The following is a 57,671-nucleotide window of genomic DNA, read 5'->3' on the forward strand; positions in this document are numbered from 1 at the left end:
GATGATAGTAAGGAGATCGTTTGAGCAAACATTACATCAGGGAAGGCCATATAACCATCTGGGATAGAATCATCTCCATTAGCAAAATTAAAGTTGCTACCTGTAAAGTTGTGGGCTGATTGAACACCGATGCCCATAACGACTGGTGCAATCTCGTCTCCTGCCACTTCTTCGAGAATATCCACATCATACTGACGAGTGTAAGCATTGTTGCTAACGAAATCAAAAAGGAGTGTCTTACTATTAACAAATGACTTAGGACCGTGTCGGAAGCCCATCGAAGTATCAAAAACGGTCACTTTTTGTCCAGCTGTTAGTTCCAAAACCTTCAATTGTGCTTCACGAGTTAGTCCACCCAATGCACCAGATCCCAGATAAACGATCCGTTCAAAATCGGTATCAACCAATTTCTGAATATCATCAACCCGGTCAATCACTTCATGACCCATTTTACTGATGGCGTTAACATAAGTTTCTTTCTGTTCATCAGAATGTTGAGCATCGAAAACTAATAACGTTGTAAGTAACATGCAGCTAAAACTACCAGTCATTGCAAAACCTTTATCATTGGAACGTGCTGGTTGCATTAGAACTAAGTTTTTATCATCTTCTTGGGCATGGAGCGCAAGTTTACCTTCTGGAGCACATGTAATGGTTATTTGATATAGATGTTTAACGTACTTTTCAGCTATATCTACCGTTGCTACACTTTCGGGGCTGTTACCACTTCTTGCAAACGAAACTAAAATCGTTGGTGTATCTTTTTCAAGATATTGTTTAGGGGTAGAAACAATTTTAGTTGTATCGATTGCTTCAAAACGGAAATGGTTTCGATCACCATTTTCAGTTAAGTATGGCATCGCTGTATCTCCAACATAAGCTGAAGAACCAGCACCGGTAAAAACAACTCGTACCGGTTCATTGAATTCGCTTTCAATCTTCCCTAAGAAAGCATCAATTGCTTGCTTCTTTTCTTGGTAGATTTTAAAAGTTTCTAACCATAGTTCTGGTTCTTGTTGTATTTCACGAGTTGTTATAACAGCACCCATTTGGGTTAATTCATTATCAGTCATTTTGTACATAGTGGGAATTCTCCTCTCATCCATCAATGCTTATACTTAATGTTATAAACAAATTGGTCACCACGAGCGCTACTAATGGTATATTCAATGATTTCATTTTTATGATTGTATGTTGTTCGACGGAGCATGAATCCTGGTGAATTAGGTGCAATCTTTAATAAATCGGCATCTTTATCACTAATAATCCCTACTGAAAGCATCTCATCTGCTAGACGAACTTTTTCACCATAGTCTTCTAGAAAAACATTATAGAGCGAACGTTGTTTCGTTTCTAACTCATAAATTGACAGATTTTCAAATTTTTCAGCAGGAAGGTAAGTTCGATCAATCATCATTGGCATTCCATCCGCCAAACGGAGCCGTTTGAGTTTAACAATGGGATCTCCAACATTAATTCTTAGCTTGCCACTAAAATATTCATCGGCTTTACGCTCTGACATTTCTATGATCTTTGTTTCCGGTTTGCGACCAAGCGATTTCATTTGTTCCGTAAAACTATATTCATCACCAATTTTAGTCGTATCATCCATCCAACTTGCTACAAAAGTCCCCTTACCATGCTGGCGGTAAATATACCCAATGTTTTCTAGTTCACTTAAGGCTTCGCGAACCGTATTACGGCTCACTTCATACTTTCTCATAATTTCACGTTCGGATAATAATTTGTCATTTGGTTTATAGTTATTTTTAATTTGTTTTCTTAATTCATCAACAAGCTGTCCATATACAGGTTGCTTTTCATTATAGTTAAATCCCATGGTTTGATTACCACACTTTCTAAATCTGATTCATAATTTATATGATATACCAAATTTAGGTTTTGAGTGGCAATTAATGTTAAGCTTTACCGATTATGCCAAGTGCTGATAGCACAACTGCCACGATAATCACGATAAAGATAGCTTTTGTTGAAGTCATTCTCTTTCGACCAAGCATCCAATAGATTGCTCCAACAATTAAAGCAGGGACCAATTTTGGCATGATCATATCAATCTTATCTTGTAAGTTAACGGTCATCTTCCCTAAATGTGCTACGAAAATCACATGAGTATTAACCATAGTAGCTGCTAAAGCACCTACGACATAAACTCCAAGTAACGTTGCTGCATCCGTCAAAGCATTTAGCTGTCCTTGCATTTCATTAACTAAACTTACCCCTTGTTTGTAGGCAAATTTCAGTTGAATCCAGCGGAACCACATAATAACGAAGTTAACTAACATCCATAAAATAGCACCTACAACGTTACCTTGAACCGCCATATTAGCAGCAATTGCTCCCATAATAGCAGGCACCAAAGCGGCAAAAATCGAATCACCAATTGCGGCAAAAGGTCCCATTAAACCTGCCTTAATTCCCGCAACGGTTTCAAGTGAATTAACACCTTCTTTTTCTTCAATCGCCATATCAATTCCTGAAATAATAGTATTAAAGAAGTTACTTGTATTAAAGAATTGATTTTGCATTTTCATCATTTTTTTCAGCTCGGGAGTATGGTCACCATACATTTTACGGAGCTGGGGAAGAATCAAGTAAAGATAACCGGATCCTTGCATACGTTCGTAATTCCATCCAACTTGGTTGAATAAGAGGCTACGGATATTCATTTGCTTAAAGTCTTTATCAGTTAATTTATAATTAGTCTTATTAGAGTTCGTCGCCATGAATCTCACCATCCTGTTCATCTAAATCTGTTGCACCAGCATTTTGTTTAGGTTGTGCAGCTACTAAATTGCTTTCTTTAACGGAACGATTGTACTGCATTGCAGCTAGCGCAAAACCAATCAAAGCAATTCCTAACATTGGAAGGTTTGCGAAAACGGTCGTGAACTTTGCATTCATTCCGGCAATAGTTGTGCCAAGTAGGGTTACATTGCCATAAATTGTTGAAAGCATTGCTGTGATAACAAAACCTAAAATTAAGTATGGCCAATGCTTTTTAACTGGTAGATAACGAAGCAAGATAGCAAAACCAACGGCAGGAAGAAGTGCGCCCGCAGTTGCAAGACCGTTACTCAACCAAGCTAAGTTGGTATTCATATAATCTACGGCTGTACGTACAAATGGACCACCAAACGCAAGTGCTAGAAATACAGGAATACCACGTGATAATGTCCATGGAAGATATCCATAAAGGTAATTTCTTTCAATACCACTGTAATTTTCTTCGTCAATTAATTTATCAATTCTGTGTTGGAAGAAAGTATTAGCGAAACGTGCAACAATATCAGTCTGAATCATCAAACTAGCAACCGGAACCCCTAAAGCTGCAACCGCAACTTCGGGTTTCATACCTGTCCCAATCGCAAAAGCCGTAGCCATAACTGTACCTGAGTTTGCATCAATTTTAGAAGCTCCTCCAAAAGTTCCTACCCCAAGCACGGTTAATTGCAAACTACCACCAATGATCAAACCCGTTTTAAGATCACCCATTACTAAACCGGCAATAATCCCGGCCCAGATTGGTTGACTTAAACTAGTTTGGAGCGTTAACTCATCCATAATCTGGTACATTGAATAAATTGTTAAAATAATTACTTGCCATATTGCAATACCTGAACCCATAAGAACGCCTCCTTCTTATTTTTTAGTATCAAATTTTTTCAAAATTGCCATAAAGTCATTGGCTTGATCACCAGGAACCATTTGCTGAGTGATTTTAATTCCTTTTTCATGTAGTGCCTTAAATGCATCTACATCGTCTTGCACTACATTAATAGAATTAGTGATTTGAGTCGTCTCATCCGTCTGTGACATATTTCCGACATTAATCGTTTCTAACTTCACTCCGTCGTTAACCAAGTCCAATAATACTTGTGGTCGTTTAACCACAATAAATACTTTTTGCGAATCATAGCCGCCACGCTTAATATGATCAGCAGCTACCTTTTCAGAGAGCACACTCAAATCAATACCAGCTGGTCGAGCTAATTTCAAACCCGATTTTTCAATATCGCTTGCAGCCACTTTGTCATCAATCACCATAATTCTTGTTACACCGAGCTTCGTTGTCCACAAATTGGCTACTTGTCCATGGATTAGCCGTCCATCAATTCGTACCGCTGAAATTGTCATACTACTCACTCCTTTGTTTTCTCAAAACTATGCTAATAAAATTACTGTTTCTAAGCCTTTTAGTTGATATGGGATGGTTAATACATCATGCTCAATCCATTCCGGTTTAACCGCTAACTCTTGAAGTTTTGCTCCTTCATGGAAGTAAAGTTTCCAATCTTGTTGTTGCTTAGTTTTAGATAAATGAATTTGAATTTGTTTTTGATCATCAATCGTGAAATTTGAAAGTACAATTTGATTTGAAGACGCCGTAATCTTAGTTCCAGCCATATCAACTACGTAATCTATATCCGTAGTTTTATTTAAAATAAGTTTTAAAAGCTTAGCTTTAATTGAATAATATTGCGATTCCCAACCATATTTAGGGTCGGTATTCATTGGTAAAATTACCGTCCGCCCATTGATAATGGTCATCACTGGTCCTAATTTTTCAGCCTTCGCACTATATGCACTTGATAAAATTTCAACTTTATTTGCATTCTCATAAGCGATTTTGTAATAATCCCCCGTATGTTGAAGCATGGTGACCCGCGGATTCTCAATTTGATCAATGACCATTCCATCAATTTGTTCGTAAGATTGATAATTGGTTCGAGCCCGCTTAATTTCCAATTTTTCTGCGTCAATTAATGTTCTCAACATTGGTCTTTCAAACAGAATTTGAACACTTTCACCATCTAAAAACATGACATTCTTTTTAAGCAATGCTGTGATTTGTTCATCATTTAGATTGTTAAAAAATTGACCACTAACCGCTAACACTTCGTTTTCAAAATTGCTTGTATCCGTCCATTTTTCCGGTTTACATGCCACTCCTAAACTACCCAAAAGTGATAACCAACTGTACTCTTTAGGTAAGAGTTCCTCTGGGTTTTCGCCTCTAGTAGTCTGGAGGTTAAACGAGGCATCCTGAGATACTAAAACTTTTACTCCATCGAGTTGTTCCACATTCAATCGATGTTGAGTTCCCAAATTCATTAAGTCTTTGGATTCTGCCAATAATTCAGCATAGTCATACGTTTCATCGATTCCATTCCCCATCATATCGAATAAATTCAGCAAAATTCCCGTAGCGCCCAGCATTTGTGTACTTTCCAATTGTAATTTAGTAAACATTCTTGATTTAACAAATGGCGAATACATATAACTTTCCAGCTCAGGATATACGTCTGAATTTTTGCCAACTAATTCCGTAGTCACTCTGGAGTAACGTTCAAAATCTCGTGAATACTGTAAAGGAGAAACTTCGTTATATGCTGGTAAATGTGGTCGACTAACTCGTAAATGCGTACCAGATAAACTATCAAATAGACCGTCCCAATCGCGTCCTTCAACTGCATGCCATTCGGGAAAAGAACTCATCAAACCCAACCTTGTGGTGGGAGAAATTCTAGCGACCGTCTTTTGGATTAAACGGGCAACTTTTTTCATTTCTACTCGCGCAACACTGAGATATATTTTGCGTTCAAGCGTGGGTTTCCCTGGTTGTAAGAGCTTTTTGACAAATTCAGTACGGGTTACCTTACGTCCTAATTTTTCCGAATAAATCTTCATATGCCGCTCACAAAAACATGCAAGTTTGATTGGTGTGTGATTGTAATGTCTAAAATCATCTTCCAGCCATAATTCCTTAGGTTGGAGTTTGGCATATTCACCGTAGATATCAGCAATATATTCAACCCACCTAGGATCTGCAGGACAAGCAATGGATTCAGCGTGTTGACCTCGATAATCAACCATCGTTCCAAAACCCAGTTCTGGACTAACTTTTTGTCCACGATCGCTATGCATCAGCGTTGTCCATGGATTTAAACTTGTTGTTATGTCCATCTCTGCTAGCTGTTTAGAAACCTTTGCTACCGTAGGCAACCAATGCGTTCTAACTTGATCGATGGTAAGATGCCCTTGGTTTAACTCTTCTGGGTTAATAAAAAAGACTACATTGTCAATTCGAGCTTCCTGACAAAATTTAATTAACTTCTTCGCTCGTTCTTCATTCCAGTTAAAAGGATCAATTGCGAATCTTAATGAATATTGATAGGTTTCTGCCATATTTTTTACCCGTTTAGTTTTGCATTTACGTCAATAATTCCATTTTGTGCTTCATCAATTACAGATTGTTTACTTACTTCCATTCCCATCATTACTTGATTGGCAAAACCAATCACCATGGGAAGATTCAAACCACTAACTACTTCAAGTTCTGGATGTTCAGCCATCAAACGAACCACAACATTGGAGGGGGTTCCACCTAGTAAATCAACCGCCACCATTGTCTTTTCGTTATTGGGGTTGTCATTGATAAACTGCTCTGCTTCGGCCTGTAAATCTTCTGGACCTTGATTAGGTTGAAGCCCAATAGCCTTCATGTTATCAATATGCCCAAGAATCATTTCCGCACTAGCTAAAGTTTCAACCGCCATATTTCCGTGACTCATTAACAATAATCTCATGTAACATTCCTCCATCCCAGGGTTTGTAATTATGTTGTATACGCTTACAAACACCTGTAAATAAACAGCTGATATTACTACCAGCTCAATTCATATCATAACTGGTTGGTACCAGTTTGTCAACCAAGTTATAGGCGCTAAAAATGCCTTTTTCATGGGATTTTTATACTAAATTTTTCGCGTTTATATTTTGGTATAGATGGTATAAATTTACAATTTTCACCAGTATCATCACTATTTATTAAAAATTCTTCATAGACATTTTCAAATCGGTTTGTTCAATAAATTAGTAATAAAAAAACTTTGATTTTTTACAAACCAAAGTTTCGATTATATTAAATTATCTTCATCTAAATTAATTAAAAAAGGAGCAATCGGATCATTTTGTTCGTTGTATAACGTTAAGATTGGCGCATTACTATATCCATATCGAGCTTGCGTAGTCCCGTTAGGAAACTCAACAACGACTTGATCATCCTTAATCTTTGCTGGAATCGATTGCCAAACACCATTAACTAATCCTTCAATATGGCAATTTTGGGTAGCATGTATGTGTTGGACGCCTTTAAATTTAAGGTGGACTTGATTCTTATCTTTAATAATTCGATTAAAAACCGGCGTACTTGAATACGTTGTCCCTGCCAGAATTTTCCCTAGCCGTGTGCCAGCAATTCTTTTCGTAACCGGATGAGGATTATATAATTCCCCTGTATCCGTTATAGAAACTAGGTGAACTGCCGCTAAAGTTTGACTCACTTTCAGCATTTGTTGCCTAATTTCTGCCCAAGCATTCCGAAGTACGTTAGCATACTTTGGTAACTGAATAATATAGAATGGCAACGAATAGTCTTGGAAAACTCTGCGCCAATCATTGATAATCTCCCTCAATAACACATCATACAAATGACGCGTTTCAATATCTGTCTCACCTTGATACCAAACCACTTGATCGAATGAATAATTTTTAATCTTTAATACCATTGCTTTAAATAAGGTACCTGGTTTTAAATAACTATCTGGCGTTACCGGTGGTGGCCAAGGCGTTTGTCCAACAATATTAAGAGCCATTCCCAATGGGACACTAGGATTATCTTTCATAAATTTATACATTCGTCGATTATGACGCTGAACTTTTTGACGATATAATTTTACCTCTTCTTCAAACTCTCGGTTGGGCTTATTTTGCAGTTGTTTCTCAAATGGACGAACGATTTCATCCATCAACTGTGGTTGGCTAGTAAGCGTCAATTTCGACAACCAAGTTGCAGCTAATGCCCCGTCCCTAGTACAACAAACAACCCCGATCGGTAGCTGAGGATCTTCTTCGGTCATCCGTTTAACTGCGTAAAAAGCCATTGCCGAAATGTGTCCGAGATTAGTAGTCTTTAACTGATGCCAGTGGGTAGTTTTTGATTGATAGACTTCCACTTGTCCATTTTGGAAATAAAATGCAGGCTGCGGAACGTTATAATAGGCGATATTGTTCAATGTGAAATGATTTACCTCAGTCTCAAAATCCTGGTCTTGTACCATCCGAAAGCCTACATTGGATTGTCCAGCCATTAAAATCACTCGACCAAAACGCACCTTTTTTAGTAAGATTTGTTCCCGATCATCTGCAATTTGAACTTCAAATGAACTTCTAGTATCAATCACTGGATCAAAGCGACATGTCCACCGACCATCGCGTTTTACAATTGCACGCTTTATATCTGAAGCAATTTTTACTTTTACGGTTGAACCCGCTCTTCCCGCACCGCTAATCTGAAATGATTTTCCCGCCGGCAAAACCATATTATCCGAAAAAATTTGATCAACATGTAATTCGAAACTTTCCATGCTTAACCTCTCTGAATAAAAAGGCCAGACCCTCCTAACTAACAGATTGGATCTGACATTTTATATTACCTATCTTTTTAGTCTTACTTAAATTCAATCCCGTATTCAAACGTATGACTTTCACCAGCCTCAAGAAGGTTATTGCCTTTCTTATTATTCCAGTCCGTTGGCTGGTCGCTAGCTTGATCTGGAAGCCCTGCAAATGGTTCAATGCAAATGAACGGTTGAGTTTCATGTTCCATCGCCCATAGCGTTAGATATGGGAATTGTTTGATGTTCAATTTAACTTCATGAGCAGTTTGGTTGGAATGAAGGGTCACATTTTCAAGCTTCTTAGCATTCAAAATAATAAGTCCATCATCAAACATTTCGTGATTTAAAGCTAATTCACTAGCTTGGATTGATGGATATGGAGCTTCAGTTCCATCGCGGAAAGGAATGGGGCCCACTCCGAGTCTTTTAATTTGTTTTTGTTTTGGTCCAAATGTTAGGCGATAATCTTCAAAAACACCATCATCATCAATTGGAAGATTAAAAGCTGGGTGAGATCCTAAAGCATATGGCATCATCCGCTGGTCATTATTAATCACCCGGTATCCAATCAAAAGTTGGTTCTGATCTAATTTGTATTCAACTTGAAGGGTAAAATCAAATGGGAACATTTCCTTTGTTTTAGCATTTGACTTTAACTCTAACATCACTCGATTTTCTGCTTGATTAACTTTCTGCCAATCAAAATCTCGTGCAAATCCATGTTGGGGCATTCGATATGTCTTACCATCCACTACATATTCATCGTTATTTGACTTACCAATCGCTGGAAATAGAATGGGTGCATGTTTCTTCCAAGCATCACCATTCCAAATGTAGTCATAACCACTTTCGTTTCCAATAACATGGGTCAATTGGGCTCCCATATTATCAATTTCAACTTCGAGACGATCGTTTTTTAACTTTATCATATGAATTTAGTTCCCCTTCCTTATTTTTGTACAGTCTTAGCATGATTCATTTTCATTAAAATGTAAAGGCTTTCTTTGGCTTTGTTCGACAATTTTAACCTTCATCTGAACTTCAACACCTTTTGCAATTAGTTCGAAACTGTTATGATAGAATTCTGTTAGAAATTTTGTTCCACCTATGACACTTCTCCCATTCTTTGGGTTCCTTTGGTCATAGTAAAATTAGTGACGTTTACGTTATAAAGGAGAATTTAATATGTCTAGTTCTAAAATAAACACCCGTGAGATTGTTTTATCTGCCATGATTGCCGCTCTTTATGTGGCAATTACATTTGTCTTTTCTGCTATTAGCTTTGGACCAATTCAGTTTCGCTTAGCTGAAATGTTAAACTGTTTAGTGATTTATGACAAACGCTATATCTGGGGCATTTCGTTGGGAGTCTTAATTTCCAATATGCAATCATCTTTAGGAATTATCGATATTACATGGGGGACCCTCACAACTATCGTTACGCTTTCAATTGTTTACTTAGTCATTCGTAAATTTAGCGATACGAAGGTAAAGATGGGCCTCTGTGTTGCCATCACTACTGTTCTAATGGGCTTTTTAGTTGCTATTGAGCTCGCCTATGTTTTGAAAGTTCCATTTTTCTATACTTGGGGAACGGTTAGTCTTGGAGAACTAGGCGTGATGCTAATCGGCGCCGTCGTAATTTATCTACTTGGAGAAAATGTTAATCTATCCCTATCTGCTCGCAGATAGTAAAATCTACTACCAAACCAAATAACTACAAGCCTTTAAAATAGGTTCAAATTAAATACTTTAGTATAATTTATGTATAAAGTAAGCCTTTTAGTCGAAACGGAGGGACTCAGCATGCATCAATTATCTAAAGTATTTTTGATTACCTTAGCATCTTTTTCACTGGTTGGATTAGCTGGTTGTGCAGACAAAAAATCAGCCACAGCACCAGCTACTGAAAAAGCTTCTTCACCTGCCCGCGTCCATGAAGTTCAACGTACAAACGCCACTACTATCGCTCTGGCTACTTATCATTTGATGAAATCCAATGGCCAACTTGAAAAGCTTAACGATGACATCGAACCCAGCGCAAGAAATGTTGTAGAAGATACTGATAATAAAAAAATTGCTTTCGATGCGGGAACTGAGCAAAATGATTATTTTGAACAAAAAGCCCATATTACTATCGATAACAACAAGGTGCTTTATACAACCAAACAAGATAATACCAGTGTCGATAACCTCTATAAAAAGTATTCCAAAACAGTTAGTTTCCAGCGTTTTTTAGATGAATTTGAAATTCAAGACCATGACGAAGATTTTGACGACTAAAAAAGCTGAATCAAGAAAAGTTCTTGATTCAGCTTTTTATAGTACCTGATTTATTCAAACAAATTTTTAGAGTTAATCTTCTAAATTCTCAACTACCACTTTACCCATCATATGGTTTCCCTCAACCAGCTTATGCGCCTGTTTTAGGTTCTCCACGTTAATTGGGGATAATTGCTTAGTCAGGGTTGAAATCAGTTCTCCAGCGTCTAATAAACGAGCAATTTCGTCCAAATATACATGCTGAGTCTCCATGTCTGGTGTTTCATAGTAGGACTTCGTGTACATCCATTCCCAAGCAAAAGTAACCCGTTTATGTTTTAGTGCTTTCAAATCTACCGGTTCATGGTTTTGAGTGATTGAAGTCATCCTGCCATTCGGTTTAATCAGCTCGACCATTTCATCCCAATGAGCATCAATATTGTTTAACTCTAAAATATAATCTACGTATTGATGACCTAAGTTACGAACTTCATCAATCAAGTTATTACGATGATTAACGGTTTCGTCGGCGCCATGTTTTAGACACCATTCAATAGTTTCTGGACGAGAAGCCGAGGCGATCACATGTAAACCGGCTTTTTGGGCTAATTGGGTTGCAATGGAACCTACGCCACCAGCCCCATTAATAATTAGAATCGACTTATCGGCGTTTCCTTGCACATCCTCTCGATCAATTTCTAATTGTTCAAATAATGCTTCCCACGCCGTTAATGAAGTCAATGGCATCGCAGCTGCTTCAGCATTGCTAAGCTTTTCGGGGGCATGTCCCACCACCCGTTCATCTACTAGCTGATATTCACTATCGCTTCCGGCCCGTTTGAATGAACCAGCATAAAACACACGGTCACCAATTTCAAAATATCCAGCTGATGCGCCTTTAGCTATCACAGTTCCAACTGCATCCCAACCAATCACTTTAGGTTCGTCTAAAGTTTCAGTCCCATTTTTACGCACCGCCACATCGATTGGATTTACTGATACTGCATCGACTTTAACCAGTAGATCACGTCCTTCAGGCTGAGGAACCGCCGTTTCAAAACGAAACAAACTTGCTTCTTCATTGATGGGTAAATGTTTTTGAAATCCAATTGACCACATTGTTTTATTCATTTTGGTACCATTCCCTTCTTTAAAATAACGCTATTTCTTCTATAATTGTACCTCGAAAATTGTTAAAACTTATTACTAAGTAATTGAAAATAGCCATGTTAACTAAATTTTGGTGCCTAATCTTGTTGTTGTCGTTGCAAAATACCTTCAGTAATATCAGCAATCGTTATTTCATCCATTTTTTGAAAGGCACTTTGCTGTATTTCAGCGTATGCATCATCTAACACGTCTTGAATACTGCCACCGACAACACACTGTGGATTTGTCTTAGGGTCGATATGCAAGAGGTTATGATCCATATTCACCGCCTTATAAACATCTAAAATACTAATCTCACTCGGACGAGCATTTAACGCTGGGCTAGCACTCCCTACTTTTGTCGTAATTAGTCCCGCACTTCGTAAATCCGACATCAAATTTCTTACAGTACTAGCATTGGATTCAATACTATCTGCAATGGTCTTACTTGATAAGTCGCCGTCCTTATAAATAATTAAGTACGTCAAAATATGGATTGCATCGCTTAACTTATAGGAATACTTCATCGTTACCACCTAATTTAAAATTTCGTTAATAGCCTCTGGTAAACTAGTTAATTCCCGACCCAAAACTTTTGCTAAACTATCTGATTGATGACTGAGAGAGCCATCTTCAATTGGTGCCTGAAAAGAAGTAAATAGTGCCGCAGTATCTGCATCTAGGCCTCCCGTTTGAAGTTGAGCTTGATAGGCATCCCTCGAAACCTGCTTAAGTTCAAAATTATTTCCAGTTGCTGTTTGAAGGGCTGCGCCCAAATCAGCATACGAACGAATTTTACCAGCAAATTCATAGATAGCATCTGGATTTTCTAACGTAATTACCTTTGCAGCAGCCTCAGCATACTCACGTTCTAAAGCCCATCCAGCTTGTTGATCTGTCCAGTAGGTTGCTGTTTGATTATTAGCACCACTTTGTAAAAAGCCCATTTCATTTTGAAGGTACCAGTTGTTACGTAGAAATGAGTGTTTGATTCCTTGTTCTTCAATTAGTTTCTCAGTTAATCGATGGTCGTTTGCTAAAGCACTGGTTGATGCTTGAGCATTTGGAAAACTAGTATAAGCTACAAAATCAACACCCGCATTTTTAATTGCTGTTACAACATTTTGGTGCTGAGTTCCTCGAGCTACTTTACCACCTGGTTGCGAAGAAATAAAGAGCACTCGATCAATCCCTTTCAGAGCTTTTTCCATTGTAGTTATATCATCGTAATCACCTTGACGAATTTCTACACCTTTAGGAAGTAGCTTTTGACCCTTTTCTAGATTTCTAACAATGGCGATTACGTTGTCGGTTCCTACTAAATCAATTAATTTTTTTATCGCGATTTGTCCAAAGTTTCCTGTTGCAGCAGTAATTGCATATTTCATATTCATAATTCTCCTTGAGCTGTTTTTTTATTATTAACAGCTTAATCATACCACCTGTTATTTTAAAGTCAACAGGTTTGAACAAAAAAACTCAATTATCTTGAAGTTAATATTCAAAATAAGTGAGTTAATTTTTATTACAAATCATTTTTTTCTTAGTGAAAACCACCAAATCAAATGGATAATCAAAATGATGATAAATATAAAAGCCCAAATTCCGATGGAAACTAATTGATTAAGTAAACTATTCTGAACACCTGCCCCATCCGTCTTTCTGAACCATAAAAATACTGTACCAATCACAAAAATCAAGAAACAGCCCCAACTACTTACTCGCCAACTTTTCAAAAGTAACACTCCCTTTAGCATTATGCAGAATCAACGCACTAATTATACACCTTTAAGATAACAGAAAGACCGATTCCTTAGCTGGCATATCGGGAATCGGTCCGTTTATTTATCTTATGACTGTAATATATTTCAAATTCTTTTTAAACGTGAATTGGTAGTCCTGCAGCTAATTCCGCTGCATCCATAATTTCTTCACCCAACGTTGGATGTGGATGAATGGTTAATTCAATATCTTTAATTGTTAATCCATTTTCAATCGCTAAAGTTAGCTCAGAAATCAAATTAGAAGCTTCCGGACCCACAATTTGCGCTCCAATAATACCGCCAGTAGGATTATCCGTAATTAGACGGATAAAGCCTTCTGTTTGATCCATAGTCATGGCACGTCCACTAGCAGCAAATGGGAACTTGCTTGATTTAGCATCCAACTTCTTTTCAGCAATAGATTGCGGAGTTTCACCTACAGTTGCTAATTCAATGTTTGTGTAAGCAACGGCTGGCAAAACATAATGTGTATCATGAGCATCTTCGCCACCCATAGCAGCTGCTGCCACCTTAGCCTCAAAACTAGCCTTATGCGCTAAAGCTGGTCCAGCGACCACATCACCGATAGCATAAATATGTTTAACTGATGTTTGCATGGAATCATTAACTTCAATTAAACCACGCTTACTTAACTTGATATTGGTATTATTCAAACCAAGCTGATCTGTGTTAGGACGGCGGCCTACTGAAACTAAACAGTAGTCTCCGTTAACCGTCTTGGTTGTTCCATCAGCTTCATAGGTTACTGTAACATCTTTGTCAGTTTGGTTTGCCTCAACCGCTGTAGCTTCAGTAACAATTTCGACTCCATTTTTCTTAAAGTTATTCAAAACTGGCTGAATCAATTCACCATCAAATCCATTTAAAATGTGATCCAAACCTTCAATGATGGTAATCTTTGAACCAAGGTTCATGTAAGCTCCAGCAAGTTCCGCTCCAATCACCCCACCACCAATAATGATGAGATGTTCTGGAACATCTTTTAAGTTCAAGGCTCCAGTGGAATCAATTACTCGACCACTAAATTTAAAGTGTGGGATTTCAACTGGACGAGAACCAGTGGCAATCAAAGCTCTCTTAAAGCGATATACATGGGAATCATCTCCGTTGATTACGTTAACCGTTTCGTTATCATTGAAGTAAGCTTCTCCTCGCACAATTGCAACTTTGTGTTTCTTAAGTAAGAGTTCCACTCCACCAGTTAGTTTGTTAACAACCTGATTTTGTTTCCATTCTTGAGTTTTAGTGAAATCAATTTTAGATTCTGATACCGAAACTCCAAATGGATTACCATGTTGTAAAGTTGAGTAGAGGTGTCCAGCTTGAATCAAAGCTTTAGATGGAATACATCCAACATTCAAACAAACTCCTCCGATATAATCACGTTCAACAATCACAACTTTTTGTCCTAATTCAGCTGCTCGAATAGCAGCAACGTATCCACCAGGACCAGATCCAATAATTAAAGTGTCAACGTTAATTGCTTGTGTACCAACTACCATGACTACACCTCCATTAGCATGTAGGCAGGGTTACTCAAAAGTGCCTTCAGCTCATTCATAATTTTTTGTGCTAGAGCACCGTCAATTAAACGATGATCAAAGCTAAGTGATAGTTTTAATGTATTTCCAACTGCTAACTCACCATCTTCGTTAACCACTGGAGTCTTACGAATTCGTCCAATTCCAAGAATTGCACTTTCACCTGGATTAATAATTGGTGTAAAGAATCCACTTCCACTTTCTGAACCAATATTGGTGATAGTAACTGTGCCACCCTTAAGTTCATTAGGCTTCAAATCACCGGCACGACCACGGATGGCCATGTCATCAATTTCTTGCGCAACTTCCATAATTGATTTTGATTTAACATTCTTAACGTTTGGTACGAAAAGTCCATTATCAGTATCAACTGCGAAACTGACATTTGTATCTTCGTAATAAACGATTTCTTGTTTTTCAATATCAACCATTGCACTAAGTTCAGGGTACTTATGGGCTGCCCCAGCAAGGGCTTTCGCAATAAATGGCATATATGTTAGTTTGTAGCCTTTTTGTTTAGCTTGTTCCTTAAATTGGTTACGAAGATCCATTAACTTAGAAACTTCTACTTCATCCATGATTGTTACATGTGGAATCGTTTGAACTTGGTTAGTTAAAGTCTTAGCAATTACTTTACGAACTGGTGACAATGGTACCCGTCCAGCTTTAACTTCAGCTGGCGCAGCCGGAGTAACTGGGGCGCTTGGCGCCTTTTCTGATTCTGTTTCTGGAACTGAAGCAGCTGGGGCAGGACTTGCTTTAAAGTTCTCCACATCAGCCATGGTGATATGTCCATGCCGTCCAGTTGCTGGCACCTGAGTTAAATCAATATCATTTTTTCTAGCATATTCTCGTACAGATGGCATTGCTAACAATTGTCCATTTGAAGTATATTCTGCACCTACCTTGGTTACTTCAGGTGCAGTTTGGTCAACTGGTGCGCTTGATTCTGGTTCCGGTTCTGTAGATGCTGGTGTTTCTTTAGGTACTTCACTTTCAGCACCAGCGCCACTTCCGTCACCGTCGAATTCAATCAATGGTTCGCCAACCTTAACTACCGTTCCCGCTTCTACGAAAAGTTTTGTAATCTTTCCACCATAAGGAGAAAGGATTTCTTGTAATAGCTTATCATTTTGAACTTCAGCTACTGCATCTTCTTCTTTAATCGTATCGCCGACTTTTACTAACCAGTTTGCAATTTCGCCTTCAGCCATTCCTTCGCCAATATCTGGCATCTTAAAAATTTCAGTCAAAGTTCACGACCTCCTTAACTTTTTCGATGATATCGTCTGCTTTTGGTAACCATTCATTTTCAGCAAGGGCAAATGGATATACTGAATCTGGAGCAGCTACCCGTCCGATTGGTGCTTTCAAACTCATAATGAAGCGTTCACTAATTTCACTCATTACCATTGCACCAATACCAGCTTGCCGTTGTGCTTCTTGAGCTACAACAACTCGACCAGTCTTTTCAACGCTTTCTCCAATTGTGTCGAGATCAAGTGGACTAACCGTTCTCAAATCTACAACTTCAGCGTCAATGCCGTCTTTAGCAAGTTCTTCTGCGGCCGCTAAGCTTGTATGTACCATTCCACCATAGGTGATAATTGATACGTCCTTACCTTCACGAATCACATTGGCCTTATCCAATGGTGTGGTGTAGTAACCTTCTGGAACATCGCCACGAATTGAACGATATAAACGAAGATTTTCAAGGAAGATTACCGGATCATTACTTTCAACAGCTGATAGTAACAATCCTTTAGCATCTGCTGGAGTAGCTGGCATAACTACTCGTAGACCAGGTGTTTGAGCTACTAAACCTTCCAAGGAGTCCGCATGCATTTCAGGGGTCTTAGTTCCACCGCCATAAGGAGAGCGAACCACAATTGGAAATGTACGTGTTCCATGGAAACGGAAACGTCCACGTGCCATCTGTCCTGCAAGTGAATCCATAACTTCATATACAAAGCCGAAGAATTGGATTTCCATAATTGGACGGTAGTTTTGGGTTGTCATCCCAATTGCCATTCCACCAATTCCACTTTCAGCTAGTGGAGTGTTGAAAACCCGATCTTCACCATATTTCGCCTGAAGACCATCCGTAGCTCTAAATACACCACCATTTTTACCAACGTCTTCACCAAAGATAACTACATTTTCATCGTTAGCAAGAGCTAAATCTTGAGCTTCAGTAATCGCTTGGATATATGTTTTTTGTGCCATGATTACTTGCCCTCCCCTCTAAATTTGTTAATTTGTTCTTGTGCAGCTTGTCCTGGAACTTCTAGAGTTTGTTCAATAAAGTCTGAAATCTTTTGTTTATCGATTCCATCTGCTTGTTTTACGCCGTCATCAATTTGTTCATTAACCACTTCGGTCCAGTCATTTTCAATTTCTTCAGACCAGAAACCCAATCCTTCAAGATATTTTCTGAAACGGATAAGTGGTTCTTTCTTAGTCCATTCATCAATTTCTTCTTGAGTACGGTAACGAAGTGGATCATCACCAGACATCGAGTGTGCACCCAAACGATTAGTAATTGTTTCAATAAATACAGGTCCATTACCATCAACTGCCCATTGACGTGCCTTCTTAGATGCTAGGTACATTGCAATTGGATCCATTCCATCCACAACCAAACTTGGAAGACCAGCTGCCCAACCTTTAGCTGCTAGATGAGGAGCCTTAGTTTGTAATTTACGTGGTGTTGAGATAGCGTATTCATTATTTTGTGAGAAGAATACGGCGGGTGCGTTATATGCGCCAGCAAAGTTCATTCCTTCGTAAAAATCACCTTGCGAAGTACCACCATCACCAGTGTAGGCATAAGCCACATTAGGTTGTTTACGCATCTTCAAACCTAGGGCTGCACCAGCAGCTTCAACATATTGAGCACCGATAATAATTTGTGGCATCCAGCCATTAACATCGTCAAATTCATTTCCTTCATAATGGCCACGTGACCACAAGAAAGCCTTATAAATCGGCCAACCTTTCATTACTAATTGCGGAATATCACGATAACCTGGGAAAAGCCAATCTCCTTTTTCAAACGCATAATTCGAAGCAATTTGAGAGGCTTCTTCCCCAATGGTTGGAGCATAGAAACCTAGGCGTCCTTGTTTTGCTAGTTTAGTGGAACGTTCATGTAGCACACGACTAAATACCATCTGTTTCATAAGTTCAACGAGCTGATCGTCACTCAAACCAGCCTCTTTAAGAGCATCCTCGTCTACAATCTCACCATCATTATTTAGAACTTGTAGCATTGGAAAACTGTCTGTTTGTTTTTCCATTTGAAGATTGAAATCTAACACTTGTTTATTGTCATCTTTTACAGCCATAACTAAACCTCCTAAGCTTCAAATAATTTAATTAATTCATCATCCGTAATGTTTCCGAAGTACCGGCCTTCATGGTTACGTTCAAAGACGGGCTTAATCTCTACAGTTTCAAATGGTAACCCAATAAATTGGTCTTTGATTTCGCGCCAATCGCGTAAACCAAGGAAATCGCCTGTGAAATTGATATCACGTATGGTTCCACCCTCAGCTTGGACTTGAACATCGATAATTCCACCGTCATATTTAGCATGGTTCTTAAAGTTAAATTCTGGTGAACGACCATAATTCCAGTCCCAAGTTGAAAACTTATCAGCCGTTAGTTGGATAATCTCCTGTTTTTGTTGCGGAGTTAACACAATCTCTTGGTCTTTCCCGTGATCGGTTAATTCGTACTGAACCGCATCCCAGAAATCTTGAAGGGTTAACCCTTTTGGAGCTGCATCTTTGATCATTCCCACTCGACTTCGGACCGATTTAGCAGCTTTTGAAATGAATTTTTCATCCGCTACATTTAAGGAACGAACCATGGTATCTACATTACTATCAAATAGCAATGTTCCATGATGCATTAAGTATCCTTTGGCATAGCGCTGGGCTACACCAGAGATTTTTTTACCATTTACTAACAGATCATTTCGACCGGAAGCCTCGGCATCAATCCCTAAAGTATGTAAAGCTCTTAATACGGGCTCAGAAAACTTTTTAAAATCAACATTTGCTGCTGATTCAATTGGTACAAATAAGGTGAAGTTCAGATTACCTAAGTCATGGTAAACTGCGCCACCGCCCGTCACTCGCCGGACAACCTCAATTTGGTGTTCATCAACAAAATCTTGGTTAACTTCCCCAAAAGTATTCTGATTCTGACCAACAATAATAGCATTATTATTCTGCCAAAGTGCAAAAACTGGTTCCTTGGCATTTAAATTATTTAGTAGCCATGTGTCCGTTGCAATATTAGTGTACGCATCTGTTCCCATGTATGTGACGTATCGCACAATCTAAACCCCCTTATCACGCTAATGGAAGCGCTTTCTAAGTACATCTTTATGATAGCACATTTGAACCGTTTTAGGGCTATTTTTTGGGTTTAAAATGTTTTAAATTGAATTTTGGTTTTGTGCAATTTTGTTCAAACCTCAACATTAAATTTACATATTTGAGCAAAGTTGTTAATTTTTATAAGATAAAAAGACTAGCTTCGAAAGACTAAAAAACCTCAAACTAATTCTGATAATTAGTTTGAGGTTTTGATTTTTTGACCAATTATAGATTTTCTTCAGCTTGAATTTCAGAAACACGTTCACTAATCTTCAAGAATGGTAAGTATAAGAATACTCCGACCACAATAATTAAGATTTGTAAAATAACTGCGCGCCAGTCTCCGGCTGTTGAAAGATATGGTCCGATCAAAGGAGGAGTTGTCCATGGTACTAATACTACTGTTCGACTGACCCAGCCCCAAAGTGTAGCAAAGTAACCCATCAAACTCCCAACAACTGGGAATAAAACAAATGGAATAATCAAAGGTAAATTAAAGACAATTGGAAAACCAAAAATCATCGGTTCATTAATATTAAAGATTCCTGGTGCCAACGATAATCCAGCAATTTGACGAGAAGATTTAGCTTTACTAAAAATTAAAATAGCAATAATCAACGCAATCGTACTACCTGAACCACCGATTAAGGTGTAATTACTTACAAATGAAGTTGTAATAATATTTGGAATGGCTTGGTGATGTGCATAAGCAGTCATGTTTTCGTTCATATTAACTAATACAAGGGGATCAAGCAATGCACCTGATAATACGGTTTGATGAATACCTAAACCAAAAAGGAAATTAGCTAAAGTATAAATTACACAGTAACCCACAATACTTGTATTAAAGCCTCGTAAAGGTTCTTGGATCCAAGTTTTAATTAAGTTGATTAAATCGGTGTTGAAAAATCCTGCCAGCAACGCTGCAATAATAGCAAAAAACGACATTAATAAAATGGCTGGAATTAAAACACTAAATGAAGCAGAAACTGCTGGTGGTACATTTTCCCCTAAGTGAATTTGTAATTTTTTAATCGAGGCAAGTTTGATAAAGAGGCCGGTTGCAATCAGCCCAACAAAAATCCCACCAAACATTCCTTGCGTTCCCGTATTCAAATAACTAAGTCCACCTGTGACCGTCGCCATTTTTGCCCCTGCTGAAGCAACCGTTCCTAACTGAATGCTTCCTGGCATTAGGATGAAAATACTTGCTAAAGACATCGCAGCAGCCGCAATTGGATTATTAAAGCCTTTATTACGAGCAAGACTATAACCGATCATTGGCGCAACTAAAATTCCGGCTACATTTAACGTCCCATTAACAATGGCGTTTCCAATCACTTGGAATTTTGTCAGCATATCCCCACTCAAAAACCAGGTAAAGACAACGTTATTTAACAATACCCCAATTCCGGCTACAATAAACATTGGTAAAATGACGGCAAAAGCATCACGGAGTGAACGGAGATATACCCAGTTTCCGACTTTAACTGAGATTTCAGTGAACTTAGCAATGAATTTAGAATTTTGCATCTTATCATTGACTGATTCTTTGTTCGAACTACCCATTTTAAATCCTCCCATTAAAGATCATTTTCTAAATCGTTCCCATTAGTTTCAATAACTTTTTTAAACCATTTATAACTCTTCTTAGGGACCCGTTTCATATCACGTAACTCGTGGTTGCCACGATTTACGTACACCATCCCATAGCGTTTTTCCATATTTCCAGAAGAACTAGGAATGTCGATTAATCCCCAACCAAGATAACCTAAGACTGGGACACCATCTTCCACAACCGCATCAATCATCGCTTGGATATGGTCACGATGATATTCAATTCGGTAATCATCTTGAATCTCTGTCCCATCGAATTTTTCACGATAACCGATACCATTTTCAATTGGAAACATGGGAATACCGTATTCGTTGTAAGTCTTAGTGATAACATCACGGAATCCTAATGGATCAATGTTCCATCCCCAATCTGTAGCCTTTAAATATGGATTTTCGACCCCTCCATAATCTAGATAACGATTAGGCATCGTTCCCTGTGGAATTTTGGTTGAATCAACAACGTTACTTGCATAATAACTAAACGAAATAAAATCACTCTTCAATTTTTCAAATGCTATTTGATCTTGTTCTGTAAAATCGATATCAAAATGATGATTCTTGATATACTGGGTAACCTCAGTCGAGTAGTGGCCGTGTACCCAAGCCTCCAATAAATTACGATTCAAAAATTCATCAATTTGGCGGGCCACATAAACATCACGCGGACGACAATTTTTAGGATAAGATTCCACATATGCTAACATCCCTCCAATTTGAGCATCACTAGTTTCGTGCACATAATTAGCGACTTGGGCATGGGCGGTCATTACGTGATGAGCAATTAACTGGAGTTCTTCGTCAGTTTGGTCACCTTTCAAATAGCCTGCAATGTGGAAAGCTTCTGTCTGTGAATATAAGTTTTGTTCATTAAAAGTTACCCATAGTTTCACACGATCGCTAAAGCAATCCACCATTTTCTTACCAAAACGCACAAATGCGTCAACCACGTGGCGACTCATGAAGCCGTTGTATTTTTCCGCTAAATGTAATGGCATATCGAAATGATACAGGCAAATCATCGGCTTGATTCCACGTTTCAGTAAATCATTAATTAATCTGTCATAATATTGGATACCTTCTTCATTAAAATCCCCATCTCCGGTAGGGTTTACACGACTCCATGAAATTTGGAAACGATAACAATTCATTCCTTGATTAGCCATCAAATCTAGGTCTTCCTCATAATGATGGTAATTATCAATAGCAACATCCCAGTTTGAGGTAGTTTCGGTTGCTTCATATGTATCATAAACTGATGGTCCCTTACCGCCTTCATGAACACCTCCTTCTGTCTGCATGCTTGATGTTGAGTTTCCCCATAAAAAATTATCTGGTAGTTTTCCTTTCAAAATAACGCTCCTCTCTAATTGAATTCGCTTTCATTATAGCTTTATTTTTTATTTAAGTAAATACTTTTATTTTAAAAGACTATACTTTTATAAAAATTGTGATTGTATTTAAGATACGCTAAAATGAGGGTAACGTCTTAAAACGGAGTTTTAAACAATATGTATAAATACGAAAAAATCTCGCAAGCGATTCGCAAACAAATTATTGAACAAAAAATTAAACCTGGAGCTTTACTGCCGGATCAAAATCAATTAGCTAAAGAATTTAATACTACTCGTATAACGATTGGCAAAGCACTCCAATCCCTAATTATTGAAGGGCTTATCTATAGCAAACGTGGTGCTGGGACGTTTGTTAGAAAAGATGCTCATTTGAATGACGAATTTACTAACGATGTTGATAAACCTTTGGGGACTACCTCGACTCATCCGCATAGTAAAGTCACCAGTAAATATATTCATTTGACTGCTCGGATTGCTAACGAAGTCGAAAAGAAAAATCTTCTACTAGAAGATGGTGAGACGGTCTACGTCATCAAACGGACGCGTTTTATCGAGGGAAAAGCTTATAGTTATGAACAAACAATTATGCCAACTAAAATTGCAACAATAACCGAAGAAGTTTTAAAAAAATCTATTTACCAATATCTAGAACATGAGTACCATTTAGAATTAGCTGGTTCCCATCGACAAATCACTGCCCGTAAAGTTTCTGAAGAGGACGCTAAATTTCTGGGTGAAAAGTTGGGCGATCCAATCCTAGTGATTAGCCAAACTAGTTACTTAGTAGATGGAACCCCTTTTGAATTTTCTGAATCTCGTTTTCCATACCGATCTAGCGCAGTATCTGCGGATGTCAATTTACTTGAATAAAAAAAGCGTTCAGAAAAAATTTTCTGAACGCTTTTTTTATTTTTTAATTTTTAAAATAGATTCTGTATCCATTCGTTTAGAAGTTATGCGGTTTACTTGTGCCTGTTCATCTTCAAATCCTAAGCCAATCCCAACGATAATTTCCTCATCACTTGGAATATTTAACTCCTCTCTTAAAATCTGCGGATACTTCACAAAGTTATATGCGACGATCGAGTCAATACCTTGTTCAGTCGTGGCCAACAAAATATTTTGACTAAATGCACCTAAATCAAACAAAGACCATGGTGTATATCCTTTTGGTAAGGTCAAATAAACTACAGCTTGAGCATTATAAAGCTGACTGGCTTCTTTACCCAAAGTTTCTTGCCAATTATCTCCCAAAACTGCTGGTATGCCATGGCTCCATTCAGCCATGTTCTTTTGAGCTTGTTCGGACCAGCGCTTCCGCGACATTGGAGGAATATCCGAATTAGTTTTTGCTCCTGTAATTGCCAATTCCTGTTGTTGCTTTCTAATAGCTTCCAAAGTCTCACCTTGGGCTACATAAACTTTTTGCGGTTGCGAATTGACCCATGAAGGTGCTTTTTGAGCAATTCCAATCATTTCTTTTAATTGTTTTGAATCTATTTTTTGATCCGTAAAATGACGTACGGAATGACGCTTTTGAATTGCCTGTTTGACTTCCATCCTGTCTAAACCTCCGAATCGTTTATTGCAAATTTAGAACCATACTGCAGGTTTTAGTATACGACTTAAAGTTTACTTTAAGTCAAGAGTTGAAAAAGTTTATTGCTCAATAATCTACCAAATTAACTTTATCAGAAATTGACATGACTTTATTTTCACCTTTAAATTCCATTTTAGCCCATAAACCATAACGACCCCCAAAAGCTAGAGTCTTAGTCTAACTTTTGAGGGCCACTATAAAATTATGTTGTAGTTTTTTATTTATCAGTGTTTTCCGCAGCAACCTTTTGGAATTCGGCTACTAAATCGGCATTTTCCGTAACCTTGAAGTTCATTCCATTGCTAGCTGATTGAGAAGTTACTAATACTTCTGGTTGGCCATTATGGAACGTAAATAAGTACATGTATTGGTCACCAGTATATACAGCTACTACCTTGTATTCACTGTCTGCCTTTTCACTTCTTGTCCATTGCATGGAAACCTCTTGCTGGTTGACATATATTTGTCCCTTAGAGAGATAGTCAGGGAAACTTACTCCACCGAAACTAACGGATGCGTTAGCATTCGTACCTGTGTAAGTTTGGCCCATGGTTTGTTGCCAACTTGAAATGAAAGCTGCCAATTCTGAATCTTGTTTGTCAGTCCAAATTTTCTTTTCAGTCTTTTTAGTCTTCTTTGAAGAAGATTGTGCTTTAGATGAACTTGATTTACCTTCTTCAACTTTGATCACTTTTGTACTACTTGATCTATCAGAAGATGAAGTTGTGTTCGTGACGTGATTAGGATAAAAGAACTTATACCCTGCAATCACGACGATTAACGCGAGAATAACCCAAACCACCGAATTGATTGAGCCAAACGAGCGCTTTTCTGGTTTTTTCATATGTCGCATAATAATCACCTCGTTTAGTCTATTATACAGTAATTTGATAAATTGGAAATTAACTGTAATTACTCTTTTATAGAGGACTACTTAATTTATAAAAAATCACATTACATCAAACCTGACGTAATGTGATTTTTAATTACCTTCTATCTTTCAACTTCTTGTAACTTTTGATTGTCATCTAGTTGAGATTTACCTTCTAAATGTTTCTTTTGAAGTTGAACCATGCTGAACCATAGCAATGCAAGAGCTATAATTGCGAACAATAATAGAGCTCCCATTGATTGAACAACCGTGATATTTCCTAAACCAGACGTAATGGATTGACGGAATGACAAGATTGAGTACGTCAATGGCAAGAATGGATGAATTGCATTATAGAAACTGTTTGTAACTTCCATTGGGAAGGTACCACCCGAACCACCAAGTTGAAGCATCAATAGAATCATTGCAACGAATCGACCAGGATTATCGAAGGCCATCGATAAGAACATAACGATGTACATCGACGTCAAAGCAATCATAATTGCGGTTAAGTAGTATTGACCTACATGATCAACATGGATACCAGCAACCATCATAATCGTTGCTTCAATCAAGGCCATTCCAAGAGCAACCGCTGTACCAACTGATACTTTACTCAAGAACCAGTCTGTAGCTGTACCACCACGCTTAGAAATCTTACGGATTGGGTAAGCGAAGTTAAAGACGATGGCACCAACATAAAGGGCTAATGAAAGCACATATGGTGCCAAAGCATGCCCATAATTTGGCACATAACTGTAATCAGTTTGTTTCAAATGGGTTGGAGCAGCGAACATTTGAGCAGTTTTGCTTGTAAGAGGAACACTGTTAACTTGTTTTGAACCCTTTTCTAAACTATCTGCTAGCGTACCATTACCATCACTAATTTGTTTGCTACCGTCAAGCAGCTGATCAGAGTTAGCATCTAATTCACTTGCACCGGCATTTAGTTTATTAACACCGTCAATTAGTTCACCTGTACTTCCATTTAAGGTTTGAAGTCCATCATTTAAGGTATGACTTCCTGAATCTAACTGTTGAACGCCACTAATCAAGGTTCCTGTGCTTCCGTTTAGAGTTTGAAGTCCGCTATTCAATGTGTGACTTCCTGAATCTAATTGTTGAACGCCACCTACAAGAGCTGGAATTTGACCATTTAATTGGTTAAGTCCACCAGTAACTTGTGATGATCCACCAACTAATTGGTTGCTACCAGCAGCTAACATTCCTACACCACTAACCAAGGTTGGCATTTGTGAACTAGCAGTACTGATACCACCATTAAGTTGGCTTACACCATTTACTAAAGCAGCTCCGTTTCCACTAAGTTGAGAACTACCTTGAGTTAATTGGCTAATTCCAGATTGTAATGCCGGCATTTGGCCATTGATAGTAGTTAAGGCTGTATCAAGTGTTTGAGCACCGCTAGTTAACTTCTTAACATTATCTGAACTCTTATTAGTTTGGCTAGCTAAATCACTTGCACCGTTGTTCAATTGCGACACACCATCAGATAACTTAGATGCTGAGCCTGAGAATTTATCCACGGCACCTGAAAGCTTGCTTGAGCTGTCTGAGAGGACCTTCAAGTTATCAGTAACACTTTGTGATCCTTGAGCCAAGGCTTTAATCTTAGCAGCTAATGTGGCCATTTCGTCACCGTTTGCAGAAAGTGAATTTATTCCTGAAGCAACCTTTTGGAATGAAGCACTTAAAGTTGCAATCTTAGCATCTAAATCAGCTTGTTTTGAAGATAATGAATTCAATTTTGAAACTTGACCTTCAACACTACTAATTTCACCTTGAATTGCTGAAATTTTACTTGTATCAATAGTTTGTGAGGTTGTAGTTGATTGGGCTGTGCTTGCACCAGAACCAGCAACACCTGCTAAAGCGGCCTTAGCTTTAGCTGCATCTTCTGCGGATAGACCAGCTCCATCAATTTTAGCGTTGATTGTAGCTTGTGATACTCCTGAGGATGCTGGTGCTGCTTTAGTAGTAGTCGTTGTTTTAGCTGAACTAGCTAAAGCACCGACATCACTCTTAATTTTATTTAGTTGGCTACTAATTGAACTAGCTGCACTAGAATTGTTTCCGCCAGAAACATCTGTTTTAGATAGCGCTGCTAGTTGTGAATTGATTGAATTTAATTCACTCTTCAAAGCACTAGCTTGCTTACTCATATCAGATGGAGTAATTTGGCTTGAAAGTTGGTTCAATCCGTTAGAAACTTGGCTATTAGCACCATAGAGTTGTTTTGAACCACCCGCAATACTATCAACAGCTGACTTCATTTGGCCAACGCTTGATGGTAAGTCCTTAGTATTATTAGCTAAGCTAGCAATACCACTTTGTAAAGTGGAAGTACCATCAGAAACTTTAGTAGTGTATTCGTTGATTCCGCTATTTAAATCACTTGCTCCAGATGAAATTTGTTTGATGCCACCTACTAATTCACCAGTATTAGCATCTAATTTTTGGATACCACTATTAAGTTGATAAACACCACCAACATATTGAGGAACTGCAACATTTAGTTGAGCAGAACCATCTTTTAGTTGTGATACGCCAGTAACTAAAGCACCACTCTTAGATTGTAATTCAGAAATACCTTTATTTAGAGCAACTGCTCCGTTAGTAACTTGTCCTGAACCATTAGCCAACTGTGATACACCAGAAGATAGGGCACCAGTTTTGCTGTTCAACTGATCTAAGCCAGCTGATAATTGACTTGAACCACCAGCTAATTGAGCTACACCGGATGCCAAAGTTCCAGTCTTACTGTTTAATTCATCCAAGCCACCAGTTAATTGGCTTGAACCATCTGCTAACTGTTTTACACCAGATTGCAGAGGAGCCACAGAAACCGCCATTGTAGCAATTCCATCGTGTAATTGTGATACACCGGCCGTATAAGTCTTAGTACCATCGTTTAGTTGAACCGCGCCGTCTTTAAGTTTATTAGCACCATCGGCCGCGTCTTTGAAACCTTTACCAGCTTTTTTAACTTGATCAAACATAGCTGTAGCATAAGATTTAGTAACTTGCTCCCGTACTTGAGAGTTTAACTTTTCTGTACCTACGTCACTAATTACTTTACCAATGTAGTTTAGCGAAGCATTAGTAGAATACTTCAACTGCATCTTTTTAGGATTTTTATCTGTTACAGTTGCAGCATTTGCTGAGAAGTTCTTAGGGATTGTGACTACTGTATAGTACTTTTTATCCTTCATTCCTTCTTTAGCTTTATTAGCTGAAACGAATTTCCAGCCTAACTGGTCATTTTTCTTCAGATTGGAAACCATCTCGTCCCCAACTGCGAGTTTTTTACCTTGATACTCAACGGGTTTATCTAAGTTAACCACTGCGACTGGCAAATTTTTTGTATCTCCATACGGATCCCATACTGATTTCAAGAAGAAAACACTATATAGGAAAGGAATGAAAATAATTGCCAGAACTGAAATTAAGATTAACTTATTTTTCCCTATAAACTTCCATTCTTTGCGAATCATCCAACTAGTCCCCTTTAACCTTTAATTTATATATCCGGATATATGAATCATGATGTACTTCTAAAAGATCTATCGCAATAACTTCTTATCTTTTCTCAAGATGTCAATCAGTTCTTGGACCTGAGCCAATGCGTCTTTGATCGTCAATTGGTAAATATTACTTGTCCCAACCTTGCGGACGGAAACCAAATTGAGGTCTTTTAACTGCTTGATATGGTGTGATACGGCTGGTTGTGAAAGACCAATTAGCTTAGTTAGTTCACTCACCGTCAGCCCCGCATCACTTTCGCCAAGTGTAATCATAATTTGTTGACGGCGTTCGTCAGAAAGGGCATCCAACAGTGGGATGTTCTTCTTGAACGCAGCAAGAGCAGCATTGTTTTTGACCATCTTTCTCCTCCATTCGAATATTCGAATATTTAAATACAAATTAAATCTTAACGCTAAATTTAATTCAATTCAACCTTAAGATTAACTTTAATTATTTTTCTTCTAGATCAGACAATAAGTCCTTAGCCATCTTCTTGGTAAGCATAGAAATAATGGCACTATGCTGGAGGGAAACCACCGCCGTTTCGGCTAATAGTTCGTTCCACAAATTACGCGGTCCATGTTGAGAAATTCGTTGGACTTCTTCGTTAAAAGCATTCACAAAATTATTGTAAGCCCTCCTTGAACTGGTCAACTTAAGTTCAGCTTCGAACCCTCGTTTAATTTCATCTAAACTCAAAATGCTTTTTAAACATCCAATGATGATGACAGCAGCCAGTTGCATCCGTCCGTACAGTTTACCTTGTGGGCGAATAATGACTGCTTGCTTCAGATAATTATGCATCATCGTTGGTGTTAACAAATCGACTTCTAATGGACGCAAATAATTATTAGCCAAATCAATTACTTGGTCCAAATGAAGTTCAATATTTGGTAATTCATCCCATTTGGGCAAGCTCATTTTGGCAAAATTTTCTAATTGTTTTGAATCCATTTGATCTCCTTCAATTACCTTATTTAATAATTTGTACACCAATGCCAATTAATCCTGGACCGGTATGTACTCCCAATGCAGGTGAAATATCTCCATTATAAAATTTTCCCATATTAGGGTATTTATTTTTAAACTCAGTACTAATTTGATTCATTAACCCCTCATTGAGACCGTGTACCACAGCTAAATTAAACTTTTGAGCATTTTCAAGGGTATCATCAACTAATTGTAGCATTTTTTTAAGGGCTTTTTTCTCCCCATGTGCCTTCGCCACTGGATAATAAATTCCCTCATCATCACATGAAATAATCGGCTTCAAATTAATAATGGAACCCACCAAGCCGGCGACACGTCCAATTCGCCCACCCGCAATTAAGTATTTTAAAGTTGGAACATAGAAAAATACCTTCGTTTGATTAGCTACCCGCTGAACTTCCTCAACGATCTGATCGAACTCCCAGCCTTCTTCAATCACTTCACTTGCTCTTACTGCAGCAAACCCACTAGCAATTCCAATATTTTTAGTATCAATTACCTCAATTTGAAGTTGGGGGTAATTTTTAGCATATATTTTAACTTGCTGTGCTGTTCCAGATAATCCCGAGGAAATGCAGACAGCAATAATTTGCGTAAAGCCTCGTTTTGACAAATTGTCTAGTGCTTTTGTGATTAATTCACCCTTAGGACTGGCCGTAGTTGGCAAAGGATTGGCCTTAGCCAACTTTTGATAAAATTCATCTGGCTCAATATTTACACGATCTTGGTACTCTTCTTCCCCAAAGAAGACTCCCATCGGAATCATTTCAAAATATTCCCGATTGGCAATTTCAGCTGGTACATCGGAACACGAATCGACCAGCACCGCTATTTTTTGTTTAAGCATGCTAACTTCCCCTTTGTTTTAAAAACTATCTATCTAGTTCATAAAACTAGTATAACAATTCCGATGACTAACTTAGCTATTTAATAAATTTTTCCTAGTACTACTAGCTTCTTTTCGTTACATTAAACTAACGATTGAAACAATCCGGTGGTATTAAATGGTAGAATAGTTTTAATATCTTTCAGAATATCGAGGTTTCATCTTGAATAAAATCGAATTAGCAACCCAATTTATCCAACGACACTTACACCAATTTCAGTGTCCCATCTGTAAATCGAATTTCAATGAAGTTCAATCCGGGACTTTAATTTGTAATAATCAGCATTCATTTAATATTGCCAAAAAAGGAAGTCTCTTCTTTTTAAATAATCCTGTTAACACTGAATATACTAATGAGATGTTAACTTATCGAAATCAGTTTTTGACGGCTGGTTTTTTCAACCCGATGTTAGAAGAAGTTATCAATAATATTTCGGGAGATTTAATTTTAGATGCAGGTTGTGGAGAAGGAACTACTACTAAATGGATGGCATCTCATTTCGACGGAGACTTCGTGGGTTTGGATATCTCTAAACCAGCGATTAATATTGCCGGCTCTGGAATTGCTCCTCAACCCTATCCTTTATTTATGGTGGGCGATTTAGCTCAATTACCTTTCGCAGATCAAGGTTTAACTTCAATCGTCAACATTTTATCTCCAGCCAATTATCAAGAATTTGATCGAACGCTGGCAACCCATGGTGAATTAATTAAAGTGATTCCTGGAAATCATTATCTAAGTGAACTTCGACAACTCGTCTACCCTGATGGTGAACATGCGACCTATGATAATGCTCCGGTTAAAAACCATTTTATCGAACACTATGAACACGTCGAATTTTCTAAAATCAGCTATAAATTTCCGCTTAATGATAAATTATTCACGGCTCTTTTCAATATGACACCTTTAACTTGGCAAGCTCAGGATCGTAAAGAGGCTATTTTACAAGATGGGTTAAAAGAAATCACGGCGGAATTTGAAATTGGTGTAGTTCATAAATAATAAAAAGGCTTCAATCAATGTTAACGAATTGATTGAAGCCTTTTTATATATTATTAATATTTTAAATTTATTGTAGTTTTTGAATGTACTTGGATTAAGTACTTACTTATTCTTGTCTATTTATTTTCAAATAACATGGTCAAACGTACCTAAAAAATGTCCTAATATCATGAACAATGTCTCGCAAAGCCTGAAAAACAAGTTTTAGAATCCATCAAACAGCACTGTTATCCTGAAGTTTGCATATAACTTAAGTTTTAATTGAAAAATAATTGGGTTAAAACAAAATGAATATCTTAGCTAGAATGCAGATATTCACAAAAACATAATTAATAATACCCTTTGCTCCTGTACCCGAAGCAACATCTTCAACCTTACGCTATTACTTCAGCAGTGTCAAATTTAACGAATTAAAGTTTAAAAAGCTCCACCACCGGAACCTCCTCCAAAACCACCAGAACTACCTCCACTAAATCCGCCGGACGAACCACTGGAACTAGCTGATACTGAGTGTGAAATAGAAGTACTAATACTGTTAGCAATACCTACATGCATTCCATTGATTCCATAATAGTAGGCATAAAATGGAACATTTTCATTTAATTGAGTTCCAAAATCCGTCTTTAGTTTTTTAGCAACCTTTTCTGCCAACCCAAAAGCGGTGGCATATGGCAAAATTTGTTCCCAAAGAATTAGGTCACCAATCTCAGCCGTATTAAAATGAGCAATATCTTTCATCATCTGTTTAAATCCTCGGATTTGATTATATTGCTGCAATCCAGCCTCGTTATACATTGAAACCTTATCCCAAGTAGCTAAAACCCAAGCTTCAATTATCAACGTTAAGACTATTCCGCCTATCCAGTACAAGTTAGTTGCTTCCCCAAATCTTCCGATAATTCCTACTATGAAAGCAAGGATTGGAGTAGCAATTGCTAGCCCAAGCAGTCCATGACGATAACTAATATTATACGTATCTTTAAAGCGGGCTAAATTGGTATCAACCTCGGACTGCCACTCCTTGTACCATGTAGCTACATTATTCTTCTTGTCTTTTTTAGCATAATCATTAATTTGCTTGATAGTAACTTGTTGACCATCACCAATGCGGTCCAAGCAGCGATCAACAAAGGACATGTTGAATTTACCTTGACGCTCAATTTCAGTGGTTTCCTTACCTCGCTTGCCATAGGGAATCTGTTTGAACTTCAATTTACCTTCAGCCGCCAAAACTAACATTTCAGCAGAAACACCCTTAGTATCAGCTTTACTCTTGTTAAATAGCGCTTCTGCCTCTGCTGGTGAGATGCTTGGGACGTCAAAACTATGTTCCATGGGCGTCGGGATATCATATTGATGATATCCATGTTTTTTTAACCAACCCATCATACCGATTAAAATCAGTACACTTATGATGGCACTGGTAATTTTAGCATAAGCCGCAATGCGTTGAGCTCTTGCTTGGGCTTCATTTTCACGCTTTACCAGTTGATATTCCTGTTTTTTTACTGCTGCTAGATGATTTTGATTAACAATTTTTTTATTATCGGGAGTTAAAGCCGTGGGGAATACCATATGTGCTTCCACAAAAGTGTTCTCTGGATTGTCTCCTATATCTAAAGTTACTTTACCTTTAGCTTTATCCACCGTAGTGTAGCCTGCAGCCTCCCCATGAGACCAAGCATGAAGTCCTTTAACATTCTTTCCAGGTAATTTAATGGTGACTTGCGCATCCTCTAAGGGTACGTCCCAACCCGATCCAATTACTTTCCAATTAATTTCAGCTGTATCTTTGTAGTTGGTCACCACCCCGTTAATCCGATAATGGTACGTAATTTTGGTTTGGTCATCACTTGATACAGCATTATAAACCCTAATTTTCATTTGCTTTTTACTTGATTCAACTTTAGCAGTTAAATTTTCACCGCTGTTATTAATAGGAACTTGGTTTTGGGTTCCCTTGTTATTAGAAACGGTAATCCCCTCTAATTCTGCTCCCGCAGTTCCTCTTAAATCTTGAGTCAAATAAACTCCATGATAATCATCATCAAAGTCGTACAAAACACTTTGATTGATGTTGGCGCTCCCATCCTTATTTACATTAATCTGCATTCTAAATTGTGAAATTTCGTAATCCGCCTTAACTGTCTTAACATTCCAAAAAATACCGAAGGTTAGCATCGTGACTAACAATAGGAACGTTCTTTTCGTAAAAAATTTCATATTACTCCCCCAAAAATTGTTCAATAATCCCCGTTAAATGTTAGTCAAAGTATAGCATACGTGAGCAGGTGCGGACGATGGTAGAATCTGTTTCAGAGTTGATAAAAATGCTTTTCTAAGTCCTTCGATATTTATATCTCGGCTACCTTTCATACCGCCGTACCAACGATAACGTTATGACTACCGCATTAATTAACGTTGTTAAAGCTGTCACACCAGCGATTATCGAAAACGTTGCAAAGCACATTGATGTAAAATACCCCATCAATGTAACGACAATGAAAGCAACGACTACATAATTTTCTAACTTTAGCGTAGTTTTGTTGTAATAACTTGCAATAACAATTCCGATATAAAATAGCGCTATCCCCACATACAGACACGTAATCGAAAATATAGCATTAGCTTCAGATTCATGGGTAAAATCCAAGGCCACCGTGACTAAACTCAAGCCAAACAAAATAAAGTAATGTAAATATATTAGTAAATTTCCAGTTTCATGGGTACGCTGTTCTTCAATTAAATGATCAAACTCCACAATATACGTAAAAAATAGACTAACTACAATTATAAAAATCATTATGGATTGAATTGAAAATGTATTTTGCGTGAAATATTTTGAAATACCTACGATGGTTTCACCGAACATAATAATAATCAAGGCCGTTAGTCGTTCTAATAAATGAGAGAAAATAATGGGGTGCTTTTGAGTATGTTTCCCGGTAAAAGCGGGTATAATCCAACTAGTGATAATTCCAAACAAGGCAATCGTCGTCCCTCATCTGCCAGCCAACACTCCCCCCGCTAACAAACAAGCCGTTCTAAAAAACAAAATTCTCATAAAAACCATCGCAATGTTTCGGTCATACTCATTTTTAGTTTGTACAAAAACTAGTAAGTATTGAATTGCCAAAGTTAGTGATAAAAGCCCTGCTGCTATAAAGAAGCCAATTAAGTGTCGGTCAAACGTGTCGGAAAAAGCATTCGACATATAAAGTACAATCGCCATATCGACAAAAGATAAAATTACATTAGACCATTGGGACTTCCCATAGCGATTATTAAAAACCGTCTGAACCATCCACGAATTGATCGAAACGATTACAACTAAAGTAAAGATACTTAGTGCACTTGGGCTAATTACACCATTTTGTAGATGATGGATTAACCCTGTTACTTGTGAAATCATATATACAAAAACTAAATCGTAGAAAAGTTCGATCATCGAAACTTTTTTTAACAGCTCATTTTTCACAAAAATCACCTTCATTATCTAGAGTCTTTATGGATATCATAGCAAATTTACCCCCGTAAATTTAGTTAATTTATTTTTTTAAATGTAAGCATTTTATTTGAGCTATATCAATAAAACCTTTAATATCTGAACCACAAAAGGAGGGATTGTATAATGTTTAAACATCAAAAGGAACTACAGTTTGAAGCAAAACCAGATCGCCCAGATCCAATCGTTGCTAAGTACCTTCAAGAATTAATTGGGGGACAATATGGTGAAATGAGTGTGGCCATGCAATATCTTTTCCAAGGCTGGAGTTGCCGAGGAGAAGAAAAGTATAAAGATATGATAATGGATATCGCCACTGAAGAAATTGGCCACGTCGAAATGTTGGCTACCATGGTGGCACGACTTTTAGAAGATGCTCCCATCGCCGACCAACAAGCTGCTATGCAAGCGAATCCCACAGTTGGAGCCATCATCTCTGGAATGAACCCCCAACATGCTATTGTTGCCGGTTTAGGCCCTCGCCCTGCTGACAGCGTTGGTAACCCTTGGAGTGGTGCCTACATTATTGCTAGTGGTAACCTACTTGCCGATTTTCGTGCTAACCTCAATGCTGAATCCCAAGGTCGACTCCAAGTTGCTCGAATCTATGAGATGATTGACGACCAAGGTGTTAAAGACTTACTTTCTGTCCTACTAGCTCGTGACAGTTATCACCAAAATCTCTGGGCTAGTGCGGTTAAAGAACTCGAAGAAAAAGAGGGTTCAATGTTAGTACCGACGACTTTCCCTCGGGATAAAGAACGTAAAGACATTGCTTACGATTTCTACAACTTCTCTCAAGGAGATGAGAGTAGTACCGGGCCATGGGCCAGTGGAGAGGCTTTGGATGGCGAAGGTGAATACCACTGGTATGACGAACCAAAAGTAGAAGGTTCGGCTCCTAATCTAAAACCCGTTTCTCCTAAAATGTATGGAACCTCTGAAAATAAATCAGAAATTTAAATAAGCGAAAAGCGAAAAAATCATAACTGATTTTTTCGCTTTTTTAAGCTTTTATTTTAATTTTCTTGGGGTTGCGAAATAGTAACCTTGCTGTTTTTCTAAACCATTTTCTAAGAGCCATTTACTAACTTCAAGACTATCAATCCCTTCAATTACAAGATCAATTCCAGTACTTGCAGCTAGTGCTTTCCATAAAGAAATTGTAACTGTAATCATCCCTTCTTCTACATTACGTAGTTGAATTAGTGATAGCTTGAGACGATCAATATCCTGCGTGTATTCACGAACGGCATTAAAACTATTCATTCCACTAGAAACATCATCAACTGCAACACTGAAGCCCATTTCATGGATTCTCTTAATTTGATCTCGTACAGAATAATTGAAATATTGGTCAATATCACGGTTACTAGGGATACTTTCCGTAACTTCAATCATCACCCGATCACAATAAGGAATTAAACCTTTCATTGCTTCAAACGTAGAATCATATAATAGTTGCTGCGGGTCGAGGTTAAAGCTATATTGGATACCAGGATTATCGTTAATAATCTCAATGATGTTTTTAACTAACCATGTACAAAAAACTAAATTTGATGCATCATCACGCATGTATTCCTTATATAGCATTGCGGGGAAACGATTCTCTCCACCAGTTTTTCTAAGTAGTAATTCGCTCCCGATGACCTTTTTTTCTTCCTTTTCGGCCGCATCTATCAAAAAAATCGGTTGTTCATAGAAGCAAATTCCTTCTAATTTTTGTTCAAGTTCGCTCAATTTAGCGAGGCCACCTTTCCCTCAACCGTAATACTATTACGTTTGTTTCTCTTAGATTGATACAAATAATCATCCACACGTTTGTAGAATGTTTGGAAATCAAAATCATCATCTCTTAATTGAGAAATACCGATTGAAACTTTAATTCCAATTCGATCATGATTATTAACCCTAATTGTTTCTTTTACCAAATCATCGCGGATGGCTCTTACAATTTTTTCACAATCATCCGCAGTACGGCCTCGAAAAATAATGGCGAATTCTTCCCCGCCAACCCGGAATAGTTGACCATGAGCTTTACGATCTACAAGTTCATATGAAAAACGATCCGCAACCAACCTTAAAACTTTATCTCCAACTTGATGACCGTATTGGTCATTAAATTGTTTAAAATGATCAATATCAAACATTACCATGGTTAATGGTGCATCATTATTAGAATAAAATTCGAATACGCCTTTCACAACCTTATTGAAGCTATTACGGTTATAAACCCCTGTTAACGCATCAGTATCTACTTCCTGCATCAAGTTTAAATACTGCTTCATGATCATTCTGACTTTTTTGTTACCAAAATGGACGATTGACATTGCGATTAAAAATTCCAGGGTCAAGCATATAATATCGACGATAGTTAGATGATGAATATCCTTAAGTACAAACCACCAAGCTAATCCAAACATAATTAACGTACTGTAATATTTAACATTCTCATCAATCAAAGTGTCATTTTGCTGGTAGATTGTGTATGAAATTAAGATAATTACCAAGATTGCTAAAATAGGAGCAATATCAAATCCAATTTGTCCACGTACTATCCCTAACCCGTATACATACATGGGTAAAATAATATTAAACCACAGTACGACTTTTCTATGAACAATATATAGGCAGTAGAATAGCACCACAAACTGAGCAGTTGAGTATTCCCAACCTAACTCACTACTAGCAATTGTTGAGTACAAATGAGTAAACACGTTTTGTAAGAAAACCATCGCGATTGTTAGACCAACACCCCATAGTAGTTCTTCAATGAGTGTTGAACTTGTTTTTGTTTTATCCATATTCATCTCAACTACGTAGGTACCTGCAGCTAACATGAATAATACTCCGACCGTAATTGCCGCAATAACTACCGTATTAAAACTAAAAAAACCTTTTGCCCAATATATGATTGTATTCATTACAGTATTTTCCATAAGTTTTTCCTTTACTACTCCATATCCCCTATTCTCTGAACAATTTACTATTCCTCAAAAATAGGTATACTTTTAACACTGAAGTCCTTTTCTTGTTAAGTAATGCTCAAAATTGCTTAAATCAACTTTCAATTTTGTATTTTCCACCCCGTTTTTTGTATGGACTTGGATATTTAAACGACTGCAATGCAATTTCATCCAAGTATTTCAGATGAAAACAAGAACGACATAACACCATCTAGTGCATTCGTCCTTGCTTCATTACATTTCATAAAATCATTACCCTTTGGACTAAATAATAGACTTGAATACGCTATCTATATCTCCAAAGTAAACGGAATTTCATTTTTCGTAGCTTATAAAAGAATAGCATATCCATTTTTAGAAAACAATCCAACAAGGGTGTTTAAAATTTGTACATACATCTTTTTATATAGTATACAACTTTTTAAGTGTATAAAAAATATCTATTATCATTAATAATTAATTTTAAATATTATGATTTCCAATCAGAACGATGTTTCTTATATTTATCCCCAAAAAATCCTTTCTTCATCTCTGCCCTAAGTTGTAATCTGACTAGGCGATATATATACTAAAATATTACTAGCGTTTAATTACTTAAATTAAACTTTTAGCTTAATTTTAAGTGATTACCTCAAAGGAGAACAAATTAATTATGGAATCAACATCTTTTGTTAATAATCCAGAAATCCAAAAACATCGGTGGTGGATTTTAATTGCCGTATGTAGTTTTACTTTCATGTCGACTTTAGATGGTAGCATTGTTAATATTGCGTTGCCGGTCATGAGTAGTACTATGCATGTTCCTATGAATGTTCCTATGAATAAGGCTGAATGGGTCGTTTCCATTTACCTCATTGTTATCTGTACTCTCTTACTCTTATTTGGAAAATTGGGGGACGCTCATGGAAAAATACGGGTCTTTAAAATTGGTACCATGTTATTTACCATAGGATCACTTCTATGCGGATTTAATACTGGTTTAACATTCCTATTGATTGCTCGCATTATTCAAGCTGTAGGGGCCGCTATGACGATGAGCACTAATAATGGCATCATTACTGAAGTTTTCCCCGCCCAAGAGCGTGGCCGGGCTTTAGGAATGATTGGTTCATTTGTCGCCCTTGGTAGTATTGCTGGGCCTGGAATTGGGGGATTAATTCTAGCCCATTTTAACTGGGGATATATTTTCTGGATCAACGTTCCCATTGGATTATTAGCCATTTTAGTTGGTCATAAAATTCTTCCCAAAGATGTAATTATGACTCATCAAAAAATCGACAAACCTGGTACGATCTTATTTGCCATCACGATGATTACCCTATTCGTTGGTATTTCTATGGGACAGGAAGTCGGTTTTACCCAGCCACTGATTCTAACAATGTTGTTCGTTGCCTTAATCGCCTTGGGCACTTTTTTATATGTGGAATTACACGTTGAAACACCCATTTTAGCTTTATATATTTTCAAAAATATGCGTTTTACCCTCAGTATTATCTGTGCCTTCTTAATTTTCATTACTGGATTTTTCTTTAACGTTATTTCTCCATTTTACTTAGAGAATACACTTGGTTTGCCTGCTAATTATGCTGGATATACCTTGATGATTTATCCACTGATCAATGTTGTGACAGCGCCAGTAGCCGGTGCTATTTCAGATAAAATCGGATCTGAAAAATTAACTTTTGTTGGATTACTCATTATTTTAGCCGCTCAATTAGGCTACATCGTCACTAATTTGGCAACTCCTTTATGGCTTTTCATGATTTTTATCGGTTTAAACGGGTTGGGAAATGGTATTTTCCAAGCTCCCAACAATGCACTTGTAATGGGCTCCGTTGAACCTAAAGACTTGGGCATTGCTGGTGGAATTAATTCATTAGCTCGAAATCTCGGAATGGTTGTTGGAATTTCGTTTGCAACCACTGTATTATTTTCCGCAATGAGCCATATCGCTGGACATAGTGTCACTTCAGTTGTACCGGGGCATCCTGAAATTTTTATTGCTGGAATGCATGTAGCTTTTACCGTTTCCTTTGGTGTTTGTTTAATTGCTACCCTAATCACCGGATATCGTTTGTTGCGCCGTCAAAAATAAAAAGCTGGAAGCATTTTAGGTTGGTTAATTTCACCTAGATGCTCCAGCTTTTTTATTTTGTAGTAGTAGATGATGTTGTTGTACTTGTCTTAGTCAATGTCACTACTGTTGTTTTATACTTGCCATCACGATAATAGCCCACCGTGATTTTATCATTAATCTTGTGCTTGTATAGTGCCTCACGAAGTCCGGCTGTATCAGTAATTGCCTTATCATCAATCTTAGTAATAACATCGTATTTCTTCAAACCTGCTGTTTTGGCTGGACCATTATTAACTTGCATCAATACGGTCCCGTCCGTTACATTAGAAGGTAGTTTAAGGATTGATTTTTGCTGTGTAGATGAAACTTGGGTCAAATCGACTAAAGCGACACCCAGCGCAGGACGTGTGATTTTACCATTCTTAACCAGTTGATCAATAATGGTTACTACTTCATTTGAAGGAATTGCAAATCCCATTCCCTCTACTGTAGTAGAATCACTCCCACTAGCAGAGAGTTTCATCGAATTAATTCCGATTACTTGGCCAGCTAAGTTAATTAGTGGGCCGCCAGAATTTCCGGCATTGATGGCTGCATCCGTCTGAATAACAGTTGCTTCTCCATTATTCTGTCCATTTTCAGTGGTAGTTTCCACCGTTCGTTTCTTAGCCGAAATAATTCCTTGGGTTAGTGAGGTAGCATATTCTGATCCTAATGGTGATCCAATTGCCAAGGCTGTTTCACCAACTTTAATGTTATCGGAATTACCAAAGCTAGCAACGGTGGTAACTGCTGATGAATTAATCTTCAACACGGCCAAATCCGTTACACTATCTGTTCCCACAATCTTAGCAGGAAGTTTTTTACCATTGCTCATAATAATCTCAAGTGAACTTGAGCCACTTACTACATGGTTATTCGTTACAATATAGGCTGTGTCACCACTCTTTTTATAGATAACTCCAGATCCTTCTGAGGCGGTCTCTAATTCTGAAGAGCTACTTGATGATTTGCTAGAAGAACTCGATTCGTTTCCAAAAATTGAGCTAATGATACTGTCAGAATCATTAGTATTAGCCTTTTGTAGGTTAATCACTGAAACCACTGAATCCTTAATTGTAGAGAATGCTTTGGATGATTGACTACTTACGTTAACTTTAACATTACTAGTCTTGGTTGTTCCTGTGGTATTTGAGCCCGTTGGTACTGCTGTACTAGATGATTCCATCTGGTTATGAATGAAGCTCGCCCCACCATAAGCAACACCCCCACCCAGTAGGCCCGCAATGGCTGCAACAATGACTAATTTGTTTGTTTTCATAAGAATGCGCGGATTTCCCGCTCCCCCCTCATACAAAATTTATTTTAAATTTATTGTACATGGTAAATACGATGGTTATGTGAATTTAGTCCTCAAAAATTTGAAATTTTTATTAAATTAAAGTTAAAGGATCCGCAATTTTGTGGTCAGTATCTAAAATTTCGAAATCGTGTCCAACCGCTAAATCGTGATTTTGCATCATGGAAGTTACTGTTAGATGCGCTAATTCTTTCATATTATTATGGAGGCTTAAATGACCTAAGTAGATTTTTTTAGTTCGATTACCAATCACGTCCATTAGAGCGTTGGCACCATCTTCATTAGACAAATGCCCGTGGTCCCCCATAATTCTTTGTTTCAAAGGCCATGGATAACCACCCATTCGTAGCATCTCAGTATCATGATTAACTTCAAAAAGATAACCATCTGCGTTCCTAATAGTTCCAGCAATTCGATCAGAAACATAACCCGTATCTGTTAAAATTACAAATGATTTACCCGCATGGTGGAATTCATAAAACTGAGGTTCAGCTGCATCATGTGAAACTGAAAAACTTTCAATATCGAGGTCATCTAGAGACTTAGTAGTATTAGGATCAAAAATGAATTTTTGCTCAGTTGGAACTTTGCCAATTTTACCACCGATGGCATCCCAAGTTCCTTGGTTAGCATAGATATCAATTCCATATTTTCGAGCTAATACTCCCACACTTTGGATATGATCCGAATGTTCATGGGTAACAAAAAGTGAATCAACCTCGCTAATATCGCGTCCGACGCTGTCCATTAAACCTGCGATTTTTTTACCACTTAGTCCAGCATCCACCAAGACTTTTCGTTCTGGCGTTTCAATATATGTTACATTTCCCGTACTGCCACTTGCGAGTACGCTAACTTTCAAACCATCTTCGCTCATTTCTAGACCTTCCTACTTAATTTAACTTAAATTGATGCAAAAATTGAACTTCAAATGAAGTTCGTAACCAACTTAATATGTGGTGCTCGTACTAGTTGTAGCTTCTACCCCAGCTTCTGTCTTTGCTGGACTGGTTGAGTTGGTTGTACTAGACACATCACTACTAGCACTCGTTGCCTCCGACTCAGAAGTTTCCGTGCTTGAAACATTACTGCTATCATCACTCGCTGCAGTACTACCACTTGCTTGCGTCGAGGACTCTGTGGTTACTTCATGGTCCTTTTTGATCAAGACCCCTGAAAAAGCATTAATTCTTTTCACTTGAATACCAGTGCTACTCTTACTCTTAATTCCGATTACCCATGTCGGAACATATACTACTCCGTTATCGGTGGTAAGTAAATTTGTATAACCTAAATCGGCCCATTCCACCTTGGAATCATTTTGAATTTCATTATATTGATATAGCCACGTTACTGCTCGAGTTTGACTAATCAGTTCGCTCTTTTCTCGCAGTTGTTTCTCATTTACCAAATGTCCTTGCGTATAACCAGTAACTTCATTGCTAGCATTAACATAAAAAGTTAGCTTTCCAGCCTTGGAATAGACGGGGTGTCCATCAATCATCTGCGTATAAACTACTTGGACACTGGTACTTAAATTAGGGTTGTACTGGTATTCAGAGCCATAAACGATGTTGTAGCGATTCTTGACGAATGTATTAAGTACTTTTTGCGGTTTTTTAGGATCGACCGTAAGTTCCTCATTCAAAGTACTTTCAACGTAATTATCAACTACTCGTGCGCTTTGGTCAGTGAGACGTTTAATATTATCCTTTAAAGATGTGTCGACTGTCGCACTTGCATAGTAACCGTTCATTTTTTTATTTGAAAGAGGCATATAAGTAATCTGGTCGTTTCTCATTTCCTTCAGTATCGTCGAATTTTCGCTTGAATTCGACGATGAAGTCGTCCCAGCTTCTAATTGATATTGCCAGTAGGAACCAAATAAATAGGCATTCAAAATAGCGAATACAACAATAAAGATGACTTCGATTCTTCTGAAATCCATTTTGTTCCTCCTTAGCTAACTAAATCGCGATATGACGTCCAGTCGCCATGGTACTTGATAAACCAGGTTGGTTCAAGTTCAACCGTTGAATTAGCTTTAGTTGTACTTGGACGTTCATATCCAATATCAATGTCTTCAATTTTATCAGTATTAATTCCGCTATATTTTAATTCATCCAACATATCTTGCGTACTTGGTAGCTCCTTGTCACTCTTTGATGTGGGAACTGGAACGTCAAGATTATAGATTGAAAATGAGGTCGTGGTTTGTTTTGCTTGGTGAGCGACTTTAATCGTATCCAGACCGTCTGCATTGAAGATCGGGAAGCCTTCTACAAAATCTCTAAATTCGATTTCATGATTATTTTCATGGAAATTGAAATAGCGCATGTTGTCCACTTGTACCCCTAGTTGTTTCATCTGATAAAAGCTCAATTCTAGATTTCGCTTTAAGCTTTCTTCAGTATCATTAGCTTTGCTGGCATTATTAAATGTCACAAAACCATTGTTTTTAATCAGTAAACGTTTGGTTGTATCATTTGAGACATATTCTGTACCATCTTTAGTTTTCTTCGTATCAATTGAATCTGCATCAGTATTTGTTAACAAGTTGGCAGTGAAGACGCTACTGCTCTCTTTATTAACTGAAAAACTATAATAAGGTACCTTAATTGCAGTTTGATAATCATTAATCAGATTATGATTCATGATGGTTTCTTTCACTTTATACTGACTATCACTCTGCTTAATCAATTTGCGTAACTGCTTTAAATCTTGTTTAGAAGCTTTAGCTTGGTAAACGTCATAAGTCGCATCATTTAACAGGAAAAACTCGTTTGGTTTATTCACGTTAACTACAATTTGGCTAATTTCAGCGTTTGTATTTAACTTTTGATCATAAATACTATTGAAAATTTTCCCAGTGATATTACTTGGATATTTCAGCATCAAACTGTGACTTAACGTAGCATAATCCAAAAAACGTTCTTTATTACCTCTTGAAACCCGAGTTATGTTTGATAGTTTCCAACTCGAAATTTCTTTAACAGCTGCCTTGGGAAGGCTACTTTTAGAATTATTAATCAATTCTTGTTGTTCTCCCTTGGTATAGATAACCTGCGTTGGTAAGATAACATCGCCTTTATCCCGGTTAACCTGGTTTGATTGTACTTTTTCACTGGAAACCTGCTTAGCGCGTTCATACCGAGCCGGGTTAGTCCAAATTACCCATGAAAGCACGATGCTAGTTAGCGCTAATATTAATAAAATGACATGTCGGACAATTTTACGCGTTTTAGTATCTTTCATTATTCCCAAGTATCTCCTTCCTCAAAGGGTTCATATGGAAGTGAAATGTAGAAGGTAGATCCTTCACCTTCGCGACTTTCGACCCAAATTCGACCACCATGAAGTTGGATAACTTCTTTTGAAATCGCCAATCCCAAACCAGTACCACCTTGAGCCCGTGAACGAGCCTTATCCACGCGGTAAAAACGATCGAAAATGTGGCTAATTGAATCCTTTGGAATTCCCAAACCTTGATCTGTAATACTCATAATCACGTGATTGTGGGTCTCTAATAGCCGACAGGTAATAATCCCCCCATCTGGAGAATATTTAATCGCATTATTCATGATATTATCCAATACTTGTTGAATTTTATCTGTATCAACTTCAACCCAAATATCACGACGCGTAAAGTCGCGTTTAATAGAGTAATTTTTATCTGGTTTATCACTATTTTTCAGAATCATATCGAAACGGTCCAAAATATGGTTGAATAATTCATTTAGGTTAACATATTCACGTTCCAATCTAGCCGTTCCTAAATCCATACGTGATAAATTTAGTAAATCATTAATCATCCGCATCATTCGATCCGTTTCTTCTTGCGTAACCTTCAAGAAATTAGGGGCCACTTCTGGATCTTTCCAGGCTCCTTCAACCAATGCTTCAATATAACTCTTCATACTAGTCAAAGGTGTCCGCAATTCATGCGAAACGTTAGAAACAAATCGTTTTCGGTCTTGATCAATTTTTTGCTGTTCAGTAACATCATGTAAAACACAAACCAGACCACTAATAAAGCCTGATTCACGCTGAATTAAGGCAAATGAAGCATGTAAAATTAAATCTTGGTCATCATCGGAAAGATCTAAAACAACCTGCTCTTGATTTTCAAGTAAGTCCCGTAAAGTAAACGTTCCTCGTAAATCGAGAATGTCTAAAATTGATTTCCCAACGATTTGGTCATTCTCAAGATTCAAGAAATCCGTTGCCATTTCATTAACGATGGTTATTCGTCCGCGTCGATCTGTCGCCAGCACCCCATCAGTCATATAGCCCAAGACGGAATCAAGACGCCGCCGTTCAGATTCAGTCGATTCCTGAGATTCTTCTACCCGTACAGAAAGTTCATTAACAGCTTCTGCTAGTTGGCCAAGTTCATCATCACCATAAATCTGAACCTGACCAGAATAATCTCCACGGGCGATTTGAATCGTTCGTTGCCGCATTTCTTCGATGGGACGGGTAATCGCTCGGGAAATTAAAACGGCTAAAATTAGTCCAATTGTAATCGCAATTAAAGCAGCTACTACGAAAATTAACGTAATATTATTAACATTCTGATATACCGATTCTAGATTAGCGCGTATATAAACAACACCCGTCAAGTTGTTGGTTGCTCCTGCAGTGTTAATTAAAGGAACAATTGAAACAAAATAACGCGTGTTAGTGGTTTTATTGTACGAAACTTGTTGATAGGTTCGCGTATTGTAGATTACATCCTTAACATTGCGATCCGTTGTCTTTTGACCAACAATATTCTGGTTAGTACTATTACTCGTTCCCCGAATAACACCCTTGGCATCAATCACTCGAATTTCCGTGATATTTTGATTATTGATGTTTCCAATGATATCGGATATTTGTGAGTTAGCGCTCTTCGTATTAGCACGTTCTAATTGCGTACTAATCTCATTTTCAACATAAGGTTGTAGTTGAACTTGAGTTTTAAATTGATTCAAGTTTTGTGTTTCAAGTTGTCGCACAAAAATAACTCCAACGACTTCCAACGTTACGACTAGCAACATTGCAAACACTAGAGCTATTTTAAAGTTAATTGATTTGAAAAAATTCGTTCGTTTATTCATTTAGTCTCCAAAAATCCTGAATTAATTAATCATTTTCTGGATTACGTAAATAGTATCCCACTCCACGACGTGTAACCAAAATTTGAGGGTTTCCTGGGGTTTCTTCAATTTTTTCGCGCAAACGACGTACGGTAACATCCACTGTACGAACGTCCCCAAAATAATCATATCCCCAAACCGTTTGAAGAAGATGTTCACGAGTCATCACTTGGCCCGTATGTTGAGCCAAATAATGTAAAAGTTCAAATTCACGATGGGTCAAATCTAATTGCATCCCATCACGAGTCACTGAGTATGAATCTGAATTAATCACTAAAGGTCCAATTTTAATATTATTTTTAACAGTCTCATCATCTTGTTGCAATTGATCCTGACGACGAAGGTTGGCTTTTACCCGCGCCACTAGTTCACGGTTAGAAAATGGCTTAGTAACGTAATCATCCGCACCAAGCTCAAGTCCAACAACCTTGTCTAATTCTGAATCCTTAGCTGTTACCATGATGATTGGAATATTATGTTTTGCTCTTACTTGGCGCGCAACCTCTAATCCATCAATTTTTGGTAACATCAAATCAAGCAGAATCAAGTCGGGCTTTTCTTCTTCGACTTGGGCAAGAGCTTCCTCACCATCATATGCAGTAACTACATCGTATCCTTCTTTATCTAAATTAAACTTAACTATGTCAGAAATCGGTTTTTCATCATCTACTACTAAAATCTTTGGCATGTTAGCCCTCCTTGGAAGATTTATCTGCCATCAGGTATGCATTCCTGATAAAAATGGTCCAATCCATTAATCTTGGTTAATTATAACATATACACTAAAATCAATCGGAAACGCTATCTGTAGCACGATTTAAATCGTTTTTGCATTTTTTTAATTTTTTTCGAAATTTTTTTAAAAAAAGTATTGCCAGCCCCTATTTTTCATGATACTATATTTAAGTCGAGTTGATACATATTAATTATATGGGTGGTTAGCTCAGCTGGCAGAGCAACGGACTCTTAATCCGTGGGTCCAGGGTTCGATCCCCTGACCACCCATCAAACACACGACACACTAATCAGTAGTCACGCAGCGTAAAGCCGTGGTTACTGATTTTTTTGTGCACTAAAAAACAGTGGATAATCTTTTCCACTGTTTTTTTCATACCTATTTTTCTACTTTTAATACGTACTAGCTACCTGCTTACTAATTACCCATCGCCCATTGTTCTTCTCAAAATACATTTTCATTTGAAGAGGCCAAACGTCCTTCGATCCGCCCCAGATTTTGGCGGTTACTAAATTTTGGCCCGTTAATTGTCCCAAATTTCCTTCAACTCGAATATCTTTGATAGCTTCTTCTTTGGACTCCAAGTACTGCATTTCTTCATTTTGTATCTGATCGATCCATTCCAGTTTAGGTTGCACGTATCCCGTCATATGCGTTAAAGTCATTCGATCGCCTAAAATCATATCTAGTCGACTTATATCTTTTTTCACCATTGCTTCATTTTCAGCTCGGTATAGTTGAACAATTTGTTCTTCATCTTTTGTCATAGATTTACTCCTTTGATATCTTTCTATCCTATATGGTATCTATAATTAAGGAGCCGAGCTATTCTAATCTTAACTCTATTAAATAAGTAAAACTTATTTAAAATGATGCTCAAACATTTCGGCAAAAGTTTCAATATAAAACCCTGAATTATCGACTTTCCAGTACATATAATACTTCTGAGTCAATTCATGCCCACCATTGTGCAAAGGTACGGTTTGAATGATTCCACTATCGAGTAGGTTTTGGGTTCGCTGATTAACAATTAAATATCCTTGATTAGCTGCAATCAGCATCTGGGCTTCATCGTAGTTAGCAACTAATCGAAAACCACCTTTAACACCTAAAATTTCTTGATAATATGTTTCCTCTGCCAGTTGTTGCTTTGAATCGGTAATTAAAATACATGGCAAGTCAGCTAAATCAGCCACATCAATTTGCTCTGCGTGGCTAAATTCCCCCGTTTGACTTACTGCAACCATCAATCCACTTTCTGTCAAAAAATCATTTACATATTCATTGGAAGGGGCTCGCCGTTGATCAGAAAAAGCCAGATCAATTTTTTCTTCACGCAACCAATCATACAATTGTTCATGCGTTCCATTATTGATTTTAATTTTTACTTCTGGGTAAGATTTAGAAAATTCAGCAACGGTTTGTAAGAACTCCGTTGTTCCAAAACTTTTCAAATATCCAACTCTTAATTCAGGTTCGTTATCATTGGCAATTCTAACGGTATCTTTAACAATTTTTTTAACCTGTCCTAAAACATCCCTACTATGCTGATAAAAGTACTGTCCAGCTGGGGTAATTTCGAAGCTCCGACCCTGACGTTTCAACAATAAAACTCCTAGATTATTTTCAAGTTCTTTAATTTGTTGGGAAATAGCCGATTGAGAAATATTATCGTCAGCAGCTGCTTGGGTAAAACTGTGTGCATCGACCACATCAATAAAATACTGCATTTGTTGAAACATTAGTTTACCTCACTTCATGGATTTACCTCATTATAAAACAAAAAGAGCTGAAATAAATTTCAACTCTTCCTTAAATATAATCATTGAGGGGTGTTAATTCCGACACTATCCCGTGAATACAAGGTAGCATCAAAAGTGAGTCGTTTTACAAGATCAGCAATTGAACTAACCGAAACATCATGTCCTCCGAACGGTTCTCCTTTTAATGTAACTTCGTAATCTACTGGACCACTAGTAAACCAACCTGGACGAATTACGGTGTAATTCAAATCTGAAGCTTCAACAACATCAGCTGCTTGTCGATATGAACTTAGGACCGAATTATATTCTAAATTCCCATTGCTTCCAATTGTTGCCGGAATCTCATTATAGATTCCCATCGAGGTAATAAATAGCAAGCGGTCAATTTGATTACGTTTCATTGCTGATACAATATTTTCAGCATATGTTCCTAAATTACCACTAAGTGCTACAAATACGACGTCTTGCTTTTTCATCGCCTGGTCTAAATCATGGGCTTGGTTTACATCACCAGCCACCACTTTTTCACGACTACCGGGTTTTAATCGGTTGGCACTTCGAGCAAAAAGGGTTAAATTTGCATCTGTTTCACTTAATAAAGTTTGTCTTACTGCATTTCCAATCGTTCCTGTTGCGCCAATAATTAATACGTTCATGATAATCCCTCTCTTTATAAAATCACTTATTTTTTAAGACCGATATTTAAAGTAGCTCCGACTGAAATCAACATAAATACGGCCATAATGATGATAGCGTGGTCATATGATAATACTGGGCTAATTAAATTAGCTGTCAGCGCGGTGATAATTGAAAGTCCCACTGAACTACCAATTTGATGAACCATATTTACTACACCTGAAGCCGATCCGGCAATTTCCTTATCCGTATTTGCTACTCCGGCTACGGTTAGAGGGCTCAATGTAAATCCTTGACCTATACCAATAATCACCATTGGAATAGCTACTGACCACCAATATCCTGCTTGTATCCCTATCACAGCGGCGAAAACCAATCCAGCTAAGGTAATTACCGTTCCAGCAATTAAAATCTGAGTATTAGTAAACTTTTCGTTTAACCGTGATACCAATGTAGCAAAAACAAATTGAGGTAGTGTTTCTGGTAAGAATCCTACCGCTGCCATTAATGGCGTAAAGTGATAAACCTGTTGCATCGCTTGTGGCGTTAAGAAGAAGTATGAAATCATTGCACCTAAGAAAAAGAACCTTGCAATATAAGCACTACTTCTTTCTCGATCTTTAAATAGTTTTAATGGTGTAACCGGGTGCTTAGAAACTTTTTCTTGCCATACAAATAAAACCAAAAGTAAAATCCCGGTCATAACCATGGGTACCGGATGACTAGCTCCATTAATTCCATAAACAAGGGCAGTAATTCCTAAGACTGACAAAATCGAACCTAACCAATCTAATTTTCCTTCTACCTTTTTACTTGCTGGAATATATTTGAGTGTTAACACAATCATCAGTATCCCTACGGGCACGTTAAGTAAGAAGCCCCAGCGCCAACTAGCGTAACTAGCAATCAATCCACCAACAACTAATCCAATGCTGGCACCTAATCCACCAGTAGCACCATAATATACAATCGCTCTGGTTCTCATCTGATCTCGATAACTATCCATTAACAAAGCTAAAGTGGTTGGAGCAAGAATTGCCGATCCAATTCCTTGTAAGGCTCGCATGGCGATAATCATTAAACCATTAGTTGATAAACCAACCAATAAGGATCCTATACTAAAGATTACCAACCCGATTAAAAAGACATTTCTTCGACCAAAAATATCTCCTGACCGTCCACCAATCATTAATAATCCACCAAAGGTTAATGCATATGCATTAGTTACCCACGATAATTCCGAAGCCGACAAACTCAAGTCTGCTGCAATCTTTACCGTACTTGTAAAAACAATTGAATTATCCAAAAGAATCATAAAATAACTAATTAAAATAATTGGTAAAATCATACCAAATTTCTGTTTGTTCATTCCTATCACCCGCATCCAAATTTTTATTATGTAATTATTCTACAAGCTCCCCCATTCTTAACCAATTTCGATTCTTACCAATTTTCATAAGTTTTTCTTATGGATAATCAGGGTTATCCCACGTAAACCTGAAACCCATTTCCATACAAAAAACCACTACTATATGGAAAATTGCATTCCATCCTAGTAGCGGTCCATAAACCAAGAACAATCTATCAATTATTCAATTTCACCGCGGAGCACCCGATCAATCATGTCCATCACTCCACTATCGTTGTTATCCAATGGTGTAACCAATTCGGTGGCGTCCAGTGCTTCTTGTTCTGCGTTTTTCATTGCATAGCCTAGTCGCGCATGATGCAACATGGCTTCGTCATTTTGGGTATCACCAAAAGCCATCGTTTCATCCATCGAAACTTTCCAACGATTTTGTAATTGCTGAAGTCCATACGCTTTAGTAACATGGGGCATCGTAATGTCAATTCCATTGAAGCCACTCATCACACTTCCCAAGCTATCCCCTAAAGCGGTTTTTAACAGTGCGGCTTGTTCACGCACATTATCAATATCAACCCAATGGGCATCAATCTTATAAATTGGATCTTTAATGTCTTTAAAGTGATCCACTGGGGTTAATTGGCTGTAAAAATACGAGCTAACGGGCCATTCCGGATTATCCATTTTCATATTAGTAAATGCACGATGTTGGCTCGACAGAATCAGCTCAACGCCTTTAAACATCGGAGTCGTCAATAAGTACTCAATTGTGTCGTGTAATAAAGCCGGTTTTAGCGGATTATCGTCTAAAATTTTCCCTTGTTCAATCGTAAGGGCACCATCTTCGGCAACAAAGGTTAAGTCACCCTTAATGCCAGCAAATACTTCCTGACAATGAGCCATCTGATTTCCACTCGCTACTACAAATTTAATTTTTCGTTCATTAAGTTTGTCTAACTGAGCTTGAAAACGTTGATGGTCAAAATCCTGTTGATCATTTAGAAAAGTTCCGTCGATATCACTTGCAATTAATTGAATACCCATGGTGGCCTCCTACATATTAGCTTTTTACAAATTATTTTTTACTAGGGTTAATTGGTTTTTCAACCTTTTTACCAACTTCCATTTTGTCATTGTAGCCCCAAACGTATGCTGCAATAAAGGCAATAATGGTAGATACAACTGAGGAAATCAAGAAAATCCAGAAGCTGCTTAAATCAGACGGATTGCTTGGATTAAAGAAGGATGCAAAACCAATCCATGAACCGGCAAATCCGTACATATTACCATGGAACAACCCGGTTATAAATCCACCAAATGCTGAACCAATCAATCCAGAAATGAAGACCCTTCTATAGCGGAGGTTAACCCCGTAAATAGCGGGTTCAGTAACTCCACAAAAGGCTGAAATGGCAGCCGCAAATGATAAACTCTTTAAGTTAGTTTTCTTAGTCTTAATCGCCACGGCTAAAACAGCTGCACCTTGTGAAATCATGGTTTGGCAAATCAAAGCATTTAAGTAACTGTGTCCCGTGGTAGCTATGTCATTAACTACCAATGGAGTAATTCCCCAATGCAAACCAAAGATTACCAATACTTGATGGAAACCACCTACTAGAATTCCTGATGCCCATCCACTATGAACCAGTACCCATGAAATCATTACCGCAATCCATTTAGAAATGCCGACAATGACTGGGCCAGTAATATAAATCGTAATTCCACTAACAATCAGAATTGTAATAAATGGAACAAAAATCATGGTTAGATAACTTGGTAAATGTTTCTTCAAATAATTTTCAATTTTAAATGCCAACCAAGCAGCTAAAATCATCGGGAAAATCGAGTATGAATATTGGACCATTGGGAAGTTAAATCCACCCAACATCCCTAACGATTTTCCAGCCAACGGAGTTAGCGTAGGATGTACCAATACCCCACCAATTACGGCTGCGATGATTGGATCTCCACCAATGCGTTTTGCCGCAGAAAATCCTACTAAAATTGGGAGGAAGAAGAAAACTGAATCGCCAATGGCATTTAATATGATGTATAAATTACTTTTAGGACTTAGTAGTTCCCCAATCTGTGGCATCGTTAAGACTGATAATAATCCCTTGAGAATACCAGCTGCCGCCAATGACCAAATCACTGGGCTCATCGAACCAGTAATTACACCAATAAAATTATTAAATCCATCTTTTGTTTTTTCTAGGAAATTCCGGTTATCAGGGCCTTGTGGTTGCGTAGCTTTAACGGCTTGTTCGGTTCCTTCTTCATCCCCAAATTCTGTCCCTAATTGGTCAATAACTGCGTCATAAACATCGACTACATCTGGACCAATCACTACTTGGTATTGACCTTGAGCACGCATAATATCAATAACATGGTCGTCATTTCGAATAATATCATCATCGGGTTTATTAATATCCTTCAAATAAAAGCGTAAACGAGAAATACAGTGAATCACACTATTGATATTGTCGGGTCCGCCCACTGCATCAATTACTTTTTGAGCTGTTTTTTCAAAGCGATTACCTTCATTACTTTTAGAACGCTCCACTTTTTCTGAAACCGTTTTTAATTTTAGATTTGCAACATTTTTTCCTACTTCAACTGTATCAGCTTCAATTTCCAACTGCTCTAACACTTCACTGCTATTAGTGATTGCAAAGATTATAGTAGTTTGCTTGCCATTATTACGCACTAAATCTAAGTCCCAAGTTCCTAGGCTACTTCCTGCTTCTACATGATCGCCAACTTGAACTTTAAGATCATATGGGGTGCCCTTTAGTTCTACGGTATCAATTCCGAGATGTAGCAATATTTCGACACCACTATCAGTTTTAATACCAATTGCGTGCTTACTATCAGCTACCATCATTACTGTCCCAGCCACAGGAGCAACTAGATTACCGTTAGTAGGTTCTAACCCAAAACCTTCCCCCATCATTTTTTGGGCAAAAACTTGGTCTTCTACTTGTTCAAGTGGAATCACCTTACCACTTGCTGGTGCTACAACTATGAGATTATCATTTGTTTTTTTCATAAGATTATTCCTCACATGCTCTAATATAATTTCAATATATTTGTAAGCGCTTGCTATTTAACATGCTTTTATCATAAACTTGTATATACAAGATGTCAACAATAAAGATAGCGCCTTTAATTACAGGTTATTGATAAATAATAAATTATATTACCTTGTATATACTAGTTACATCATGTTAAAATGTAAGCGTTTCTAAGAAAGGGGTAGCTCTTGTATGGAAAGTAAATACGATTTAATAAAACAAGATATTGCCAATAAAATTATTCATGGTATCTATCCTGCCGGTTCTTATTTACCTAGTGAAAACGAACTTTGCGACCTATATGGAACTTCACGTGAAACTGTTCGAAAAGCTTTGGTGCTCTTGCTAGAACTGGGCTACATTCAAAAAATTAAAGGCAAAGGATCAATCGTCCTCGATGTTTCTAGATTTGTTTTCCCAGTTTCCGGTATCAAATCGTTCAAAGAGCTCAATCAATCACAAAATATGCATTCAACTACAAAAGTACTTACATTAGAGCCTCGTTTGGTGCCTACCAAGGATTTTGGTCTCGATCAAAATAGTGAGTTAGAAGCTACTTATATTGAACGTTTAAGAACCATTAATGATGAACCCATCATTATTGATATAGATTACGTACTCTCAAAGGTAGTTAATGATATTCCAAAAATGGCTGCTGAAAATTCTCTGTATGAATATTTCGAAGACCAACTTGGACTGGATATTAGCTATGCTACTAAAACCATCACGGTCGAAGAGCCTACTGAACGCCAACGTCAATTATTAAAAATTCCACCACACAAAGACGTCGTAGTAATTCGAAGTATGACTTATCTCAATGACACCACGTTGTTCCAATTTACCGAATCTATTCATCGAGCTGATAAATTTAGTTTTGTTGATTTTGCTAGAAGACAAAAATTGAAAGGACACTAACTATGAATTTTAAAAATAAGGTTATTTACCAAATTTATCCCAAATCATTCTATGATTCTAACAACGATGGCATTGGAGATTTACAAGGAATTATCAAAAAAATTCCTTATATTGATAAGTTGAATATCGATATGATTTGGTTCAATCCTTTTTTCGTTTCTCCTCAATACGATAATGGTTATGACATTGCCAATTTCTATGAAATTGACCCTGTCTTTGGTACGATGTCAGCTTTTGAAGAATTAGTCCGTAAATTAAAGGAAATCCATGTCGGAGTTATGCTAGATATGGTGTTAAATCATATTTCTACTGAGCATGAATGGTTTCAAAAAGCCTTAGCTGGCGACGAACACTATCAAAAATACTTCTACATTCGAGATCCTAAACCAAATGGTGATTTACCCAACAATTGGACTTCTAAATTTGGTGGACCAGCTTGGGCTAAATTTGGTGATACCGGTAAATATTTCTTACACTTATACGACGAGCATCAAGCCGATCTTGACTGGCATAACCCTGAAGTTCGCCAAGAACTTTTCAAGGTCATTAATTTTTGGCATGCCAAGGGGGTTAAGGGATTCCGCTTTGATGTAATTAATGTGACTGGAAAGGACGTAGAGTTAACCGACGCTCCTGAAGGCGTAGAATCAAAATTTATGTATACCGATACACCTATCGTTCAAAGTTATCTTAAGGAAATGCATCAAGCTGCACTTCAAGACCCTGAAGTAATTACCGTAGGAGAGTTTTCTTCAGCTTCAGTTGAAAATGGTGTGAAATATACTCGTCCGGAAGAACATGAATTAACCATGGCTTTCACCTTCCACCATTTAAAAGTAGATTACGACCACGGACAAAAATGGACGAAAGTTCCTTTTGACTTTGCTGCACTTAAAAAGACGATAAATACTTGGCAAGTGGGCATGGATGAAGGTGATGGATGGAACGCCCTCTTCTGGAATAATCACGATCAGCCTTGGGCCTTAAATCGCTTTGGAGATTCTGGTAAATACCGAGCTAAGTCTGCCGAAATGCTTGCCACCACGATGCATTTGCTTCGTGGAACGCCCTATATTTATCAGGGAGAAGAAATCGGCATGGTCGATCCAGATTACCAAAACATTGACGAATATGTTGATGTAGAAGCCTTAAACGCTTATCAACGACTCTTGAAAGAAAATAAATCTCCTCAAGATGCACTTGAAATCGTGAAGTCTAAAGCTCGCGATAATAGTCGAGTTCCTATGCATTGGGATGATTCCAAATATGCTGGCTTTTCTGAAGTTCAACCTTGGTTAAAACCAACTAAGCAAACTGAAATTAACGTTGCAAATGAACTAGAACACGGTGAAATTTTTGCTTATTACCAAAAATTAATTCAACTTCGCCGAGAATTCTCCATTATTTCTGAAGGAGATTATCAATCCTTTGAACTTAATCACCCTTCTGTATTCGCTTATATTCGTACCTATCAAGACCAAAGCTTGTTGGTTCTCAATAACTTCTATGGAAATGATGCTACCATCTCAATTCCTAGTAAATACACCACTGAAACTGCTAAAATCTTGATTAACAACTACGAGACTAATCCTGAATTAACAACAACGCTGAAATTGAAACCTTATCAATCCATAGCAATTCTGATTTAGTGCAATAAAATAAGTCCTTCAAGTTAACTAAGTAGCTTGAAGGACTTTTATTATCTAGCATTAATTTTAATTTCATGTTTATACTTGCACCAATAAATATTTAAAGTAGTTTCTCAAATAATCCGAAGTGGCCAGACCATCTTCGTATAGTGTGATTCGATAACCATCGGCATTTAACGTGAAAGTGTTACCTCCGATAAATTGCCCCTCAGCAACGTATCCTACATCGTCTAAATTGAATTTCATTCTTGTTATTCCTAAACCATTTGAAAAAGTTAAGATCATTTTTTCATCGTTAAACTTAACTTGAGCATATCCAATCTCTCTGGTACCTTCTGAAGTCACTTCTACATACGTATACATATCAATCATCCTCCTTTAAACAGAGCATAATCTATGAAACGCGTACCATAGCAAGCCTTAAGATTGCTAAGTTAAAATATTGGTTGTGGAACGCGTTTCATACTTTAAAATGAGGGTATGGACCTTAATCGAATTTAAAATAGGACTTGATAATAATGACTAATATTAGAACCATTGCTAAAAAATCTGGATACTCAGCATCTACCGTTTCCCGTTTTATCAATCAGAGTGGTTATGTCTCTGACAAAGCTAGTAAGGAGATCAAACGGATTATTGACGAAATGGACTACGTACCCAATGCCATTGCTCGTGACCTGAGTAAGGGCCAGACGTTTACGATTGGTGTGGTAGTACCTCATATGCGTCATCCCTTTTTTTTCTGAGTTAACCCATGGAATTATGGACTTAGCTTTTGCTGCTGAATATAATGTTCTTTTTTTGGAATCTCAGTATGACGAAAAGTTAGAACAAAAACATTTAGAAAAACTTCACCGAAAAGCCTTTGATGCGCTAATTTTTATATCTCGCAAATTGCCACTAACTGAATTAATCAAATATCAAAAATATGGCCCCATCGTATGCTGTGAAAATCCACAGGGCAATCCCATTGCGGCTGCCTATACGCTCCGTGAAAGTACCTATCAACAGGCG

52 protein-coding genes, 1 tRNA gene and 1 pseudogene (2 of these 54 running past the window's edge) are annotated in these 57,671 nt (G+C 37.6%); 11 read left to right on the forward strand and 43 right to left on the reverse strand.

Annotation, left to right across the window (positions count from 1 at the left end; genetic code table 11):
* The 9 genes from PEPE_RS08530 to PEPE_RS08570 form a co-directional block, all read right to left on the reverse strand.
* Positions 1-1,082, reverse strand: the 5' portion of a protein-coding gene (locus PEPE_RS08530) for an SIS domain-containing protein (protein WP_011673855.1). The gene continues 94 nt to the left of window position 1, outside the view; 1,082 of the gene's 1,176 nt are visible here — the first part of the coding sequence; the start codon lies at positions 1,080-1,082; the stop codon falls past the left edge of the window.
* Between the two features lie 23 nt (positions 1,083-1,105).
* Positions 1,106-1,840 carry a GntR family transcriptional regulator gene (locus PEPE_RS08535; protein WP_011673856.1) on the reverse strand — a complete coding sequence of 245 codons (735 nt, stop codon included), beginning with the start codon at positions 1,838-1,840 and terminating at the stop codon, positions 1,106-1,108.
* A gap of 79 nt (positions 1,841-1,919) precedes the next feature.
* Positions 1,920-2,744 (reverse strand): PTS system mannose/fructose/sorbose family transporter subunit IID, encoded by an 825-nt coding sequence (locus PEPE_RS08540; protein WP_011673857.1) that lies wholly within the window; start codon positions 2,742-2,744, stop codon positions 1,920-1,922.
* Positions 2,728-3,645: a PTS mannose/fructose/sorbose/N-acetylgalactosamine transporter subunit IIC gene (locus tag PEPE_RS08545; RefSeq protein WP_002834169.1), complete on the reverse strand. Its 918-nt coding sequence runs from the start codon at positions 3,643-3,645 to the stop codon at positions 2,728-2,730. The genes PEPE_RS08540 and PEPE_RS08545 overlap by 17 nt, the downstream gene beginning before the upstream one ends.
* A gap of 15 nt (positions 3,646-3,660) precedes the next feature.
* Positions 3,661-4,155: a PTS system mannose/fructose/N-acetylgalactosamine-transporter subunit IIB gene (locus PEPE_RS08550; protein WP_002834170.1), complete on the reverse strand. Its 495-nt coding sequence runs from the start codon at positions 4,153-4,155 to the stop codon at positions 3,661-3,663.
* A gap of 27 nt (positions 4,156-4,182) precedes the next feature.
* On the reverse strand, positions 4,183-6,207 hold the full coding sequence (locus PEPE_RS08555) for a hypothetical protein (protein WP_011673858.1): 2,025 nt from the start codon (positions 6,205-6,207) through the stop codon (positions 4,183-4,185).
* 5 nt (positions 6,208-6,212) lie between these two features.
* Positions 6,213-6,608 (reverse strand): PTS sugar transporter subunit IIA, encoded by a 396-nt coding sequence (locus PEPE_RS08560; RefSeq protein WP_011673859.1) that lies wholly within the window; start codon positions 6,606-6,608, stop codon positions 6,213-6,215.
* Between the two features lie 330 nt (positions 6,609-6,938).
* On the reverse strand, positions 6,939-8,447 hold the full coding sequence (locus PEPE_RS08565) for a sialate O-acetylesterase (protein ID WP_011673860.1): 1,509 nt from the start codon (positions 8,445-8,447) through the stop codon (positions 6,939-6,941).
* Positions 8,448-8,530: 83 nt separating this feature from the next.
* Positions 8,531-9,409, reverse strand: a complete 879-nt coding sequence (locus PEPE_RS08570) for an aldose 1-epimerase family protein (RefSeq protein WP_011673861.1) — start codon at positions 9,407-9,409, stop codon at positions 8,531-8,533.
* A 256-nt stretch (positions 9,410-9,665) separates the two neighbouring features.
* Between PEPE_RS08570 and PEPE_RS08575 the strand changes: the two genes are divergently transcribed.
* Positions 9,666-10,172 (forward strand): QueT transporter family protein, encoded by a 507-nt coding sequence (locus tag PEPE_RS08575; RefSeq protein ID WP_011673862.1) that lies wholly within the window; start codon positions 9,666-9,668, stop codon positions 10,170-10,172.
* Between the two features lie 114 nt (positions 10,173-10,286).
* Positions 10,287-10,763: a hypothetical protein gene (locus PEPE_RS08580; protein ID WP_011673863.1), complete on the forward strand. Its 477-nt coding sequence runs from the start codon at positions 10,287-10,289 to the stop codon at positions 10,761-10,763.
* 72 nt (positions 10,764-10,835) lie between these two features.
* Here the strand turns inward: PEPE_RS08580 and PEPE_RS08585 are convergent, their stop codons facing one another.
* From PEPE_RS08585 to PEPE_RS08635, 11 genes are all read right to left on the reverse strand, one after another.
* On the reverse strand, positions 10,836-11,873 hold the full coding sequence (locus PEPE_RS08585) for a zinc-binding alcohol dehydrogenase family protein (protein ID WP_011673864.1): 1,038 nt from the start codon (positions 11,871-11,873) through the stop codon (positions 10,836-10,838).
* A gap of 116 nt (positions 11,874-11,989) precedes the next feature.
* On the reverse strand, positions 11,990-12,418 hold the full coding sequence (locus tag PEPE_RS08590) for an Rrf2 family transcriptional regulator (protein WP_002834180.1): 429 nt from the start codon (positions 12,416-12,418) through the stop codon (positions 11,990-11,992).
* A gap of 9 nt (positions 12,419-12,427) precedes the next feature.
* The gene (locus PEPE_RS08595) at positions 12,428-13,279 is read right to left on the reverse strand and encodes an SDR family oxidoreductase (RefSeq protein WP_011673865.1); all 852 of its coding nucleotides are present in this window, start codon (positions 13,277-13,279) and stop codon (positions 12,428-12,430) included.
* A 144-nt stretch (positions 13,280-13,423) separates the two neighbouring features.
* Positions 13,424-13,627 carry a DUF3923 family protein gene (locus PEPE_RS08600; protein WP_011673866.1) on the reverse strand — a complete coding sequence of 68 codons (204 nt, stop codon included), beginning with the start codon at positions 13,625-13,627 and terminating at the stop codon, positions 13,424-13,426.
* Between the two features lie 143 nt (positions 13,628-13,770).
* Positions 13,771-15,177 carry a dihydrolipoyl dehydrogenase gene (gene lpdA / locus PEPE_RS08605; protein WP_011673867.1) on the reverse strand — a complete coding sequence of 469 codons (1,407 nt, stop codon included), beginning with the start codon at positions 15,175-15,177 and terminating at the stop codon, positions 13,771-13,773.
* Positions 15,178-15,179: 2 nt separating this feature from the next.
* Entirely contained in the window at positions 15,180-16,469 is a 1,290-nt protein-coding gene (locus tag PEPE_RS08610) for a dihydrolipoamide acetyltransferase family protein (protein ID WP_011673868.1), read from the reverse strand.
* Positions 16,462-17,442 (reverse strand): alpha-ketoacid dehydrogenase subunit beta, encoded by a 981-nt coding sequence (locus PEPE_RS08615; protein ID WP_002834184.1) that lies wholly within the window; start codon positions 17,440-17,442, stop codon positions 16,462-16,464. The genes PEPE_RS08610 and PEPE_RS08615 overlap by 8 nt, the downstream gene beginning before the upstream one ends.
* Positions 17,443-17,444: 2 nt before the next feature.
* Positions 17,445-18,563: a thiamine pyrophosphate-dependent dehydrogenase E1 component subunit alpha gene (locus PEPE_RS08620; RefSeq protein WP_011673869.1), complete on the reverse strand. Its 1,119-nt coding sequence runs from the start codon at positions 18,561-18,563 to the stop codon at positions 17,445-17,447.
* Positions 18,564-18,574: 11 nt separating this feature from the next.
* Positions 18,575-19,561: a lipoate--protein ligase gene (locus PEPE_RS08625; RefSeq protein WP_011673870.1), complete on the reverse strand. Its 987-nt coding sequence runs from the start codon at positions 19,559-19,561 to the stop codon at positions 18,575-18,577.
* A gap of 268 nt (positions 19,562-19,829) precedes the next feature.
* Positions 19,830-21,173, reverse strand: a complete 1,344-nt coding sequence (locus PEPE_RS08630; protein ID WP_011673871.1) for a PTS sugar transporter subunit IIC — start codon at positions 21,171-21,173, stop codon at positions 19,830-19,832.
* 14 nt (positions 21,174-21,187) lie between these two features.
* Entirely contained in the window at positions 21,188-22,570 is a 1,383-nt protein-coding gene (locus PEPE_RS08635; RefSeq protein WP_011673872.1) for a glycoside hydrolase family 1 protein, read from the reverse strand.
* A 159-nt stretch (positions 22,571-22,729) separates the two neighbouring features.
* On the opposite strand from PEPE_RS08635, the gene PEPE_RS08640 reads away from it, so the two are divergent.
* Positions 22,730-23,443 (forward strand): GntR family transcriptional regulator, encoded by a 714-nt coding sequence (locus PEPE_RS08640; protein ID WP_011673873.1) that lies wholly within the window; start codon positions 22,730-22,732, stop codon positions 23,441-23,443.
* Positions 23,444-23,479: 36 nt separating this feature from the next.
* Here PEPE_RS08640 and PEPE_RS08645 read toward each other — a convergent pair whose 3' ends face one another.
* The 6 genes from PEPE_RS08645 to PEPE_RS08670 form a co-directional block, all read right to left on the reverse strand.
* A complete protein-coding gene (locus PEPE_RS08645; protein WP_011673874.1) occupies positions 23,480-24,133 on the reverse strand; it encodes a nitroreductase in 654 nt (217 codons plus the stop codon).
* Positions 24,134-24,390: 257 nt separating this feature from the next.
* Entirely contained in the window at positions 24,391-25,026 is a 636-nt protein-coding gene (locus PEPE_RS08650; protein WP_011673875.1) for a DUF4767 domain-containing protein, read from the reverse strand.
* Positions 25,027-25,166: 140 nt separating this feature from the next.
* On the reverse strand, positions 25,167-28,559 hold the full coding sequence (locus tag PEPE_RS08655) for a YhgE/Pip domain-containing protein (protein ID WP_011673876.1): 3,393 nt from the start codon (positions 28,557-28,559) through the stop codon (positions 25,167-25,169).
* A 69-nt stretch (positions 28,560-28,628) separates the two neighbouring features.
* On the reverse strand, positions 28,629-28,949 hold the full coding sequence (locus PEPE_RS08660) for an ArsR/SmtB family transcription factor (RefSeq protein ID WP_011673877.1): 321 nt from the start codon (positions 28,947-28,949) through the stop codon (positions 28,629-28,631).
* 91 nt (positions 28,950-29,040) lie between these two features.
* Positions 29,041-29,544 (reverse strand): DUF1836 domain-containing protein, encoded by a 504-nt coding sequence (locus PEPE_RS08665; RefSeq protein WP_049752783.1) that lies wholly within the window; start codon positions 29,542-29,544, stop codon positions 29,041-29,043.
* A 19-nt stretch (positions 29,545-29,563) separates the two neighbouring features.
* The gene (locus PEPE_RS08670) at positions 29,564-30,427 is read right to left on the reverse strand and encodes a DegV family protein (protein ID WP_011673879.1); all 864 of its coding nucleotides are present in this window, start codon (positions 30,425-30,427) and stop codon (positions 29,564-29,566) included.
* A 202-nt stretch (positions 30,428-30,629) separates the two neighbouring features.
* On the opposite strand from PEPE_RS08670, the gene PEPE_RS08675 reads away from it, so the two are divergent.
* Positions 30,630-31,469 carry a methyltransferase domain-containing protein gene (locus PEPE_RS08675; RefSeq protein WP_011673880.1) on the forward strand — a complete coding sequence of 280 codons (840 nt, stop codon included), beginning with the start codon at positions 30,630-30,632 and terminating at the stop codon, positions 31,467-31,469.
* Positions 31,470-31,886: 417 nt separating this feature from the next.
* Here PEPE_RS08675 and PEPE_RS08680 read toward each other — a convergent pair whose 3' ends face one another.
* Both PEPE_RS08680 and PEPE_RS08685 read right to left on the reverse strand, forming a co-directional pair.
* A complete protein-coding gene (locus PEPE_RS08680; protein WP_011673881.1) occupies positions 31,887-33,692 on the reverse strand; it encodes a DUF2207 domain-containing protein in 1,806 nt (601 codons plus the stop codon).
* 142 nt (positions 33,693-33,834) lie between these two features.
* Positions 33,835-34,962: pseudogene (locus PEPE_RS08685) on the reverse strand (low temperature requirement protein A).
* A gap of 138 nt (positions 34,963-35,100) precedes the next feature.
* On the opposite strand from PEPE_RS08685, the gene PEPE_RS08690 reads away from it, so the two are divergent.
* The gene (locus PEPE_RS08690; RefSeq protein ID WP_011673884.1) at positions 35,101-35,937 is read left to right on the forward strand and encodes a manganese catalase family protein; all 837 of its coding nucleotides are present in this window, start codon (positions 35,101-35,103) and stop codon (positions 35,935-35,937) included.
* A gap of 51 nt (positions 35,938-35,988) precedes the next feature.
* Here PEPE_RS08690 and PEPE_RS08695 read toward each other — a convergent pair whose 3' ends face one another.
* Both PEPE_RS08695 and PEPE_RS08700 read right to left on the reverse strand, forming a co-directional pair.
* Positions 35,989-36,714: an EAL domain-containing protein gene (locus tag PEPE_RS08695; RefSeq protein ID WP_011673885.1), complete on the reverse strand. Its 726-nt coding sequence runs from the start codon at positions 36,712-36,714 to the stop codon at positions 35,989-35,991.
* Entirely contained in the window at positions 36,711-37,913 is a 1,203-nt protein-coding gene (locus PEPE_RS08700) for a GGDEF domain-containing protein (RefSeq protein ID WP_011673886.1), read from the reverse strand. The genes PEPE_RS08695 and PEPE_RS08700 overlap by 4 nt, the downstream gene beginning before the upstream one ends.
* A 679-nt stretch (positions 37,914-38,592) precedes the next feature.
* Between PEPE_RS08700 and PEPE_RS08705 the strand changes: the two genes are divergently transcribed.
* Positions 38,593-40,035, forward strand: coding sequence for an MFS transporter (locus tag PEPE_RS08705; protein ID WP_011673887.1), 1,443 nt, complete (start codon positions 38,593-38,595; stop codon positions 40,033-40,035).
* A 52-nt stretch (positions 40,036-40,087) separates the two neighbouring features.
* Here the strand turns inward: PEPE_RS08705 and PEPE_RS08710 are convergent, their stop codons facing one another.
* The 6 genes from PEPE_RS08710 to yycF form a co-directional block, all read right to left on the reverse strand.
* Positions 40,088-41,338 carry a S1C family serine protease gene (locus tag PEPE_RS08710; protein WP_011673888.1) on the reverse strand — a complete coding sequence of 417 codons (1,251 nt, stop codon included), beginning with the start codon at positions 41,336-41,338 and terminating at the stop codon, positions 40,088-40,090.
* A 112-nt stretch (positions 41,339-41,450) separates the two neighbouring features.
* Positions 41,451-42,254: an MBL fold metallo-hydrolase gene (locus PEPE_RS08715; protein ID WP_011673889.1), complete on the reverse strand. Its 804-nt coding sequence runs from the start codon at positions 42,252-42,254 to the stop codon at positions 41,451-41,453.
* Positions 42,255-42,326: 72 nt separating this feature from the next.
* Positions 42,327-43,325 (reverse strand): two-component system regulatory protein YycI, encoded by a 999-nt coding sequence (locus tag PEPE_RS08720; RefSeq protein ID WP_011673890.1) that lies wholly within the window; start codon positions 43,323-43,325, stop codon positions 42,327-42,329.
* Positions 43,326-43,336: 11 nt separating this feature from the next.
* The gene (locus PEPE_RS08725) at positions 43,337-44,632 is read right to left on the reverse strand and encodes a YycH family regulatory protein (RefSeq protein WP_011673891.1); all 1,296 of its coding nucleotides are present in this window, start codon (positions 44,630-44,632) and stop codon (positions 43,337-43,339) included.
* Positions 44,632-46,479 (reverse strand): cell wall metabolism sensor histidine kinase WalK, encoded by a 1,848-nt coding sequence (gene walK, locus PEPE_RS08730; protein WP_011673892.1) that lies wholly within the window; start codon positions 46,477-46,479, stop codon positions 44,632-44,634. Before walK ends, PEPE_RS08725 begins: the two co-directional genes overlap by 1 nt.
* A 25-nt stretch (positions 46,480-46,504) precedes the next feature.
* A complete protein-coding gene (yycF, locus tag PEPE_RS08735; protein ID WP_002834282.1) occupies positions 46,505-47,206 on the reverse strand; it encodes a response regulator YycF in 702 nt (233 codons plus the stop codon).
* Between the two features lie 244 nt (positions 47,207-47,450).
* Between yycF and PEPE_RS08740 the strand changes: the two genes are divergently transcribed.
* Positions 47,451-47,523: transfer RNA gene (locus PEPE_RS08740), tRNA-Lys, on the forward strand.
* Between the two features lie 123 nt (positions 47,524-47,646).
* Here PEPE_RS08740 and PEPE_RS08745 read toward each other — a convergent pair.
* The 6 genes from PEPE_RS08745 to PEPE_RS08770 form a co-directional block, all read right to left on the reverse strand.
* Positions 47,647-48,021, reverse strand: a complete 375-nt coding sequence (locus PEPE_RS08745) for a nuclear transport factor 2 family protein (protein ID WP_011673893.1) — start codon at positions 48,019-48,021, stop codon at positions 47,647-47,649.
* A 93-nt stretch (positions 48,022-48,114) separates the two neighbouring features.
* Positions 48,115-48,996 (reverse strand): LysR family transcriptional regulator, encoded by an 882-nt coding sequence (locus PEPE_RS08750; RefSeq protein WP_011673894.1) that lies wholly within the window; start codon positions 48,994-48,996, stop codon positions 48,115-48,117.
* 80 nt (positions 48,997-49,076) lie between these two features.
* Positions 49,077-49,676 carry an NAD(P)H-binding protein gene (locus tag PEPE_RS08755; RefSeq protein ID WP_171030518.1) on the reverse strand — a complete coding sequence of 200 codons (600 nt, stop codon included), beginning with the start codon at positions 49,674-49,676 and terminating at the stop codon, positions 49,077-49,079.
* A gap of 23 nt (positions 49,677-49,699) precedes the next feature.
* Positions 49,700-51,022, reverse strand: coding sequence for an MFS transporter (locus PEPE_RS08760; protein WP_011673895.1), 1,323 nt, complete (start codon positions 51,020-51,022; stop codon positions 49,700-49,702).
* Positions 51,023-51,241: 219 nt separating this feature from the next.
* Positions 51,242-52,063: a Cof-type HAD-IIB family hydrolase gene (locus PEPE_RS08765; RefSeq protein ID WP_002834287.1), complete on the reverse strand. Its 822-nt coding sequence runs from the start codon at positions 52,061-52,063 to the stop codon at positions 51,242-51,244.
* 31 nt (positions 52,064-52,094) lie between these two features.
* Complete coding sequence (locus tag PEPE_RS08770) at positions 52,095-54,068, reverse strand: glucose PTS transporter subunit IIA (RefSeq protein ID WP_011673896.1); 1,974 nt, start codon at positions 54,066-54,068, stop codon at positions 52,095-52,097.
* Positions 54,069-54,285: 217 nt separating this feature from the next.
* Here PEPE_RS08770 and treR point away from each other — a divergent pair, with 217 nt between their 5' ends.
* Together treR and treC are read left to right on the forward strand one after the other, a co-directional pair.
* Entirely contained in the window at positions 54,286-55,008 is a 723-nt protein-coding gene (treR, locus tag PEPE_RS08775; RefSeq protein WP_011673897.1) for a trehalose operon repressor, read from the forward strand.
* Positions 55,009-55,010: 2 nt separating this feature from the next.
* The gene (gene treC / locus PEPE_RS08780; RefSeq protein WP_011673898.1) at positions 55,011-56,657 is read left to right on the forward strand and encodes an alpha,alpha-phosphotrehalase; all 1,647 of its coding nucleotides are present in this window, start codon (positions 55,011-55,013) and stop codon (positions 56,655-56,657) included.
* Between the two features lie 78 nt (positions 56,658-56,735).
* Here the strand turns inward: treC and PEPE_RS08785 are convergent, their stop codons facing one another.
* On the reverse strand, positions 56,736-57,020 hold the full coding sequence (locus tag PEPE_RS08785) for a hypothetical protein (protein ID WP_011673899.1): 285 nt from the start codon (positions 57,018-57,020) through the stop codon (positions 56,736-56,738).
* 155 nt (positions 57,021-57,175) lie between these two features.
* On the opposite strand from PEPE_RS08785, the gene PEPE_RS09355 reads away from it, so the two are divergent.
* On the forward strand, positions 57,176-57,403 hold the full coding sequence (locus PEPE_RS09355; RefSeq protein WP_306106533.1) for a LacI family DNA-binding transcriptional regulator: 228 nt from the start codon (positions 57,176-57,178) through the stop codon (positions 57,401-57,403).
* A gap of 16 nt (positions 57,404-57,419) precedes the next feature.
* A protein-coding gene (locus PEPE_RS08790) for a type 1 periplasmic-binding domain-containing protein (RefSeq protein WP_011673900.1) crosses the window boundary here: on the forward strand, positions 57,420-57,671 show its 5' end (the start). Its footprint extends 438 nt past the window's final position; only the first 252 of its 690 coding nucleotides appear in the window; its start codon is at positions 57,420-57,422; its stop codon lies beyond the right edge, outside the window.

It is taken from the genome of Pediococcus pentosaceus ATCC 25745 (assembly GCF_000014505.1).
GTDB lineage: Bacteria > Bacillota > Bacilli > Lactobacillales > Lactobacillaceae > Pediococcus > Pediococcus pentosaceus.

Bases quoted from the DNA above. Each gene is read 5' to 3' on its own strand.
- PEPE_RS08595 (WP_011673865.1), bottom strand. From the start codon at position 13,279: ATGAAATATGCAATTACTGCTGCAACAGGAAACTTTGGACAAATCGCG.
- PEPE_RS08640 (WP_011673873.1), top strand. From the start codon at position 22,730: ATGTATAAATACGAAAAAATCTCGCAAGCGATTCGCAAACAAATTATT.
- PEPE_RS08645 (WP_011673874.1), bottom strand. From the start codon at position 24,133: ATGGAAGTCAAACAGGCAATTCAAAAGCGTCATTCCGTACGTCATTTT.
- walK (WP_011673892.1), bottom strand. From the start codon at position 46,479: ATGAATAAACGAACGAATTTTTTCAAATCAATTAACTTTAAAATAGCT.
- PEPE_RS08690 (WP_011673884.1), top strand. From the start codon at position 35,101: ATGTTTAAACATCAAAAGGAACTACAGTTTGAAGCAAAACCAGATCGC.
- PEPE_RS08570 (WP_011673861.1), bottom strand. From the start codon at position 9,409: ATGATAAAGTTAAAAAACGATCGTCTCGAAGTTGAAATTGATAATATG.
- PEPE_RS08670 (WP_011673879.1), bottom strand. From the start codon at position 30,427: ATGCTTAAACAAAAAATAGCGGTGCTGGTCGATTCGTGTTCCGATGTA.
- PEPE_RS08575 (WP_011673862.1), top strand. From the start codon at position 9,666: ATGTCTAGTTCTAAAATAAACACCCGTGAGATTGTTTTATCTGCCATG.
- PEPE_RS08550 (WP_002834170.1), bottom strand. From the start codon at position 4,155: ATGACAATTTCAGCGGTACGAATTGATGGACGGCTAATCCATGGACAA.
- PEPE_RS08770 (WP_011673896.1), bottom strand. From the start codon at position 54,068: ATGAAAAAAACAAATGATAATCTCATAGTTGTAGCACCAGCAAGTGGT.
- PEPE_RS08620 (WP_011673869.1), bottom strand. From the start codon at position 18,563: ATGGCTGTAAAAGATGACAATAAACAAGTGTTAGATTTCAATCTTCAA.
- PEPE_RS08655 (WP_011673876.1), bottom strand. From the start codon at position 28,559: ATGATTCGCAAAGAATGGAAGTTTATAGGGAAAAATAAGTTAATCTTA.
- PEPE_RS08680 (WP_011673881.1), bottom strand. From the start codon at position 33,692: ATGAAATTTTTTACGAAAAGAACGTTCCTATTGTTAGTCACGATGCTA.
- PEPE_RS08760 (WP_011673895.1), bottom strand. From the start codon at position 51,022: ATGAACAAACAGAAATTTGGTATGATTTTACCAATTATTTTAATTAGT.
- PEPE_RS08715 (WP_011673889.1), bottom strand. From the start codon at position 42,254: ATGAGCGAAGATGGTTTGAAAGTTAGCGTACTCGCAAGTGGCAGTACG.
- PEPE_RS08705 (WP_011673887.1), top strand. From the start codon at position 38,593: ATGGAATCAACATCTTTTGTTAATAATCCAGAAATCCAAAAACATCGG.
- PEPE_RS08615 (WP_002834184.1), bottom strand. From the start codon at position 17,442: ATGGCACAAAAAACATATATCCAAGCGATTACTGAAGCTCAAGATTTA.
- PEPE_RS08765 (WP_002834287.1), bottom strand. From the start codon at position 52,063: ATGGGTATTCAATTAATTGCAAGTGATATCGACGGAACTTTTCTAAAT.
- PEPE_RS08540 (WP_011673857.1), bottom strand. From the start codon at position 2,744: ATGGCGACGAACTCTAATAAGACTAATTATAAATTAACTGATAAAGAC.
- PEPE_RS08700 (WP_011673886.1), bottom strand. From the start codon at position 37,913: ATGGAAAATACTGTAATGAATACAATCATATATTGGGCAAAAGGTTTT.
- PEPE_RS08650 (WP_011673875.1), bottom strand. From the start codon at position 25,026: ATGCGACATATGAAAAAACCAGAAAAGCGCTCGTTTGGCTCAATCAAT.
- PEPE_RS08565 (WP_011673860.1), bottom strand. From the start codon at position 8,447: ATGGAAAGTTTCGAATTACATGTTGATCAAATTTTTTCGGATAATATG.
- PEPE_RS08580 (WP_011673863.1), top strand. From the start codon at position 10,287: ATGCATCAATTATCTAAAGTATTTTTGATTACCTTAGCATCTTTTTCA.
- PEPE_RS08725 (WP_011673891.1), bottom strand. From the start codon at position 44,632: ATGAAAGATACTAAAACGCGTAAAATTGTCCGACATGTCATTTTATTA.
- PEPE_RS08545 (WP_002834169.1), bottom strand. From the start codon at position 3,645: ATGGGTTCAGGTATTGCAATATGGCAAGTAATTATTTTAACAATTTAT.
- PEPE_RS08585 (WP_011673864.1), bottom strand. From the start codon at position 11,873: ATGAATAAAACAATGTGGTCAATTGGATTTCAAAAACATTTACCCATC.
- yycF (WP_002834282.1), bottom strand. From the start codon at position 47,206: ATGCCAAAGATTTTAGTAGTAGATGATGAAAAACCGATTTCTGACATA.
- PEPE_RS08720 (WP_011673890.1), bottom strand. From the start codon at position 43,325: ATGGATTTCAGAAGAATCGAAGTCATCTTTATTGTTGTATTCGCTATT.
- treC (WP_011673898.1), top strand. From the start codon at position 55,011: ATGAATTTTAAAAATAAGGTTATTTACCAAATTTATCCCAAATCATTC.
- lpdA (WP_011673867.1), bottom strand. From the start codon at position 15,177: ATGGTAGTTGGTACACAAGCAATTAACGTTGACACTTTAATTATTGGA.
- PEPE_RS08535 (WP_011673856.1), bottom strand. From the start codon at position 1,840: ATGGGATTTAACTATAATGAAAAGCAACCTGTATATGGACAGCTTGTT.
- PEPE_RS08555 (WP_011673858.1), bottom strand. From the start codon at position 6,207: ATGGCAGAAACCTATCAATATTCATTAAGATTCGCAATTGATCCTTTT.
- PEPE_RS09355 (WP_306106533.1), top strand. From the start codon at position 57,176: ATGACTAATATTAGAACCATTGCTAAAAAATCTGGATACTCAGCATCT.
- PEPE_RS08750 (WP_011673894.1), bottom strand. From the start codon at position 48,996: ATGTTTCAACAAATGCAGTATTTTATTGATGTGGTCGATGCACACAGT.
- PEPE_RS08560 (WP_011673859.1), bottom strand. From the start codon at position 6,608: ATGAGATTATTGTTAATGAGTCACGGAAATATGGCGGTTGAAACTTTA.
- PEPE_RS08665 (WP_049752783.1), bottom strand. From the start codon at position 29,544: ATGGATTCAAAACAATTAGAAAATTTTGCCAAAATGAGCTTGCCCAAA.
- PEPE_RS08710 (WP_011673888.1), bottom strand. From the start codon at position 41,338: ATGAAAACAAACAAATTAGTCATTGTTGCAGCCATTGCGGGCCTACTG.
- PEPE_RS08785 (WP_011673899.1), bottom strand. From the start codon at position 57,020: ATGTATACGTATGTAGAAGTGACTTCAGAAGGTACCAGAGAGATTGGA.
- treR (WP_011673897.1), top strand. From the start codon at position 54,286: ATGGAAAGTAAATACGATTTAATAAAACAAGATATTGCCAATAAAATT.
- PEPE_RS08745 (WP_011673893.1), bottom strand. From the start codon at position 48,021: ATGACAAAAGATGAAGAACAAATTGTTCAACTATACCGAGCTGAAAAT.
- PEPE_RS08590 (WP_002834180.1), bottom strand. From the start codon at position 12,418: ATGAAGTATTCCTATAAGTTAAGCGATGCAATCCATATTTTGACGTAC.
- PEPE_RS08630 (WP_011673871.1), bottom strand. From the start codon at position 21,173: ATGGGTAGTTCGAACAAAGAATCAGTCAATGATAAGATGCAAAATTCT.
- PEPE_RS08660 (WP_011673877.1), bottom strand. From the start codon at position 28,949: ATGGTCAAAAACAATGCTGCTCTTGCTGCGTTCAAGAAGAACATCCCA.